The sequence below is a fragment of the Shewanella psychropiezotolerans genome (genome assembly GCF_007197555.1).
GTDB lineage: Bacteria > Pseudomonadota > Gammaproteobacteria > Enterobacterales > Shewanellaceae > Shewanella > Shewanella psychropiezotolerans.
The window spans coordinates 2,993,844-3,050,996 of sequence record NZ_CP041614.1 but is presented as its reverse complement, the minus strand read 5'-3'; the positions used below and the strand labels follow the sequence as shown (position 1 = coordinate 3,050,996).

At 43.3% G+C, this 57,153-nt stretch carries 63 protein-coding genes and 8 pseudogenes (2 of these 71 running past the window's edge); 27 read left to right on the top strand and 44 right to left on the bottom strand.

The genetic code is table 11. The features are described from left to right. Window positions 1-4 carry the beginning of a hypothetical protein gene (locus FM037_RS28550; protein WP_185977028.1) on the bottom strand. The gene continues 140 nt to the left of window position 1, outside the view, so the window shows 4 of its 144 coding nt (coding positions 1-4); the start codon lies at window positions 2-4; its stop codon lies beyond the left edge, outside the window. 26 nt (window positions 5-30) lie between these two features. Here FM037_RS28550 and FM037_RS13545 point away from each other — a divergent pair. Then, window positions 31-559: pseudogene (locus FM037_RS13545) on the top strand (IS6 family transposase). Window positions 560-665: 106 nt separating this feature from the next. Here the strand turns inward: FM037_RS13545 and FM037_RS13540 are convergent. Beyond that, window positions 666-974: a type II toxin-antitoxin system RelE/ParE family toxin gene (locus FM037_RS13540; RefSeq protein ID WP_144046435.1), complete on the bottom strand. Its 309-nt coding sequence runs from the start codon at window positions 972-974 to the stop codon at window positions 666-668. After that, window positions 975-1,235, bottom strand: a complete 261-nt coding sequence (locus tag FM037_RS13535) for a type II toxin-antitoxin system Phd/YefM family antitoxin (protein ID WP_144046434.1) — start codon at window positions 1,233-1,235, stop codon at window positions 975-977. A 600-nt stretch (window positions 1,236-1,835) separates the two neighbouring features. Here FM037_RS13535 and FM037_RS13530 point away from each other — a divergent pair. After that, a complete protein-coding gene (locus FM037_RS13530) occupies window positions 1,836-2,015 on the top strand; it encodes a hypothetical protein (RefSeq protein WP_144046433.1) in 180 nt (59 codons plus the stop codon). Window positions 2,016-2,178: 163 nt separating this feature from the next. On the opposite strand, the gene FM037_RS13525 is transcribed toward FM037_RS13530, so the two are convergent. From FM037_RS13525 to FM037_RS30425, 5 genes are all read right to left on the bottom strand, one after another. Continuing rightward, window positions 2,179-2,529 carry a DUF2913 family protein gene (locus tag FM037_RS13525; protein ID WP_267874881.1) on the bottom strand — a complete coding sequence of 117 codons (351 nt, stop codon included), beginning with the start codon at window positions 2,527-2,529 and terminating at the stop codon, window positions 2,179-2,181. A gap of 129 nt (window positions 2,530-2,658) precedes the next feature. Next, window positions 2,659-2,865 carry a type II toxin-antitoxin system RelE family toxin gene (locus tag FM037_RS13520; protein WP_456114958.1) on the bottom strand — a complete coding sequence of 69 codons (207 nt, stop codon included), beginning with the start codon at window positions 2,863-2,865 and terminating at the stop codon, window positions 2,659-2,661. Further along, window positions 2,855-3,112 (bottom strand): type II toxin-antitoxin system RelB/DinJ family antitoxin, encoded by a 258-nt coding sequence (locus tag FM037_RS13515; RefSeq protein ID WP_324617128.1) that lies wholly within the window; start codon window positions 3,110-3,112, stop codon window positions 2,855-2,857. The genes FM037_RS13520 and FM037_RS13515 overlap by 11 nt, the downstream gene beginning before the upstream one ends. A 659-nt stretch (window positions 3,113-3,771) precedes the next feature. Further along, the gene (locus tag FM037_RS13510; protein ID WP_267874894.1) at window positions 3,772-4,086 is read right to left on the bottom strand and encodes a Tn3 family transposase; all 315 of its coding nucleotides are present in this window, start codon (window positions 4,084-4,086) and stop codon (window positions 3,772-3,774) included. Between the two features lie 569 nt (window positions 4,087-4,655). Then, window positions 4,656-4,859 (bottom strand): recombinase family protein, encoded by a 204-nt coding sequence (locus FM037_RS30425; RefSeq protein ID WP_407695643.1) that lies wholly within the window; start codon window positions 4,857-4,859, stop codon window positions 4,656-4,658. Between the two features lie 219 nt (window positions 4,860-5,078). On the opposite strand from FM037_RS30425, the gene FM037_RS13500 reads away from it, so the two are divergent. Beyond that, window positions 5,079-5,864, top strand: a complete 786-nt coding sequence (locus FM037_RS13500) for a substrate-binding periplasmic protein (protein WP_144046430.1) — start codon at window positions 5,079-5,081, stop codon at window positions 5,862-5,864. 26 nt (window positions 5,865-5,890) lie between these two features. On the opposite strand, the gene FM037_RS13495 is transcribed toward FM037_RS13500, so the two are convergent. The 8 genes and pseudogenes from FM037_RS13495 to FM037_RS13460 all read right to left on the bottom strand — a co-directional run bounded on the left by FM037_RS13495 (window position 5,891) and on the right by FM037_RS13460 (window position 11,690). Continuing rightward, window positions 5,891-7,465 carry an ATP-binding protein gene (locus tag FM037_RS13495; protein ID WP_185977027.1) on the bottom strand — a complete coding sequence of 525 codons (1,575 nt, stop codon included), beginning with the start codon at window positions 7,463-7,465 and terminating at the stop codon, window positions 5,891-5,893. Window positions 7,466-7,788: 323 nt separating this feature from the next. Then, window positions 7,789-8,139: a hypothetical protein gene (locus tag FM037_RS13490; RefSeq protein WP_144046428.1), complete on the bottom strand. Its 351-nt coding sequence runs from the start codon at window positions 8,137-8,139 to the stop codon at window positions 7,789-7,791. Window positions 8,140-8,641: 502 nt separating this feature from the next. Continuing rightward, complete coding sequence (locus FM037_RS13485; protein ID WP_221937506.1) at window positions 8,642-9,130, bottom strand: lytic transglycosylase domain-containing protein; 489 nt, start codon at window positions 9,128-9,130, stop codon at window positions 8,642-8,644. A 68-nt stretch (window positions 9,131-9,198) separates the two neighbouring features. Beyond that, window positions 9,199-9,946: pseudogene (locus FM037_RS13480) on the bottom strand (endonuclease). Window positions 9,947-9,955: 9 nt separating this feature from the next. Continuing rightward, window positions 9,956-10,180: a hypothetical protein gene (locus FM037_RS13475; RefSeq protein ID WP_144046427.1), complete on the bottom strand. Its 225-nt coding sequence runs from the start codon at window positions 10,178-10,180 to the stop codon at window positions 9,956-9,958. 14 nt (window positions 10,181-10,194) lie between these two features. Further along, window positions 10,195-10,431 (bottom strand): hypothetical protein, encoded by a 237-nt coding sequence (locus FM037_RS28820; RefSeq protein ID WP_221937505.1) that lies wholly within the window; start codon window positions 10,429-10,431, stop codon window positions 10,195-10,197. Window positions 10,432-10,650: 219 nt separating this feature from the next. Continuing rightward, a pseudogene (gene radC, locus FM037_RS13465) lies at window positions 10,651-11,067 on the bottom strand (RadC family protein); the annotation flags it as partial. Between the two features lie 245 nt (window positions 11,068-11,312). Then, window positions 11,313-11,690, bottom strand: coding sequence for a hypothetical protein (locus tag FM037_RS13460; protein ID WP_144046425.1), 378 nt, complete (start codon window positions 11,688-11,690; stop codon window positions 11,313-11,315). A gap of 918 nt (window positions 11,691-12,608) precedes the next feature. On the opposite strand from FM037_RS13460, the gene FM037_RS13455 reads away from it, so the two are divergent. Then, window positions 12,609-12,836 (top strand): type II toxin-antitoxin system TacA family antitoxin, encoded by a 228-nt coding sequence (locus tag FM037_RS13455; protein ID WP_221937504.1) that lies wholly within the window; start codon window positions 12,609-12,611, stop codon window positions 12,834-12,836. Continuing rightward, complete coding sequence (locus FM037_RS13450; RefSeq protein ID WP_185977026.1) at window positions 12,820-13,140, top strand: hypothetical protein; 321 nt, start codon at window positions 12,820-12,822, stop codon at window positions 13,138-13,140. Before FM037_RS13455 ends, FM037_RS13450 begins: the two co-directional genes overlap by 17 nt. 202 nt (window positions 13,141-13,342) lie before the next feature. Here the strand turns inward: FM037_RS13450 and FM037_RS13445 are convergent, their stop codons facing one another. The 5 genes and pseudogenes from FM037_RS13445 to FM037_RS13420 all read right to left on the bottom strand — a co-directional run bounded on the left by FM037_RS13445 (window position 13,343) and on the right by FM037_RS13420 (window position 15,757). Continuing rightward, on the bottom strand, window positions 13,343-13,540 hold the full coding sequence (locus FM037_RS13445; RefSeq protein WP_144046424.1) for a hypothetical protein: 198 nt from the start codon (window positions 13,538-13,540) through the stop codon (window positions 13,343-13,345). A 222-nt stretch (window positions 13,541-13,762) separates the two neighbouring features. Next, window positions 13,763-14,020 (bottom strand): single stranded DNA-binding domain-containing protein, encoded by a 258-nt coding sequence (locus tag FM037_RS29455; RefSeq protein WP_229381186.1) that lies wholly within the window; start codon window positions 14,018-14,020, stop codon window positions 13,763-13,765. A gap of 761 nt (window positions 14,021-14,781) precedes the next feature. Further along, entirely contained in the window at window positions 14,782-15,216 is a 435-nt protein-coding gene (locus tag FM037_RS13430; protein WP_144046422.1) for a hypothetical protein, read from the bottom strand. A gap of 14 nt (window positions 15,217-15,230) precedes the next feature. Next, window positions 15,231-15,514 (bottom strand): annotated as a pseudogene (locus FM037_RS13425) (type II toxin-antitoxin system RelE family toxin). Then, a pseudogene (locus tag FM037_RS13420) lies at window positions 15,504-15,757 on the bottom strand (type II toxin-antitoxin system Phd/YefM family antitoxin). The pseudogenes FM037_RS13425 and FM037_RS13420 overlap by 11 nt, the downstream one beginning before the upstream one ends. A gap of 307 nt (window positions 15,758-16,064) precedes the next feature. On the opposite strand from FM037_RS13420, the gene FM037_RS13415 reads away from it, so the two are divergent. The 4 genes from FM037_RS13415 (at window position 16,065) to FM037_RS13400 (ending at window position 18,354) form a co-directional block, all read left to right on the top strand. After that, the gene (locus FM037_RS13415; RefSeq protein WP_144046421.1) at window positions 16,065-16,451 is read left to right on the top strand and encodes an H-NS histone family protein; all 387 of its coding nucleotides are present in this window, start codon (window positions 16,065-16,067) and stop codon (window positions 16,449-16,451) included. Window positions 16,452-17,235: 784 nt separating this feature from the next. Then, window positions 17,236-17,847, top strand: a complete 612-nt coding sequence (locus tag FM037_RS13410) for a DUF2913 family protein (protein WP_229381185.1) — start codon at window positions 17,236-17,238, stop codon at window positions 17,845-17,847. A gap of 1 nt (window position 17,848) precedes the next feature. Beyond that, window positions 17,849-18,118, top strand: coding sequence for a hypothetical protein (locus FM037_RS13405; protein WP_144046420.1), 270 nt, complete (start codon window positions 17,849-17,851; stop codon window positions 18,116-18,118). A 35-nt stretch (window positions 18,119-18,153) separates the two neighbouring features. Continuing rightward, window positions 18,154-18,354, top strand: coding sequence for a hypothetical protein (locus FM037_RS13400; protein WP_144046419.1), 201 nt, complete (start codon window positions 18,154-18,156; stop codon window positions 18,352-18,354). Between the two features lie 111 nt (window positions 18,355-18,465). Here the strand turns inward: FM037_RS13400 and FM037_RS13395 are convergent, their stop codons facing one another. Next, the gene (locus FM037_RS13395; protein WP_144046418.1) at window positions 18,466-18,660 is read right to left on the bottom strand and encodes a hypothetical protein; all 195 of its coding nucleotides are present in this window, start codon (window positions 18,658-18,660) and stop codon (window positions 18,466-18,468) included. A gap of 310 nt (window positions 18,661-18,970) precedes the next feature. On the opposite strand from FM037_RS13395, the gene FM037_RS13390 reads away from it, so the two are divergent. From FM037_RS13390 to FM037_RS28815, 4 genes are read left to right on the top strand one after another with little or no spacing between them, the layout of a single operon-like run. Then, window positions 18,971-19,234, top strand: a complete 264-nt coding sequence (locus FM037_RS13390) for a hypothetical protein (protein WP_144046417.1) — start codon at window positions 18,971-18,973, stop codon at window positions 19,232-19,234. Window positions 19,235-19,255: 21 nt separating this feature from the next. After that, the gene (locus tag FM037_RS13385; protein ID WP_144046416.1) at window positions 19,256-19,519 is read left to right on the top strand and encodes a hypothetical protein; all 264 of its coding nucleotides are present in this window, start codon (window positions 19,256-19,258) and stop codon (window positions 19,517-19,519) included. Further along, the gene (locus FM037_RS13380; protein WP_144046415.1) at window positions 19,507-19,698 is read left to right on the top strand and encodes a type II toxin-antitoxin system HigB family toxin; all 192 of its coding nucleotides are present in this window, start codon (window positions 19,507-19,509) and stop codon (window positions 19,696-19,698) included. The genes FM037_RS13385 and FM037_RS13380 overlap by 13 nt, the downstream gene beginning before the upstream one ends. 11 nt (window positions 19,699-19,709) lie before the next feature. Next, window positions 19,710-19,961 carry a hypothetical protein gene (locus FM037_RS28815; RefSeq protein WP_221937503.1) on the top strand — a complete coding sequence of 84 codons (252 nt, stop codon included), beginning with the start codon at window positions 19,710-19,712 and terminating at the stop codon, window positions 19,959-19,961. 299 nt (window positions 19,962-20,260) lie between these two features. Here FM037_RS28815 and FM037_RS13370 read toward each other — a convergent pair. The 3 genes from FM037_RS13370 to FM037_RS13360 all read right to left on the bottom strand — a co-directional run bounded on the left by FM037_RS13370 (window position 20,261) and on the right by FM037_RS13360 (window position 24,570). Further along, window positions 20,261-20,907, bottom strand: a protein-coding gene (locus FM037_RS13370) for an IS6 family transposase (protein WP_221937502.1) whose coding sequence is annotated in 2 segments (ribosomal slippage) — window positions 20,261-20,442 and window positions 20,442-20,907 — 648 coding nt in all. Because the reading frame shifts where the segments join, the coding sequence is not laid out codon by codon here. A 346-nt stretch (window positions 20,908-21,253) separates the two neighbouring features. Then, entirely contained in the window at window positions 21,254-22,735 is a 1,482-nt protein-coding gene (locus FM037_RS13365) for an EAL domain-containing protein (protein WP_144046413.1), read from the bottom strand. Window positions 22,736-22,758: 23 nt separating this feature from the next. Beyond that, window positions 22,759-24,570, bottom strand: a complete 1,812-nt coding sequence (locus tag FM037_RS13360) for a methyl-accepting chemotaxis protein (protein WP_144046412.1) — start codon at window positions 24,568-24,570, stop codon at window positions 22,759-22,761. A 115-nt stretch (window positions 24,571-24,685) separates the two neighbouring features. On the opposite strand from FM037_RS13360, the gene FM037_RS13355 reads away from it, so the two are divergent. From FM037_RS13355 to FM037_RS13345, 3 genes are all read left to right on the top strand, one after another. Beyond that, window positions 24,686-25,558, top strand: a complete 873-nt coding sequence (locus tag FM037_RS13355; RefSeq protein WP_144046411.1) for an AraC family transcriptional regulator — start codon at window positions 24,686-24,688, stop codon at window positions 25,556-25,558. Between the two features lie 206 nt (window positions 25,559-25,764). Continuing rightward, window positions 25,765-26,280 carry an IS6 family transposase gene (locus tag FM037_RS13350; RefSeq protein ID WP_267874880.1) on the top strand — a complete coding sequence of 172 codons (516 nt, stop codon included), beginning with the start codon at window positions 25,765-25,767 and terminating at the stop codon, window positions 26,278-26,280. A 114-nt stretch (window positions 26,281-26,394) separates the two neighbouring features. After that, window positions 26,395-26,817 (top strand): hypothetical protein, encoded by a 423-nt coding sequence (locus FM037_RS13345; RefSeq protein ID WP_144046409.1) that lies wholly within the window; start codon window positions 26,395-26,397, stop codon window positions 26,815-26,817. Here FM037_RS13345 and FM037_RS13340 read toward each other — a convergent pair. From FM037_RS13340 to FM037_RS13330, 3 genes are all read right to left on the bottom strand, one after another. After that, window positions 26,777-29,356, bottom strand: coding sequence for an Ig-like domain-containing protein (locus tag FM037_RS13340; protein WP_144046408.1), 2,580 nt, complete (start codon window positions 29,354-29,356; stop codon window positions 26,777-26,779). The genes FM037_RS13345 and FM037_RS13340 overlap by 41 nt on opposite strands. Continuing rightward, window positions 29,350-29,913: a hypothetical protein gene (locus FM037_RS13335; protein ID WP_144046407.1), complete on the bottom strand. Its 564-nt coding sequence runs from the start codon at window positions 29,911-29,913 to the stop codon at window positions 29,350-29,352. The genes FM037_RS13340 and FM037_RS13335 overlap by 7 nt, the downstream gene beginning before the upstream one ends. Before the next feature lie 236 nt (window positions 29,914-30,149). Continuing rightward, on the bottom strand, window positions 30,150-30,443 hold the full coding sequence (locus FM037_RS13330) for a helix-turn-helix domain-containing protein (RefSeq protein WP_144046406.1): 294 nt from the start codon (window positions 30,441-30,443) through the stop codon (window positions 30,150-30,152). Between the two features lie 278 nt (window positions 30,444-30,721). On the opposite strand from FM037_RS13330, the gene FM037_RS13325 reads away from it, so the two are divergent. Further along, the gene (locus FM037_RS13325; protein ID WP_324617126.1) at window positions 30,722-31,711 is read left to right on the top strand and encodes a LysR family transcriptional regulator; all 990 of its coding nucleotides are present in this window, start codon (window positions 30,722-30,724) and stop codon (window positions 31,709-31,711) included. A gap of 294 nt (window positions 31,712-32,005) precedes the next feature. On the opposite strand, the pseudogene FM037_RS13320 reads toward FM037_RS13325, so the two are convergent. Continuing rightward, window positions 32,006-32,218 (bottom strand): annotated as a pseudogene (locus FM037_RS13320) (DDE-type integrase/transposase/recombinase); the annotation flags it as partial. Window positions 32,219-32,545: 327 nt separating this feature from the next. On the opposite strand from FM037_RS13320, the gene FM037_RS13315 reads away from it, so the two are divergent. Further along, the gene (locus FM037_RS13315) at window positions 32,546-33,202 is read left to right on the top strand and encodes a LuxR C-terminal-related transcriptional regulator (RefSeq protein WP_229381184.1); all 657 of its coding nucleotides are present in this window, start codon (window positions 32,546-32,548) and stop codon (window positions 33,200-33,202) included. A 171-nt stretch (window positions 33,203-33,373) separates the two neighbouring features. Here the strand turns inward: FM037_RS13315 and FM037_RS13310 are convergent, their stop codons facing one another. Next, window positions 33,374-34,081: an IS6 family transposase gene (locus tag FM037_RS13310; RefSeq protein WP_267874893.1), complete on the bottom strand. Its 708-nt coding sequence runs from the start codon at window positions 34,079-34,081 to the stop codon at window positions 33,374-33,376. Window positions 34,082-34,477: 396 nt separating this feature from the next. Between FM037_RS13310 and FM037_RS13305 the strand changes: the two genes are divergently transcribed. Then, a complete protein-coding gene (locus FM037_RS13305) occupies window positions 34,478-35,191 on the top strand; it encodes a response regulator transcription factor (protein WP_144046404.1) in 714 nt (237 codons plus the stop codon). A gap of 99 nt (window positions 35,192-35,290) precedes the next feature. Here FM037_RS13305 and FM037_RS13300 read toward each other — a convergent pair. Then, a pseudogene (locus FM037_RS13300) lies at window positions 35,291-35,746 on the bottom strand (EAL domain-containing protein); the annotation flags it as partial. A gap of 230 nt (window positions 35,747-35,976) precedes the next feature. On the opposite strand from FM037_RS13300, the gene FM037_RS13295 reads away from it, so the two are divergent. Next, window positions 35,977-36,177, top strand: a complete 201-nt coding sequence (locus FM037_RS13295) for a hypothetical protein (RefSeq protein ID WP_144046403.1) — start codon at window positions 35,977-35,979, stop codon at window positions 36,175-36,177. Window positions 36,178-36,534: 357 nt separating this feature from the next. Here FM037_RS13295 and FM037_RS13290 read toward each other — a convergent pair whose 3' ends face one another. The 3 genes from FM037_RS13290 to FM037_RS13280 form a co-directional block, all read right to left on the bottom strand. Further along, on the bottom strand, window positions 36,535-37,074 hold the full coding sequence (locus FM037_RS13290) for a hypothetical protein (RefSeq protein WP_144046402.1): 540 nt from the start codon (window positions 37,072-37,074) through the stop codon (window positions 36,535-36,537). 244 nt (window positions 37,075-37,318) lie between these two features. After that, window positions 37,319-38,074, bottom strand: coding sequence for a hypothetical protein (locus FM037_RS13285; protein ID WP_144046401.1), 756 nt, complete (start codon window positions 38,072-38,074; stop codon window positions 37,319-37,321). 26 nt (window positions 38,075-38,100) lie between these two features. Continuing rightward, window positions 38,101-40,083, bottom strand: coding sequence for a hypothetical protein (locus FM037_RS13280; protein WP_144046400.1), 1,983 nt, complete (start codon window positions 40,081-40,083; stop codon window positions 38,101-38,103). A gap of 482 nt (window positions 40,084-40,565) precedes the next feature. Between FM037_RS13280 and FM037_RS30545 the strand changes: the two genes are divergently transcribed. Beyond that, complete coding sequence (locus FM037_RS30545; protein WP_456114957.1) at window positions 40,566-40,955, top strand: hypothetical protein; 390 nt, start codon at window positions 40,566-40,568, stop codon at window positions 40,953-40,955. On the opposite strand, the gene FM037_RS13275 is transcribed toward FM037_RS30545, so the two are convergent. From FM037_RS13275 to FM037_RS13255, 5 genes are all read right to left on the bottom strand, one after another. Further along, complete coding sequence (locus FM037_RS13275; RefSeq protein WP_144046399.1) at window positions 40,847-41,539, bottom strand: ankyrin repeat domain-containing protein; 693 nt, start codon at window positions 41,537-41,539, stop codon at window positions 40,847-40,849. The genes FM037_RS30545 and FM037_RS13275 overlap by 109 nt on opposite strands. A 28-nt stretch (window positions 41,540-41,567) precedes the next feature. Further along, the gene (locus FM037_RS13270; protein WP_144046398.1) at window positions 41,568-42,272 is read right to left on the bottom strand and encodes an ankyrin repeat domain-containing protein; all 705 of its coding nucleotides are present in this window, start codon (window positions 42,270-42,272) and stop codon (window positions 41,568-41,570) included. An 80-nt stretch (window positions 42,273-42,352) separates the two neighbouring features. After that, window positions 42,353-43,729 (bottom strand): PAAR domain-containing protein, encoded by a 1,377-nt coding sequence (locus FM037_RS13265; protein WP_144046397.1) that lies wholly within the window; start codon window positions 43,727-43,729, stop codon window positions 42,353-42,355. A 9-nt stretch (window positions 43,730-43,738) separates the two neighbouring features. Further along, window positions 43,739-45,787 carry a type VI secretion system Vgr family protein gene (locus tag FM037_RS13260; protein ID WP_144046396.1) on the bottom strand — a complete coding sequence of 683 codons (2,049 nt, stop codon included), beginning with the start codon at window positions 45,785-45,787 and terminating at the stop codon, window positions 43,739-43,741. A 308-nt stretch (window positions 45,788-46,095) separates the two neighbouring features. After that, window positions 46,096-46,590 (bottom strand): Hcp family type VI secretion system effector, encoded by a 495-nt coding sequence (locus tag FM037_RS13255; protein WP_324617125.1) that lies wholly within the window; start codon window positions 46,588-46,590, stop codon window positions 46,096-46,098. Between FM037_RS13255 and FM037_RS13250 the strand changes: the two genes are divergently transcribed. From FM037_RS13250 to FM037_RS13240, 4 genes and pseudogenes are all read left to right on the top strand, one after another. Beyond that, window positions 46,555-46,890: a TolC family protein gene (locus FM037_RS13250; protein WP_185977024.1), complete on the top strand. Its 336-nt coding sequence runs from the start codon at window positions 46,555-46,557 to the stop codon at window positions 46,888-46,890. The genes FM037_RS13255 and FM037_RS13250 overlap by 36 nt on opposite strands. A gap of 349 nt (window positions 46,891-47,239) precedes the next feature. Then, window positions 47,240-48,013, top strand: a complete 774-nt coding sequence (locus FM037_RS13245) for a phage integrase (RefSeq protein WP_229381183.1) — start codon at window positions 47,240-47,242, stop codon at window positions 48,011-48,013. Window positions 48,014-48,081: 68 nt separating this feature from the next. Beyond that, window positions 48,082-48,306, top strand: a complete 225-nt coding sequence (locus tag FM037_RS29445) for a tyrosine-type recombinase/integrase (protein WP_229381182.1) — start codon at window positions 48,082-48,084, stop codon at window positions 48,304-48,306. 241 nt (window positions 48,307-48,547) lie between these two features. Next, window positions 48,548-50,094 (top strand): annotated as a pseudogene (locus tag FM037_RS13240) (IS3 family transposase). 262 nt (window positions 50,095-50,356) lie between these two features. Here the strand turns inward: FM037_RS13240 and FM037_RS13235 are convergent. From FM037_RS13235 to FM037_RS13215, 5 genes are all read right to left on the bottom strand, one after another. After that, window positions 50,357-50,776 carry a type II toxin-antitoxin system VapC family toxin gene (locus FM037_RS13235; protein ID WP_229381181.1) on the bottom strand — a complete coding sequence of 140 codons (420 nt, stop codon included), beginning with the start codon at window positions 50,774-50,776 and terminating at the stop codon, window positions 50,357-50,359. Further along, the gene (gene vapB, locus FM037_RS13230) at window positions 50,773-51,003 is read right to left on the bottom strand and encodes a type II toxin-antitoxin system VapB family antitoxin (RefSeq protein WP_144046394.1); all 231 of its coding nucleotides are present in this window, start codon (window positions 51,001-51,003) and stop codon (window positions 50,773-50,775) included. Before vapB ends, FM037_RS13235 begins: the two co-directional genes overlap by 4 nt. A 133-nt stretch (window positions 51,004-51,136) precedes the next feature. Further along, window positions 51,137-51,613, bottom strand: a complete 477-nt coding sequence (locus FM037_RS13225; RefSeq protein ID WP_144046393.1) for a DUF2913 family protein — start codon at window positions 51,611-51,613, stop codon at window positions 51,137-51,139. Window positions 51,614-51,648: 35 nt separating this feature from the next. After that, window positions 51,649-52,155, bottom strand: coding sequence for a hypothetical protein (locus FM037_RS13220; protein WP_144046392.1), 507 nt, complete (start codon window positions 52,153-52,155; stop codon window positions 51,649-51,651). Window positions 52,156-52,778: 623 nt separating this feature from the next. After that, window positions 52,779-54,824, bottom strand: coding sequence for an oxidoreductase (locus tag FM037_RS13215; protein ID WP_144046391.1), 2,046 nt, complete (start codon window positions 54,822-54,824; stop codon window positions 52,779-52,781). A gap of 166 nt (window positions 54,825-54,990) precedes the next feature. Here FM037_RS13215 and sppA point away from each other — a divergent pair, with 166 nt between their 5' ends. Together sppA and ansA are read left to right on the top strand one after the other, a co-directional pair. Next, window positions 54,991-56,832 (top strand): signal peptide peptidase SppA, encoded by a 1,842-nt coding sequence (gene sppA / locus FM037_RS13210; protein ID WP_144048941.1) that lies wholly within the window; start codon window positions 54,991-54,993, stop codon window positions 56,830-56,832. Window positions 56,833-57,020: 188 nt separating this feature from the next. Beyond that, window positions 57,021-57,153, top strand: the beginning of a protein-coding gene (ansA, locus tag FM037_RS13205; RefSeq protein ID WP_144046390.1) for an asparaginase. Its footprint extends 881 nt past the window's final position; 133 of the gene's 1,014 nt are visible here — the first part of the coding sequence; its start codon is at window positions 57,021-57,023; its stop codon lies off the right edge, out of view.

The window sequence follows — 57,153 nt, the reverse complement described above, 5'->3', positions numbered from 1 at the left end:
CCATTCAAGTTTCCTTCAGCCACAATCCTGATGGCCGTTCGATGGTATATTGCTTATAAGTTGAGTTACCGCGATATCGAAGAGTGACTGGCTCGTGGCGAATGGATGAAACGTATATCAAAATTAAAGATAGTTGGTTTTACCTGTACCGAGCCGTCGATAAATACGGTGATACTATCGATTTCATGTTGAGTGAAAAGCGGAATGAAGCTGCAGCAAGAGACTTCTTTAACAACGCTGTCGGGCAGCATGGAAAGTGGTCATTGATAAAAGTGGCAGTAACAGCGCGGCCCTGGATAACTTGAATTGGCAACTTTGGTTCGCTGGTATGGCCGCTTATATTATCGAAGTGCTTCAAGTGAAATACCTCAATAATATCGTAGAGCAGAGTCACCGAGCGGTGAAGTGGAAGATGCGTACCGCCCTTGAATTCAAATCGTTGGCAGGGGCTGAAGCCACGATAGCCGGTGTCGAGTTATGGCAAATGCTTCGAAAAGGTCAAATGGAGGATGCTGGTGAAATGAGGCTATGGGAGCAATTCTATTCTTTAGCGGCTTAACCGTGTCTGGAGGATACTGCGATCACTTCATTTCCCGAAGATGCCACAGAACCCTTATTTGCACCAACCCCATAAATGGGGGCAATCAAGGTATAACATTCTAAAATTATATCGTATTTCGATCATCGAGGTGCAAATGAGGCAACATATTTTTATGCAGAATGGCAAATACGACTAACGATTGCTTTTCATAAATATAGTAAATCACGTGACTGACATAAGGGAAGCTATACACATTAGTACCAACATCATGACGTTGTTTACCCATCGTTGGTGTTTCTGACAATACTTTTATGGTTTGACGTAACTCAGCGAGGTACTTTTTTGATTGCTCGCTCCCCCATTGATTTAATGTGTAGCGACGGATCTCAATTAGTTCTGCTCGGGCATCGATAGTGAGTTTATAAGCAACCATCTAATCGTGTTCCCCCGACTCTAACTCATTAAAAAATTGGTCCCCATCCACTGTATTTCCATTATCAATATCGTTAATTGCTTTTGCTGCTCTAAATTGCAATAAGCGTAATTTTAAAGTTTCTATACTATTATATTCGTCTACCGAAATAACAACGGCAACGGGCTTACCATTTTTGTTAATTTGAATGGGTGATCGTTGGGCTTTCATTAACATGTTACCGAAGTGAGTTTTTGCCTCATTGGCTGAGAGTGCTTGCATAATCATCCGACCTCTAACTTTGATTGATTCGTTCATTATATACGAATCGAACGATTTAAGCGAAACCATCTTTAAGTATTGTGCCACTAGGGCATACCCTATTTAGCCTACGCTTGAGAGATAAACAAAGGCGACTCAGTTCAATTCGTACACAGCCTGTGATTAGTACATCACTTTCGTACAGGGTATCTGACGCGAAGGTATTGTATTTACACTATCATCTCGCTGAAAACTTTATGCCAAACGGACAATCCCCTATCGAGAACTATCATTAATAAATTCTTCAGCGGCATCCCTCGACTCAAAGTAAGTATCGACCATTTTTTGTCCGAATCTCTGAACTATATAGCTATCAGCTACATCAATCATCCACAGCCACCTGACAACCTCTTTAGTCTCTGGATGAGCAGAAGCCTTTAGATCTTCTGTTTGTTTAAATTTCATTATCATAGAAAATCACTTTTACACTGTAAATTTCTACACTTGGAGTCAGACCATAGTGAAATGATTAATTCAAATCAGCCCAAGACTCCTAGTTAGATCTCACCATCAAAACAAAGGTGAATTTAGGCTACAATAAACAAACTCAGGGAATATTTTATGTTAGTTGAAGTAGTAAACGAAAAATTAAACACGGCAGAGACCACCGAATTACCTCAAGCCATACTGACATTGATATCAAAAGGACTCAGCCTCCAAGAAGCTCAATCGCTTGATAAAGCTATTCATGCCTCTCAACAATATAGTTGGAAACATTACAGAATAACGTTATCTCAATAATTAACCAATGACCGAAGCATTTACTGGATGAAGCAAGATATGCCCTTGAAGCTTATCTTCACTCATCTGTTGTATCTCTGCCCTAAACAACCCCGTCTGCTCAATAGCCCCTACAAGCCCACTGACCTTCATCAGACTCTAAAAATAAGGATATTGGTGATACTTACTCACCAGCCTGGTTAAAGCCATGCTCGACATGTTCTTCCAGCATATAAATAAATCCAGGGATCCTTCTCTCGGTTTCATTCACAAATCGACTATCCAGCCCCAGCTTGTACCTCAGTATTTCAAGCAATTCAAGCAATTCAAATAACTTTTGAGCCTCTGTAGCATTTTGTTCAACGCGCAGGGCTAAGTCCCGCACGTCAACCAATTTTGCTTCTAAATCCCCCTTCGCACTTCTGCCTGTAGACAGCAACCTGCGTAACTCGCTTTTGATCCGACGATAACGACTGTCCTTAAGCATCGGTTTCAAGTGACGCACTAAGATTTCATTACGCTTGTGAACCGGCACAACACGAGGGCTTAATTTTCAATCAGTTGGTAATGTAACTTTATCAAGTTTTAAGCCCGCTTGTTTGCTACTTTATAAACGCGATCACTTTCTCTTTTACCAAGAGCAATAACAAACACGGTGACCTTTTCATCTTGAACCTAGTAGATTAATCGATATCCAAGCACTACGCAGTTTAATTTTATAACAGCAGGGTAGCTCTCTTAAACGATTAGCCTCTATGTGCGGATGCTTTAAAACTTCCGTTAGCTTATTCTTAAACTGCTTGCGAACCGTATTACCTAGTTTTCGCCACTCTTTCAGGGCACGAGGATCAAACTCTAATTCATAAATCATCCAAAGAAACCTTTACTCCAGGTAAAGGTTCTGCAAGTCGAGCTTTAGCTAATGAGATCAAAGCTTCATCCTCATCAGTTAACAGTACAGGCTTAAAAGGGAGCGCCCCTCTTTGAGCAACATACTCAAGTGTTTGACGTAACAATTCAGAAGGCGTGACACCCAGCTTCTCTAAAGCAGCATAAGAACGAGCTTTAAGTCCATCATCAACCCTAATATTAATTGTTCCCATAAATACCTCTGTCATTACAATTGTCATTACAGTATATGTTTTTCTATAGGTAACGCAATTTTCTCATACATGACTTGATACATGACTTGATACATGCTGACTGATCACAAGGCTGATCACCAGTGGTCAAACTCACTTTTGTCGGATAAGCGGCACTTGTTACCAAGTGCCGCTCTCCTAAGAACCTATGTGGACTCCCCAACTGTCAACAACAAATAGTTATGAATCGAAGAATTAATGCGTACTTATGTACGAGCTCTCATTGAGTAGCGAACTCAGGCTCTCTGATATTTACGCAGACCAATAAACAATTCTGTACGACGAGCTCTTGGTTCTTAACTGTTTTTACTGGCTGATTTTTATCTTCGATTAAGCATTTTGTTGTTTGAACTCGTTAACTGGCCGAGATTATGCTGCCCGTCAGATCCCTTATACTTACCATCGAAGTCAAGAACAAGGCTCTCATTAAATAAACTAAACCTAAAGCGCAAGAAAATTTCTTGCGCTTTAGGTTTAGTTTAATAGACCAGTGGTGTTAACGTTATTGATTGAATTTAATGATGTTTTTGAGGCGTTTGCTGTAAGATCGTCGAATCAACTAAGCTCCTCTTTTGTTTTAGGGGTATGTTCAGTATACGTGTAATTTGTTGTCACATGTCCTTGACCACATGGCCTCAAACACTTACAGGGACTGGTTTAGGCTCTAAAGGTGAAGGCGGATCTTCCATATTCAAAGCCCACTGACCGAATCGCAATATATGCCCTCGAATATATGGACTTAGACTGCTCACCAACTCTGTTGTGATAGTAAACCCATCTTTAGACATCGTATGTAATACTTCTGTCAGATCGGCCACATTTTGAAGCATTATGGCATTTGTCACGACATCCATGTATTTCATCCGCTTTGATTGCTCTGCAGGATCACCACTTTTAATCACTGTCCCACCGAACGCTATCCACGCCATGAAACTGTGGAAAGATTCAATCTTGGTAGTTTTATTCCACTCTACAAGTTCAAAATGGGATGAAGCAGCCGCCCGAGACCTCTTTAATAAAAATATCGAGCACAGATAAAGTGGTCATAGGTAAAAGCGAGAGTAGCAGTGCGGCCCAGAATAACTTGAGCAGGAAACTCTGGTTCGCCGTTATGGTCGCTTATATTAGCGAAGTGAAATGCCTCAGGAACAGAGTCACCGAGTGGTTAAATAGAATATGCTTACCACACTTGGGATCAAATAGTGTGGCTGAGTGAATGTGGTAGCGACTTTTCCCGAAGATGCGACAGAACCGCTTTAGGTGCTTAGCGCCCTCTTGAGTCTGAAGTAAGTAGCGTGTGAGATCTCAGTCTTTTCCATTACCTCTCGTAATGAACATTCTTGATTAATCATCGATTGAGCCAGCTCTCGCCCTTTATGTGACTTACGTCCAAACTTGATCCCCGCCTCCATGGCTGCTTGTCGTCCGTCATTGGTTCTTTCTAAAATTCACTCTCGCTCAGCTTCTGCCACAGCGGCTAAGATTTGGATCACCATCTTCCCCATGGTGCCTTCGGTACTCAGTCCATTTTCGTACAGATAATCACATCGCCTCTTTCTGCTCGGGCAAGCAGTTTTTGCAGCCCTTCTCTTTTATCTGTCGATCCGGTCATTTTGTCCGTAAAAATACGATTGCTGCGGACACCGGCTTTTTTTAAGGTTTGAATTTGTAAATCTAGCTTTTGTTGGTTCGTAGAAACCCGGGCATATCCAAGTAAGGCCATTTTTCACTCAAATCAGTCTCAAATATCGATAGTGACGCTCTGCAGTGTCAAAACTGCAAAACCAAGACTTTTGATACTTATTTTTGCTATAGCAAAGGGAGTCTCACAAGTTATAAGTTTTGAGACCACATTCATCAACATAGATACTGTAGGATCAATCTGTGCAACAGAGCCATACTTAGCTAAGTGTTGAAACTTTTCCAAGCTTTGGAGTTTAATATGGTTAAGTACAGTATGTTTTCTTGGATGGTTGTTACTGCTTTATCTATCTGTTGTTTGTCGGTATTTTTGCTAAAAGCCGCCATCGCAGAAGAGGTATCAAAACCCACATTAATTGTGACCTATGGCTCTCATAACGCTGAGCCCTACGCAATAACCGAAAGTAATCAGTTGGTTGCTGGCATAATTAAAGACATCTCTGATGAAATTGCTGATGAACTTGATATCGATGTTACTTACATTAAAACACCACAAAAAAGAGTAGAGCGATACTTGACCAGTGGCGAGGTTCATTTTACACCTATCTCAAACCCTAAGTGGCTAACACCCAATGAAGCTTATGGCTGGAGTCTGCCACTTTTTGTGGAGCAAGATAGATTATGGGTTTTGAAAGAGTCTCCCAAAGTCATAGAGGAAGTAGAGGAACTCTTCGGAAAAGTGATCGGCACAATACGGGGCTTTATTTATCCGACCTTAACCCAATATTTTGAGCAGAAGCAGATTTACCGCTCAGATGTAAGGGAGATGCCATCGAATATCGCCAGATTACAGCTCAAACGTATAGATGGTTTTATAGGCTCAAGAACATTAGTGATGTTCGAACTTGCTAGGCAGCAAGACAGCGCGATTGCTTTAAGCCCCTTGGTGATAAGTGAGCACAATATTCATGGTGTACTGTCAAATAAGGCCCCAATCACTTTAGCCGAGCTTAATAATGCGATAGGTAAGCTAAATAGTAGTGGCGTTATCGATGGGATTATTGAGAAGTACGCCCCGAAAGAGTAATCTTTGCAACAGAGCCATCAAAGCTATTAGCTGCTTGCTGCTTGCTTCAAAATGGGAAAAGAAATATCCACCGTTAGTCCCTTACCGACACCACTGGTGAGCTTGATATGGCCATTCAGCTTTTGAGTGACGATATTATGAATAATGCTGAATCCTAGCCCACTGCCTCCTTCATCTCTTTTCGTGGTGAAAAAGGGCTCCATCACCTTTGGCAGAATATCATCAGCAATACCAATGCCATCATCACTATATTGTATGCTTACTTCATTCTCTTGAGCTGATACAGCAAGCGTAATTGTACCATTATTTTGCTCAGCAAAGCCGTGGATAATGGAGTTGGCTATCAAGTTAGTTATCACCTGAGATAGGAATCCCGGATAAATAAAGCACGAGCGCCCTTCAATACAGTCTAAATCAACCGTTACTTGTGCTCTTTTAGTTTTAGGCAACATGCTGTGAATCACTTCTTTGAAGTATTCAGATAGCAATACCTCTCGCACTTGTTCACTCATTTGATCGACTGATACTTGTTTAAAACTGCGAATAAGATCTGCCGCTGAAGATAAGTTTCTAGTTAAAATAGTTATTGAACTACGACTTGATTCTAAAAAAAAGTCAAAATCCTCCTCATTTAACTCCCCAGAGGCAAATTTCTTGGCTAATATTTCAATTTCATCTTGCAAAAAGCTGGTTGCGGTAACACTAATACCTATGGGGGTATTCACATCATGAGCAATGCTGGCCACCATTCTGCCCAATGAGTTGACTTTTTCTGTTTCAAATATTTGTAATTGTTGTTTTTTTTCAAGTTCTTGACGTTCTAATAATGCAGTTTTAAATAGTTGAAATGCCGTGTACATTTGATGTGCTTCTAAGGTGATAGAGTATTGAGGTATTTCTGTCTCATAATTGCCTTTACCAAGATCAATCATTCCTTGGGAGATATTACTGACTTGTTCAGTTATTTTTCCCGTTAAAAAATAAAAGATGATAACCAGTAATGTACACGCAATGAGTATGCATGAAATTATCCACAAACTTAACGTATTTGCTAGGGCTAGTTGAGACGAAATATCTATGCTCATCTCTAATACGCCGCGCACATCACCTAATTTCCAGTCTGATTTAGGCGTTAGTGGGTGATTATTATGACAATCAACACAAGTTTGAACTTGCATTTGATCAGAAATCGCGACTCTTAATACCGTATGATCATTTTCTTTATTGATGACACTAATTATTTTGCTTGGATTTTCATTAAGTTCCAACCACGCTTTTTGTTGAAAAGGGTCAAGTACGATATGTTGACGGTTAGGAAAAGGGTAAGGGCTGTATAAGTTCAATTTACTGCCATGTTCATCAAACAGCTGGCTTAAATCGTGAATCATGGTTGCTGGCAGAGGGATTTTATCAGTCTCATTTAAGTGCTTAATCACCGGTGCTAATACGACATACGCTTGCACTTTCTCAACAATATTTTTGGTGTAATAAACACGTAATAATTTCAGTTGTTTTAATGAGTTAAGTGCTGTGTGTAATGCATGTTGCTCAGCATTTCTTTCAACCACCATTGGAATAGAAAAACTAAGTACCGCTAACATAATCGCCATAATAAGCGAAAGTGGGAATATTATCTGGAACCGTAAATTATTTTGAAAGAATGACATAGCTATCATATTTTTCTGAGCTTGACCATTGCTTAGTCCATCACTGAAATATAGCCATAGATGACTTAGAAAGAAACTTAACAAGTGTGTGGCTGTGACTATGATTGTAACTGTTGGTTACTAATCAGAACCTACAGCACAAATAATAATGTCGTAGGAAAATTGTCGATACTTAAGTTTCATGAGATAGCAGGCCTAAAACAAAAAAGGAGCTTAGCTGAATCGACGATCTTTGCAACAGAGCCCTCAACTGTGCCCTATTTATCTCCATTCAATATTTGCGAAATCTTATACTCTGCTTTTTCGATCACTTCTTTATGCTTGGCACTCGCCTTATTCAAATCAACGCCTCCCTCATTGAAAGTCTGATAATGAACCAGGCTTGAGGTGTACTGGTTCTTCACCACATAAGTAAGAATGGTCTCCATTAACTCACGCGTTGATAGCCCATCATCATTATCTGAGTGCGCTAAAAGGCGCAACGCAAACAACGTTAACTCCCTCATTGCCTCCGCATCACTGGTCAGATTTTTGCTTTTTTTGTAATCCACCACGTTTGAATACAACTCAGGGGCACAAGCCACCTGGATCACTTTATTTCTAGCCATCACAAGACACTCCCTTCACTCAAACGTCCAATACAGATGTATTGCACCGTCGAAATAACAATGAGAATCGGGCAATACACCGGTATTTCGCGCGTTTTTTGAGTATTGCACAGGCAAGACACCAAAACAACAAATGATGAATAAACAGTAACTTGCAATAACCCTCAAAATGCAATATACGTGCAATACGCTTAACGCCAGTCCCGGCCGTAACTCCATCTAATACTATAGTATTGGACGAGCAATATACGTGCAGTACGCTTTTACCGGGATTCCAAACGGGTTTTTAAAAATTTACTTACTGATCAGCTGTAACTTTAATTAAATATAAATCAGTAAGTTAACCTTGCAAGCAGCCATTGAAATGACCTGTCATTTCTGCGTGGGGTGTGGTCCTCTTCTCGACGTAAAATTAACCATCTAATGACTGATGGCTCATATTACAATTTAGGCGATTTTTTTGCTTAGTGTGAACCGATAGCCTTCAGATTGGCGTTTGAAATCACATTTTTGGGAAGGAATATGTAGACGGATTGAGGGTGGCCAGGGCGGCTTTTATTTTTCGAATATAAGTCAATCGTCGCGTGAGGGTCTTGGCACTAAATCCAGCATTGTAGGCACCAACACTATTCCAGTTATAACCATGGGTCGAAAAATTTTGAGACAGCACCCAGGCACCAATATGAACGTTGTAGCACGCATCTGATAATAGGGTGTCTTTATTAACACCGAACGGACTTAAGCGAGAAAACCAATGTGAATTTATTTGCATCAATCCATAATCAGTGCTGATCGTTTTACCTTGTGAGTTTCTATTAATATTAATGGCGTGTGATTGATAATCACTTTCGACATTAGCAATGGCGCTTAATAGTTTGGCGTTAACATGATAATAGCTCCCAGCCTCATCAAAACAAAACGCATGCGCGTTTAATGAAGTGAGTGCGGTCAGTACGATCAGTTTTTTCATAGATGCAAAAATAAAGGCCACCAGGGCCTTTATCGTACCAGCTAAATTTGTCCGTTTACATTACCGACGAATATTCACTTGTCAGTCACCTAGGCTTTTTTCCATAGACCTGCTGCTTCACAGCGGCTTTGTGTTATCGAGTTCCTACTCTTCTGCAGCGCCTCAATACGCTTCACTCGCTTACACTCCCAGGCACTCACCGGATAGGTTTTATCCCACGCATTCATGAGCTGCTTTTGCTGCTTGCTCATGCTGTATTTAGGATAGGTGTTATCCATATACAGGTAAGTCCTGGCAATACGCCCTCGCGCACCGACGGGTGGCTCCGCTTTACGGTTATCAATTTTCATCTGACAAGAACCGAACTCACCCCCCCTGGCAGCATGGTGAAGTTGTAATTTGAGCGCATGGCATTCACAGCTCCAATGGCCGGAAACAGATTAAACATATCGGCTTGCATGTATCGATAATCAACATTTATTTTTCGGCGCACTTACGGCCCTTAAACGATTTCCCTTTACTGTCGACACATTGTGCATGCCCCTCTCGCCACTCACTGTATGCGCGACCAAAATTTTCTGCCGGTACCACATGTTCCCACTCAACTTTTTTGGCACGCTTAACATGCTTGGTGGTAGTGAAACCTGCTGGAGGACTTATTTTCTTCTTCGCATCAAAGTTGGCGCCACAATATACCGTTTCACGGTGATCTTGATAGACCTGTCGTTCCAACATTTTCTTTGCTTTACTGAACGACTGGTTAGACTCATTAGCGGCCACAACACTACCGCTAATCAATACGAGTCCACCGACTAATACGCCCTTAAACACATTCATTGATATTCCTTATTCTGTTCTATTAAAGTCTGAAATATAAGCCGTTAACTCAGCAATTTTAACCTTGTCTGTCATCGATACCTTGGCAATGGGATGCACCAATGACGGATGCAACACATAACACCATTCGCCCTGAATGTCAGTGTAATACTGGCTAGGGTCCAGTGCCAAAACACACAGATTCATGCAAATATCATCATTGAGCAAGGTACAAATCGCATTACAAGCCATCACGGTTAACCCTTGGGTTAATCCCGACTATTCAATATGTCTTTATACCCAAGCGAGGACTCGATCCGCTCATCAATGGATATCACCCCCGTCGCTAACAACATCAACTGCCAAGCACAGTAACCTATCGGGTTATGCTCTTTACTCTCAATCGTCGTTTCCCAGCGTCTTGCGGCTTTACAGCCTTTGAGATTGTAAGATTTCCCCAAAAAATCCCCCAGTCTGGCTTGCGGGAAACCGAGCAAGTTCCGCAACGATTTAACCTCTTCCGGCGTCGGGGGTAAATAATCAGGGTGTGTTTTAGGTAACGAACACGGCCGATTTCGAAAAGCTTCAATGGTTACGGCAGTAGCACGGCCATATCCTGGACGGGTCTGACTCATTAAATGAACTCCGCTTTGGTGTTACGTTTATGGGCTGCATTGCAGCCCTACGCACTTTTTAGCGGCCAGCTCTATGACCGCAACAATGACTTATAACCAGCCTCTTTCAGCAAAGGAAACCGTTTCCCCTACCCCGATCACAAAATGATCGAGCACATTGACATCGATCAATGCTAACGCCTGTGATACCCGTTCAGTGATGCGCCTGTCCGCTTGGCTAGGCTCAGCGATACCTGAAGGATGGTTATGTGCGAAAATGACCGAAGCAGCGTTATATTCAAGCACTGATTTGACCACCTCACGTGGATAAACGGAAGCGCTGTCGATACTCCCTCTGAACAACTCCACAAACTCAATTAAGCGGTGTTGGCTATCTAGCATCAAGATAGCAAATACCTCATGCTCTTTGTGTACCAAGCGGTTAACACAAGCTGCACGTGCTAAATCTGCACTAGACAGTGCTGAAGCCGTACGCATTTTCGATTCAATGATCGCAGCGGCTTGCACAAGGATGGTGTTTTCTTCATTGGTAAACATCGCGTTTTCTCGCTTAATCGGTCTTGGATTACTCCCGATTTGTGACCCACAACACCGCCCCTTACGGGCGGTTGCAACATTATTGTTCTTGCTAAATTCTCTGATCTTGTCGTCTTCCCGCGTAAACCATTGAGCTGAATTCTGCACCTTTTGGCACCTACTCAGATTTACTACTGATCCCCGTTGAGACTGACACTCTTGGCTGTCATGCTTAATCATGACCATGTGCTCCACATTTTATTGAGCCGGGCGCTTTGCTGTGGCCAATCAGGCAGAGTATTAGCCGCATGTTGACGGAAGTTAATACGCTGATGGACATTACAACCTTGTAAGCGATGAATAAGGCTATCGTAACGCTCAAATGACAGGACTAATGGCAGCCCATAACGTGACACTGCGATGGCATTGTGTGACGGGCGCACAGAGCCAAAGCGCCCGAGTAGCATTAGTTGATAATATTCACGATAACGCTGCATGAAAGTCTGTTGCTTTCTGAAGATATCGGATTGGGAGGAGCCTGCTTGTATCTTGTAACGAGCAGTCTCGATGAGGGTTTTAGTGGGAGTTGTCTGTGTAGGAAGTGAGCTTGTCATTGCATTATCTCCAGTGGTTTTCGGTATCGTCTTTTGTGTTCGCCTGTCTTCCTGAGCTCAACGCATGTTCAGACTGACAAGGGCGCGCAGCGGCGAAGCCTCCCTTGCCTGACGGGTTATGCGATGAGACAGATCAGAAGTCAGAGCGAAGGCAAAAATGAGATAACAACGGCTGATAAATGACGAGCGAAGGATTGAAGCAGGCTTACGCACACTTAAGCGTCGAAGTGACTGGAAGTGCTCTGGCTTGGTGTTTTGATGGATCAGGTTATCGACGCTCTACCAGGCCAGTTGTGAACTTACGAGAGCATAGCGTGACAATGTGTTTATGATCCTAGCGACCCGATGGAAAGATGTTCTTCAATATTCTTATGGCTGTCGCAGGATTTAACGTTGACTGAATACGGATGCGAACCCGCGAAGGAATGGCAATAGCCCCCTGCTAAAGGGAAGCAGCCCAAACTTGCTAACCAGCAACAAAAAGAGTGAGGTGGAATGCGTGAAACAGGTCAATGTTAGATTAGTCGTTCAGCTATTTTTTTCACTTCAAGCAGAGTGATGTAATCTGTATACAACAAAGGAATACTCAATGGGTGACTTAACTAAAGTGTTCGCAGTACCAAGAGCAACGATCACTAGATCAATCAAACGTCAGTTCCCTGCCACATACCGATCAAATTCACATCGCTGTGATAGGTGCAATTCACACCTATCAAAAACGATACATGATGACTGACACCCAACATCATTGTTTTGAAAGTGTGTGTCATTCTGGCGTACAGATTGTACAAAAATCATATTTGTATGCCACAATGACACCAGATAAACTTACATTAAAAGCGTAGGTTAATGATGGCTATTAATGCAGCACGTAAAGACGTCCGTTTGGTTGCACGAACTTCGACATAGATACAAGAAATGATCCAGCGGGCTGCGGATCATTCCGGAGCGACACTCTCTCAGTTCCTTATTGAATCGGCAATGGATAGAGCACGTAGTGTGATTGAACGAACCGAAACATTACATCTGTCGATGGCAGATGCAGATGCCTTGTTTGCCGCGTTGGAGAACCCACCCAAAGCAAACAATAAGCTAGTTAAAGCTGCACAGCATTACAGGGATACAGTGAATGTCCCTCACCGTTGAAGCTATTACCCAGCAACATCATCGCAAAAGGTTTGATTGTGGCGTCACTGAACTCAATCAGTTTTTGCAACAACAAGCCCGACAGAAAACCGCAAAACATATTTCAAAAAACTATGTGGCGTGTCAAGACTCGGCACCCACTGTGATTATGGGTTATCACACGCTTACAGGGTACTCAGTGACAACACCACTTTCCCACAGAGATTATAAAAAGTACCCTCACCTGCTCAGTGCGGTAAAACTGGCCCGCCTTGCCGTGGGGTGTGAGCTACAAGGTCAGCGTTTAGGTGAGCGATGCGCATGACGACCAATGTGCCGCTAGGTCTAAGCTGCCTCCCTTTCTACTCTTTTAAAGCGCGCAAGACGCTGGGAGCTTTGCTTTGGATCTCTGTATACGCAGATTCAGCCTAGCGCTCATAATTTAGGGCGTGATCATTCTCCGATGATTCATGCATAAGACCCAACAGGTGATCCACTGACGAGTCATTCAGCCCTCTATCCTAACGCTATCGACCTCGTGTAGTCCCTCGCTCATCAAGGACCTCAAGCATAACACCTGTGGTGAAATACAACTGCTTATGTACCATGAGTACATCCGCTAAAATTGCATTACACACATCCTTTTTAATCTCAGTTTCTAGGTGAAGAAATAGTCCATTTAACAGGTCGACTTTCTGGTACAGCATAAATTCATCAGTCATCATTCTCATCCATCGTTGGCACACTAAGACAGTGCCTCTGCCATTATTCACACATTTAGCAAACGGGAACAGATAAAATGGATGCTGTCATTCTTCTACTCAGTGAATGATTGATGCAATACTGTAGTCCCCTCCCTGAGATTAAAAATAGTCAAATTCACTCTCTTCTTTATCAAGCAGGCGCTCGAACTGAAGCTGACCGTCACTTACCCACCACATTCGACCTCAATCTGTATAAACTCTTAAATCCTTAGCAAGCTGATCAAGCGTATCGTGTGAGGTCACACCATAAGACGCGAGATACCACGCAACCGAAGCTTGATTGCCCGCAGGCATATATGAAGGGGATTGAACATGAGATTGCGGTTCTTGTTGGTATGGCGCTTTTTCTTCTAGCGTGATAGCGGCGATACGACGGGGTAAAATTGAAATAGATTCAGCGGTCATGCTGTGACCCAGCTCCATAACACCTTGGTTGGTCATTCATCCATGGCTCGCAACGTGGCTCACCAATGATCAATAACCGCATCCCTTTTTGCAGTAATTTAGCCAGGTGCGGCCCGTCTTTCTTCCAATAATCAATGGATACCCAATACCCGCCTTTATCCACTAAGCCTTCATTGTTTGAGCCATTGACTAAGCGATCATACTTCAATGTAAATTTAAGTAAGGGGCCTAAGCTCACCTCTACTGCGCTCGTTACCTTCTAAATGCGTAATACTGGGTGCCTGGCCTATATTGCCTTCTACAACGGATAAACCTCTGAACATGGGGAACTCCCTAAACAAAAATGAATGACTAATGTCAATTCATCACGCTAAAGGAAACGCAAGCGGATAGTTCAATCAAAAGAAAATAAATTATTTATTAGTTTGATTGTCAATGAGGGAGTAATTACGTGGTATGTCATTTAGTTATCTTAAGGCTACTCATAATATTCAGCCGCTTTCATACGACCTCGTTCCGTTAAGGAGAATGCCAGTTGAAGCGAGGTATTTCTGTATTTACTCAGAAAGCCATTACGGTGCAGAGTATGGCAAGAAGTCCTGAAGTTTGTGGCCAAAACATCAACCTCTCGACTTTGATTTATCATTTCCAGTAGGTTAATAGCAGGGATAGCTTGGACCACATCTCTTAATTCGAGCTGGTACAGTACAAATAAGATATCTTTTTGCGTAGAAGAAAACCTCACAACCCCACCTTAATCATATGTGACATGATTAAGGGAAAGTCTAAGCGTAAACTCACGGTGCTACATCATTAAATCGCTGCATACAAAGTTCAGAGCAGAAAATCATCTCATCATTATCTCTTACGATTGAATCATAAGGGTGCTCAATAAGACTGTCACAGTATTCACAATTTGGTTTAATCACCTCAGTGCATGCGAACTCTGGGAAAACAACCAGCGCTAAATACGTGTCAAACGACACCCTAGTGCTAAAGTTATCTGTTGAAATTGAAAACCAAGCATTCTCTAGTTCCGGATCGCCAATGGATTGATCAATCATCATCTTGATATCTGATGCATTACAATCATAGTGAACACCACAGATAATAAATGATGCCTTTCCCGCCGAGCTAAAGTTAACCAGGACTTGATGGGCAAAACCATCGCCCCAGGTGTTATCGAACTTGAAAGACTTCGATCCATTTTGACCCGACTTGTGTTTCACCATTTTTATCACCCCTACTAAATTCTTTTAACAGCAATTTTATAAACCTGATTTCGATCTCGCTTACCCACTGCAACGACCGACACAACAATATCACGATCCCTGACTTCATAAACTAAGCGGTAACCAGCGCTCCTCAGTTTTATCTTGTAGCAGTCTTTCATTCCGCTTAATCGAGCAGATTCAACTCTTGGTTGTTCAAGTCGCTCTATCAGTTTTTTTTGAACTGATGCTTAATCGTTGAATCCAGATTTTTCCATTCTTTTTGTGCATCTTGTTTAAAAACCAGCCTATAGGTCATCAATACTGACCTCTATTTCTGGCTGATTTTTACGTTCCTGTACCAGTTGAGCAAGCTCTAGGTCTTCAAGTTTGTCCATCATCAGCTCATAGGCGACCGCTGGAACACAGTAAAATACCGGTTGGTTACGATTTAGTACCGCCACGGGAAAGCCACCCCCTGTTCGATGACAGCCATAGGGTTCTTTTTTAACTCTGAGATACTCGTAGAGTTGTCCGCTAATATTGGTCTGACTGTTTGCATAATCTCGCACCTAGAAACCATTTAAGAGTGCTTATTATAGGTCTTTTAATATACACAAACAATATGACTGGTTAAATGGTCTTATTTCTTCTTTGATGGTATTTCCAGAGTCAGTTCAACACCAACGAGTCGTACATCAATTTATTCGAGTATGTGAGCCCAACAGAGAAACCATCAAAATAACTTGACCTACAAGGGTTATATCTAGATATACTAAGCCTCCAAGGAGCCTAGGCAACAATCCAGTGCCTAGTAGCAGTCGCTCGATTAAATGGATGTTTTCACCAACCTCAAAGAACCTATATCAATGTCAGATTTTTTAGCAACACTCACTCATGGCCGTAAGTTTAAAGCGGCAGTAATAGATCTTCCTATTGAAGACCTAAAGTTATTCCAGGATAAACTCAACGCACTCATCGATGACCGCGAGGCACAAGAAGCGGCTGATTTAGAGATGAACGCTGAGCGTAACGCACAAATTGATGCTATCCGTAAACAGATGGCAGAACTTGGACTAAACACGGAAGACTTGGACGCTGTTAAGGCGCCAAAGAAAAAACGTGAGCCTCGTCCAGCGAAGTATAAGATTGAAGTGGGTGGTGAAACCATCACCTGGACAGGCCAAGGCCGTATGCCAACAGTATTTAAGAAAGAACTGGACGAAGGTTTTGAACTAAGCGATTTCTTAATCTAGTTATACTTCTTCCTTCCTGTGTTCCTAAACAGCGACATTGCGAGTAAGACGGGAACACAGAACCTTTAGGAAGAGCGTGACTATAATCGGGTATAGCAACGTTATTCTCCCCCCAAAGGCTATTTAACTGTAGTTCATTATGCAGTTTTTGTTTTATATAAGGACAGTAAGCTACTGAATCCATTCAGAGGTCTTCATGTTTGAGCATGTTCTTAAACTTTATTGCCACAAGTGTAATGAAGTTTTTTGGCTCCTCAGAACAACGTATTTATACCTATTTACCATTTAAGGTCAGCTGCCCTTTTTGTATCGAAGACCAGATCATCCCTGATGATCACAGAGGACGTCGTCACTTACTGCCTGTGTGTCAGCTAGGGATATATGAATGCAGTCGCCATTTGTCGCAGGTTAACCAAAACAACACCACACCGATAGAATATTCTCAGCGCTGAGTGATGATAAGTCACAAAAATGAAGGCGCTGCAGTAAATATTTGTCAGCTTAAGCAGAAAAGGCCTGCTTGACTAAAAGAACGGTTTGTCACCACGCTCCTCTGTAACCTATGCTATCACTAGGCTGTAGTCAAAAAATCGATTTTAAAAACATCCATCTGCAAAGTGATGACCCGTTGAATGAACAGTAAATGGTGACCGCCTGCATATTCATGATTTTATTGCCTTAAATAATCACGGGGAATGCTCACATTCGGGCCTTGATAAGGATAAATAGAGTTATAAAATGATAAAATCGAATCCATTTTTATTCCACAGCTGTAGGTATTTGTTTGAATGAACTCCCTTACCAGAACGTAATGAAGCGCCTGGTTGATAACTCGCTGCTGCACCTGTACATCACCGTTGCAGAAACTTCTCGGATTGTGCCGGTTCATAAGCGTAATGAGATATTGGTACGTCACTTGAAACCGATGCTTAAGGACAACCGTTATCGACGAGTCAAAAGTGAATTACGGAGATTGCTGGCTACTGGTCGAAGTGCAAAGGGAGATTTAGAAGCTCAATTGATTGATGTAAAAGGCTTAGCCCATCAAGTCGAACAAAATGCCTCAGGTGCACAAAGGTTATTTAGCCTGCTTGAGATCTTAAGGTATGAACAAGGGCTGGATAGCCGGGTCGTCAATGAAACAGAAAGAAGGATGCCAGGTCTTATCTATCTGTTGCGAGATCACATTGATAACGGATTCAATGATGCTGGTGAGCAAGTTGCGCCGGTGTCGCTGTTTTTAGAATCGGATAAGATCGATGGGCTTGTAGAAGCAATTGATCTGACCGAGTTATTTAGCGCTGAGATGCAGCAGATGAATGAAGATAAGCAGCAAGCTCATATCTTATTGCATCCAATACCGAGGTCTGGTGACGGTGAGTTAGCAGGGCTTTAGAGTGAAAGGCAACATGAGTGTTTATTATGCCTTTGAATATCCTCAAGGCCGCGTTCAAAGTGTAGGAGAGCCCAATCCAGTCACTGGAGAGCAGAATATTAACGGTCTGCTTTTTGCGTTTTCAACAAAAGAGAAGCGAGATCGCTTTATTCAATGTGAGACAGTAGCGAGTCGACGGGCGTCCATTACTCATAAAGATGTCAGATCTGTGCATTTGGGCATGTCACTCAAAGTGTTCAGGGACATGCTGGTAAATATAGACGTGTTATAGTCTACGGCTCAGTAATATTATTTTAAGGGAATGTATTGAAAGACAGTGATTTTTCTTCGAGTGTCGTAGATGGTCAACTCAAAGTGGTTAATGGCGATAACTACTGGTTAGTTGAAATTGGGCGATTATTTGTGACGGGTAAGTTTGAAGGTCAAGATATTGTCGAGTTTGCATCAGCGTCGATAACAACCCGAAGAGAGTTTGTTTTATGGATCCAGCGAGTTTTCTATTGCTAGTGAGCTCATGGTAAATACTATCCAGCAGAAAGATGAGCATGACAGGAAAGGTCAAAAATCATTATTCTTTAGGCTCTCCACAAGGTTGGCCATATGGGTAGGTTTAATCAATCAGAGAATGCTGATATCTTCTTCTGTCAGCCCTAACTCATGCATTAACTGTTTTTGCTCAAGACGCTCTTCGATGCTGCGTCTGGTCTTATTTATTTTTCGTTCTCCTTCCGTCTTAGGTTTAGGAGACTTACGTACTTTACTGGCTTCATGATTGATCGTGAAGCGCTGAGCTTCGAGCGTAGTTTTAGTCATAATATTGCCCCGGTTAGGGTAGCTAAATGGTATTATAACCTTATAAAAATAACATTATGCGTCTTTTGTCTTTATTCTCTTTGCCTCTAAACACAAGAACGGTAGAACATGACAATAAACAAACCATAACCAATTGATGGTATAGAATTATTGTTGAAACTCTTATAGAGTCGATAACAAAATAATGTTTATTCATATTCATCAGACTATCGATTATTTGATGAGTGATTTGATTAGGCCTAGGCTATTGCAAAACGCGGCTGGGTGCAGTAAAACAACGGAAGTAAAAGCGGATTAGGGTAAAACATCGATGAAAGCATTAAAAGGCAGCACCGAAGGCCAGCGTAAATACGCGACAATTATACGTGCTCAAGCATTGAAGCGACACCCTTGGGGACTCAATACCAATGCGGCTGATAAAGTCACCTTTCGGCTGCAGATGATGACGTCAGCCTTGTTCTTCATTAAGTACAAGGCTGAATTAGAGGCGGGAGATGTGATTAAATGTTTAACTCTTTACGATGAAGATAATTATCAACGCCGAGCTAAGTTTGCTCAAGCGCGTGCTCGTTAGACTAAAACTTGAATCTTTCTCATGAATAAAGCCCCTAAATTGCAATTCCCTCCAGATATATCTGTAGAGCGACAAGGTAAAACTTATGTCATTTTTCGTATTGGAGTCGGTGAGATCTGCGGCGTTGTACTGAGTGAAACCCCACTTCAGCCCTACCTTAAAGTCAAGTTAGACAGCAATAAAACTATTGTGGCATCAGTGGCGCAGAAAATGTCATTTTCAGAAGACAACTGCATACTTGTCAAAAGTCGACTTTACTTCCCACAACCAAGATGTCAGCTGTAGTAAGAAAATTTTTTGCAACATTAGATAACTTTAAGTACGAAGATAAATGGTGGGTAATTGATATAGGCGGTAACAACTTGAGACTGATTGCTTTTATTGAGTTTAAAGATAATCGAATGTATGTGAAGCATATTTGCTCTCATGCTGATTATGACCAAATTTGTAAGAAGTATTCGTAGAGGACTTAATTATGAACATAGCTAAACTGAAAGAACAAGCCAAATCACTGTTTTCAAGCGCAGATTTCATTACTCATATTCATAATGAGAAAGACTACGAATCAGCATTGGAGTTAATGGATGAATTAATTGAAGACTATGATGAGCAAAAGCCATTAATTGAAGTGCTTTTTCTTTCTATAGAGAGATGGGAAGACGAGTCAGAAGAGTTTTCAGAGTTCAATGCAAAAATTGAATCATTAGGTAGTGGATTTCTGTTTTAAGGGTTTTGATGGATCAACATAAACTCAATACTACTGATTTTCAAAATGAAATTGGCGGGAAAAGTATGGTGTCTATGATTTTGAATAGTAAAAGAAACCTCTCTCTTGAACAGATCAAGCATTATCAAATAGATTTGGGGTTTCTCCTCAGTTGTTCATTTGATTAATAAGGAAATAAGCGGGGTCGATCATGGTAAAGGTTCAATTAAACAATACTGAAGTAGAGTTGAAATCATTAGATAAAAGGCTTCTGTCGCATCTTCGGGAAAGGAAGTGATCGCAATATCCTCCAGACACGGTTAAACCGCTAAAGAATAAAATTGCCCCCATAGCATCATTTCACCAGCATCCTCCATTTGACCTTTGCGAAGCATTTGCCACAACTCTACACCGGCTATCGTGGCTTCAGTCCCAGCCATCGATTTGAACCCAAGGGCGGTACGCATCTTCCACTTCACCGCTCGGTGGCTTTGCTCTACATGTTATTGAGGTATTTAACCTGCAGCACCTCGATTATATAAGCGGCCATACCGGCGAACCAGAGTTGCCAGTTCAAGTTATCCAGGGCCGCGCTGTTACTGCCACTTTTATCAATCACAACCTTCTCAGGCAAACCATGCTGCCCGATAGCTTTGTTAAAGAAGTCTCTGGCGGCAGCTTCATCTCGCTTTTCACTTAACATAAAATCGATAGTGTCGCCGTATTTATCGACGGCTCGGTACAGGTAAAACCAAAGGCCTTTAACTTTGATATACGTTTCATCCATTCGCCACGAGCCAGACACTGAGCGCTTCTTGCCGTGACGAAACACAGCTTCCAGCAAAGGAGCATATTCCAACACCCAGCGATGGAGTGTCGCATGGTCAACGTTAACACCACGTTCTGCCAGTAACTCTTCGATATCGCGGTAACTCAGCTTATAAGCAACATACCATCGAACGGCCATCAGTATAGTGGCTGAAGGAAACTGTTTTTGGCGAAGCTTAAAGCCATAGGGAAAATTCACATATCAAATAAAAAGCCAGCTTAGCATCACTGCAGGGCTGACCTATGTATCGTCTGCTTATCAAGTTCTACATGTAGATCATCTCCGAAACTTCAAGATGCGACAGAACCGTTTTTGAACCATGCCGGAAGTCTCACAAGTTATAACTTGTGAGACTTCCTCATCAACAGGAATATTGCAGCAGGACTATAGATTTGCAACAGAGCCAGAATTGGTTAAGGCTGCATCAGAACAATCGGCCACCCTAGTTGTCGCTGGACCGGTCAAGGTTATTTCTGTTTAGCCCTTAAGCGCTATTGGCTATGATTTTATACTTCAACAATAACTCTTTTACATCAGAGAGAGGCTTAGAAAAATAATACCCTTGCATATAGATGTCTTTTTCTAGGGTAAAATAATTAACTTGCTCAGCGCTTTCTACTCCTTCTACAATAATCTCTAAGTTGAGTGTTCTAGCCATATCAATGATAGAGTTTAGCACTTCTAACTTTGAACATTCTTTCCCTATTATATCAATAAAGGTTTTGTCAATTTTTATACAGTCAATGTCAAAATCGATAAAATAGCTAAAACCACCATAACCTGTTCCCACATCATCTAGCTTTATTTTAAATCCTGACTTTTTAAGATTAGTAACATTCGATTTGGCGGCGGTAATATCATTAAACTTTTGACTTTCAGTTATCTCTATTTCTGGACGAAAACAGCAGCCAGAAAGAACTGCAATAACGGACTGAATAAATTCATTATCTTCAACTTGAGAGGCTGTTAGATTAAAAGAACAAAAGAAGTCATCGACATGCCCATGATTTACAGTATTAAGTTCATGTTTAGATAACAGCATTATTTTCAACGTCATGTTATTAATAACCTCCAGATTAATGGCGTCATAAATGAAAGCCGCAGGAGGTAAAACCTGTCCAAACCTATCACGCCAACGCATTAAGGCTTCGACTCCTTTTGTTTGCCCAGTACTATCAACAATAGGTTGATAGTACGGTATAAATTCATTGTTTGCACATGCTGTTATAAGTTCTTTTTTTCTATAGCCCGCTCGTAACTTTCGGTTGATATATACCGATAAAAAGGCATAACAGAATAAAAATAAAATAACGAGTATGTAGTTATACTTATTGTATAATTGCTCCTTTAATTTCAAATGGATAAATAAATACCCTTTCGCTATCCCATAGTCATCCACAAGTTTAAACCAAGTGTCAATAGGTTGCTTAGGTTCATTTTCTCCCGTTATAACAAATTTGTATGTGAGGCACTTATCGCAGTAAAGCCTAAAAAAATCTTCTAATCTCAACTTATTAGAAGATACAATGAAGTCATTTGATGGGCCATTTATTATAATACCTACCTCCTCCTTACCATCCACTTCATTTGAATATCTAACTAAAGGCGGATTAACAAGTATGTCACTAATTTTATGAGCGGATAAACCTGCCGGAGTACATATTTGCTCTCCAACTATCAACTCTACCTCTCGAATTTCTGGACTCTCATAAGCCGTCTTGCTCAATACCATCTTGACATATTCAGAACATTCATTAGGGATGTTAAGCTTTTTTATAATTTCAGTCTCTCTACGAAGATTTTCTCTTAACCTTTCACCAAATAAAGACAATTCCATATATATCAATGGTTTTATTATCAATCTATATATAGTTGGCTGCAAAAAGTATGTAGATAACAAACTCAGTATAATCAAACTGATGGGTAAATTTAACCGCTTAACCCAATCAAAAATTTCTGTATTCACAATGCTAATAACTCTAGAAATGGCTAAATTTTAAAATCCTGCACTATCTTAGCTAAACGCTGAGATAGCTCGTCTAGCCGCTCACTAGAATCAGTAAGTTCAACAGCGGTTTCTGACGACTTCAGAGTACCATCCTGTACGACTTCCATATTAACATTAAGCTCATTTACAACCGTTGACTGCTCCTCTGTTGCTGTTGCCATTTGTGTATTCATGTCTGAAATTAGAATAACGTTATCTGAAATAGAAGCGAAAGCAATAGATGTGCTAGCTGTGGATACTACAACCTCGTCAGTGAGTTCCAAGCTGCGATGTATAGTCAAAACAGCTTTTTCAGCTTCAGCCTGCAAAGACACTATCATCTCCTGAATTTCACTCGTTGAGTTTGATGTGCGGCTTGCCAGTAAGCGAACCTCATCAGCAACAACGGCAAAGCCACGCCCTTGCTCTCCAGCTCTTGCGGCTTCAATGGCTGCATTAAGAGCCAATAAATTAGTTTGATCTGCCACATCCCGAATGATATCTAAGACACCTTCAATGCGCCGGGTATTGTCTGATAAAGTGCTTACAACATCACTCGCATGCTTAATATCTAGGGATAAAGTTTCGATTAGTGCCGTTGTTTGCAATATGACCAACTGTCCATCTTTTGCCTTGCTTTCAGCTTCGTTTGCTGCATCTGCGGCCTGTGAGGCATTATTTGCAATTTCATTGACCGTTGCGCCCATTTCATAAATAGCCGCCACTGTTTGAGTCACATTATCTCGTTGAAGTGAGCTATTCGTGAAAGTTAACTTAGATTGCTCCTCTATAGATTTAGATGCCTCCAGCAGCTCGACTCCAGATGCTGCGACCTCTGTTACTGAATGATGGATTTTCCCTATAAAGTTATTGAATCCTACTGATATTTTAGACAGCTCATCTTGACCAATGACATTCAAACGATACTGTAAATCCCCCCCTTCCTCTCCAAGTTCATTAAATACTCTCGATAAGTTTTCAAGGGGGGTAATGATATTATTTATCATTTTAAATTCAATAAAAATAAATACTGCTACAATCAAAAAAAGCAATGATAGAAGAACTTCCCAAACAAGTAAGCGCTCTTCTTTCTCCACTGTATCCAAAAGAATCCTTACTTTAGAGAATAGAGCTTCTACATTGTGTGCATTGCTTCGAACATGCCCACGTAACCCACTATTATACTTGAGCCCAATTAACTCTTTTTGCTTAACGATTTCATTAAAGGTATTGTTTAATTGTTTAACTGCGTAATTTTCATCAGTTTTTTCACCTTTGGTTTTATTGTATAGTTCAGTGTACGCCTTTAAGTAAGAAGGGGTATTTGTTGCTATGAATAGTTCAGCGCTTCGGAGTAACCGGATGATTTCACTTTTGTCCGTATTACTGAGAGTTGTTATATTGTAGTAAAATAATCTATACATCCCAGACTCATTATCAAGCCCTAGTTTTTCAGCGGCGATAGCGTAAGACATAAACTGAGTATGGTAAGAATCTATACTTATTGATAACGCTTCTAGCACCGGTGCATCTATTGACAATTCTGACATATCTTTAATCAAAACTTGTAATTGCCTCTTAAAAGAAAGGCTGTTACTTTCAAATTTCACTTTATATTTTTCATTTAATCTTAATTGGAAATCTTTTTCATTCCGGCGAAGATTAAGTAAACTAACTTCCAATTGGCTAGCCTCAACTATTACATCGCTAATTGCAGCCATCCGGCTGTTGGCACCCATAGCAACCATTAAAATGGTAACGATTGACACCACGCAGAGAGCGACAAGCCCCCACATCTTCTGCTTTATTGTCATAACAATTCACACTTTCTCTTATTTTATTTGACGTGGAAGAATATAGAGATCCGAAGAGGTTCGATATGGTGTAAAATCTAAATGTTATGCACAATCAACTTAAAAGTGATGTATTGTGATCAATCTCCTCTCTTCGTTTTACCTTAGTGCAACTATTTTCCACCGCTCACTGTTATGCAGAGAATGGAGTACTGACACTTCAGGAACCGGACTGGCAAGTTTCCACCTTATAAGCTCTGGAGGGGCTTTTCTTTATTGTGACGGTTATCTCGCAGAACCATTAAGTGAAGGTGATATTGTCATATTTCCTCACGATGCTCCTCATCTCATCAGTTATCATTCTAATGAAGAGATAGCTTATAATACTAATAGCTTTATCTCATACCCAATCGAAGCGAACATAGACAATTCCACTGGGTTGATTTGTGGATATTTTGACTTTGATGAAGACAAAAAACATCCACTAATCGCACAGCTCCCTTCATGTATTCTTGTTAAGAAACTGAGTATGAACATGACACTCAATAGAATTGTAGATTGTTTAATCAGTGAGGCACTACAAGGAGCAGAAGCTAATGAAATTGTACTTGCTAGGCTAAGCGAAATTTTTTTTCTCACTTTGCTCAGAAACCTACTACAAGATGAGAACACTAGCCTTGGATTGTTCAAGGCGCTTCAAGACCCAAAAATGAAAAAAGTATTACAAGCTTTATCTTGTAATATCAGCCACCAATGGAATTTATCAAGTTTAGCTGATATCGGCGGCTATTCTCGCGCAAGCTTTCATTCTCACTTCAAGAGATATTTACAGCAAAGTCCATTAGAGTATTTAACACACATAAGATTATCAAAGGCCAAAAAACTACTTAGACAGGGCATGACGGTTTCAAAGGTATCGATAGAAGTTGGATATTTAAATGAAAATTCATTTGCTAAAGCTTATAAGCGGCATTTTGGTTACGGACCAGGCTTAAGCCGAAAAAACTAATGGCTACATATTAACAATAAACGTGTAGATCACCACTCGTCTACGAAGAACTCTGGCTCTGTCGCAAACTGAGATCTCGCCGCTATAACTTGAGGGGGTTCTGTCGCATCTCGAAGTTTAAGAAATGATCTACATACAGAATTTGATAAGTAGATGATAAATAGTCAAGCCCTGCAGTGGTGTTAAGCTGGCTTTTTATTTGATATGTGAATTTCCCCTATGGCCTTAAGCTTCGCCAAAAACAGTTTCCTTCAGCCACTATACTGATGGCCGTTCGATGGTATGTTGCTTATAAGCTGAGTTACCGCGATATCGAAGAGTTACTGGCAGAACGTGGTGTTAACGTTGACCATGCGACGCTCCATCGCTGGGTGTTGGAATATGCTCCTTTGCTGGAAGCTGTGTTTCGTCACGGCAAGAAGCGCTCAGTGTCTGGCTTGTGGCGAATGGATGAAACGTATATCAAAGTTAAAGGCCTGTGGTTTTACCTGTACCGAGCCGTCGATAAATACGGCGACACTATCGATTTTATGTTAAGTGAAAAGCGAGATGAAGCTGCCGCCAGAGACTTCTTTAACAAAGCTATCGGGCAGCATGGCTTACTAGAGAAGGTGGTCATTGATAAAAGTGGAAGTAACAGCGCGGCTCTGGATAACTTGAATTGGCAGCTTTGGTTCGCCGGTATGGCCGCTTATATTATCGAAGTGTTGCAGGTGAAATGACGCTATGGGAGCAATTCTATTCTTTAGCTGCTTAACCATGTCTGGAGGATACTGCGATCACTTCATTTCCCGAAGATGCGACAGAACCGCTCTTTCTGTTGTTACGCAATACTCATGACACACTGCGTAAAGCGGTCAAACAACTCAATCAGTAATTTAACCACTTCGGCTTTACAGCATTCCGGTAAAACCTTTATTGGTAAAACCGCCAAAGGTTTTGACTGGCTAGGGCTACAATACAACTCAAACGGCCATGTCGGCCTAGGAAAACGCGCCCTCACTAATTTTGCAACCAAATTACGCAAGCTTTATGAGCAAGCCCAAACCAAGCCAGCTTTACAAACTGGCCTGGCTGAGCGGGTGACGCACTATGTTCGCAACTGGTGCTGTGCAGGTGAGTCACCGATGGAGGGTGGCGAAGCACCTACGCGTGCTCACAAAGGTCCACTGGCAGGGCTATTACGTTCCCCGTGCCTCGGTAACATCCTTCATCGGCCTATTGCACACATAATGTCGCCTTTATCTCCCTCACGCTAGTAAGACTATAAGCCATCTTGTTGTGATAATAGATGTCAACATTACTATTCGTTGGGTTTACCGGAAACGCTTCGTAATTTTGGAGCACCGGCTGACGGTGGTGAGCCATGACCACGTACTGCAACCCGTCGTTTCCTGGTATTGTTTCAAGCTCAGGGAACATCAATAACAATACATCGACTGGTGCGTAATACCCAAAGTATTCCTCGTACTGCTCTCTCGACGCCACTACACCACCACTCACCCCACAAAATTCATCCGACTCCGTCGAATTCATCAAGGCTCCTGTCATTGCTACAACCTCAAAACTTAACGCGGTAAAACTGCTTAGGCTGTCAACCGACGAGAGACCTGCGATCGAAGCTACGTACTGAGCGGTCACGGTGACATCCTCCTCGACCGTGTTAACAACATTAAATTGCACTAAACCCTGAGCATTGGTCAGTAAGCTCTGCGCTGTTTCGACTAAGGTTGCACTACCCGTAAAGGTTACTTCTACCAAGGCGTCTTTCACCATTTTACCGGTATCATCTAACACCAATACCTCAAACGAGTTGGTGGCGATGCCATCAGCACGTGCCAGCGATGTGAGTGCGGTGATACTGTCTACCATCGCCGTAGCAGGGTTACCCGGTGTGGGCGTGACACAGATGACCTTTAAACTATTTCTATTTGTATCAGCGAAGCTGGTTACTGTGTCTGTCACCGTGTCGAAGCCATAAAAGGTACCAGTGCCAGCGCTGGTTGATGACCAAAACTGACCATAAGGCCAACCATTTAATGCATGTAAATCTCCGTAACCGTCGGTGTCATTTTCTGGCGCTGTGGTACCAAAGGTGTCGTTAAAGGTCACTAACTCATCTTTTGTCGCTAAACTTGCCCCTAACAGGCTACAATATGCATTTGCACCAGAGATAGAACTTATGCTGTCATCCATATTAAAAAGTCCCCAAGAAGCACCGTAATAGTCGGCACCTTTACTTTTCCCTTGACCCCAATAAGCGACTTGCTCACTCGAAGTCATCGGGCAATGATAATCCAAACCATTGGTGGATAAAACTAAGTCAGCACAAGAGCGCCCCCAAGGAAGTAATTCTACAAAGTTAGTTGACGCGCTTTGCTCAGAGTAGACGCCCTGACTGTTGGTCAGTGATGCAGTGGTTAATACGCTTTCTTCCACCGTATTGGTGACATTAAAGCTGATATTACCACTGGCGTCGGTTATCAGCGCAGAAGGAAATTCGACTAACTGCGGCGTCACACCGTCAAAGCTAACGTCAATTAAAATATTTTTTAATGCATTGTTGTAGGCGTCCACGACAGTAGCATTAAAGCCATTGGTCATGCTGCCGTCGCTACCTGCATTGTCATTAGTGACGGTCAGACTATTCAGCGCCGCGGTACTTGCATCGGCAGTAAAGTCAACAGTTGTGACGGTTGTAACAGTTTCATTTTGGGCGGTAATATACTCAACAGACACGGTAACCAACTCGGCTTTGGTATTGGTTAGCGTAAAATCGTCATTGCCCCGAGTATCGGTTATGAGTACCGAAGTGCTAAGGCTGGCACTGCCAGTTACTGACACTGTTAACGACGCGTCAACGACCGGGCCTGTAACACGAGTAAAGTCGATAGCCAGTGCCGCAGTACTCACCCCGTCTGCTACGGCGGAGCTTGAGCCGGTAAACGTTAACCCACCGCTGTCAATACAGGTGACATAATAACTGTCGCCGCCAGCAGCAGATTGTTGAGCGGTCGCCCAAGAAAGGTCTACCAAGGTCGCAGTCCCTGCTTCTTCGGTGATATAGGGTTTACCCGTTGGCCATAGGTAGTTAACTTTAGCGCTTTTGGCCGCATGCATATCAACTAATTCTGCTGGCGTTGGTAATCGGCCACGGGTGCTACAATAATTGACCGCGCCCGCCAGGGTGAATGTCGCCACATCGATACTTGGGCTATAAGCACTGTCCCGCCAAAACCCCTGTATGTCTATCCCGTTACTTTCTGCAGTAAATTTAGTATGCGGGGCGGTAAATAATTTTAACCCCTCTTCGATATCACCCCATTGAGCGACTTGATTGGCATCAAATGTCGTCACTTCAACAATACCCGTCGCGAAGCCGCCTCGATGGTCTGACACCATATAGCTGACGTAGTGCTCATCAGCCGTCGGCGCTTCAAACGTAAACACGGTGTTGGTTAAGTCACCGACATTTTTTGACGCCACGTTGGCGGTATAGCTTTTTACCTCGATGAGTTGCAGCTCATCGAGGTCAACTGCATCACTGATAGCGTCAATAACGTCAATATCTACACTGGTGTTGATTTCAACATCTGAGCCATAACTGAAGTTGGCCGCAGTCGGCGCATTATTTAAACTGTCCGACACTGCATAATCTAAGGTGCCCATCTTGATATCGGGCACGCCAGCAATATCACCTTCGAGAGCGTAAACTACTCGTGACACACCTTCAGCCGTGGCGGTATAGGAGATGGAGAAGGTAGGCGCGTCGACCGTGACATCACCATCACCTAACACACTAAAATCTTCAGATAGGTATAACCAGCGGGGAAATCAGTTCCCAGAGCTGCCTCAACATCAGTGACATTAACATCGTTAATCGCCATAGCTATCGATATCGGTGGTAATACGGCTGAGCCACCTGCACTACTGGCCACCATAACTTTAGCCCTGGCACGGGTCTTAGTCTGACCCGATAAAGCAATACTTTCAACTTCATAACCATATTCACAAATGGCCGCGCCTTCGACTGTGACATTAAAGCCCAAACCTAAGATGTCACTGCCTTCACCCGTTTGCACCTGACCACACTCGCCGCTGCCCTGGCTGGATTCGAGATAAATATCGGTTACCTTAGCCCCTGCCGTACCACTCTCTATCAGGCTCGACAAATCAACATAACCCGGTTCGTCGGGCGCAACCACATTAAAGCCGTCGCGGGCCGATACCGGCGCTTGCTCTACAACAGGACCAGCAGCGGGAGAGTCAGAGCCTGAGTCGCCACCGCCACACCCCGACAGGAGTAGAGTCGATAACATCAGAGACGTTAACAGATTAAGTTTGCTTGCTATCATTGCTCCCCCTCCCGATAAATTAATGCCTGTGAAAGGCTGAGTAGTAAATTCGTGGCCATCGGGCCAATGAGTCTGGTCATTTTTCTTCCTTTATGAAGTGTTCACATAACACCCCTGAGAAGACCAAGGCGTCCTCAAAGCGATATGTGTATTTTTTTGTTCTTTTATCGAAGGGGCACCCCTTTTTTTGGGGGAAGGTTAGCCTATGCAGTAATCAACCTCATAGGGCCCTATACCTAATTAACTCTGAGTTTCCCATGCAGAGAAACCGGACGATTTTCGTATCGAATACTTTCGTAACGAGTGGGCCAAATATCTTGAGGTTTCATTTCTAAAGCCTCAGCAATCAAGCGCTCACCTTTGGTCCACGGGCGGTCTAGCGCTTTACTTAGCGTCCCAGGCCCCAAGCCAGCCTCCTGCCCCACCCTTCTCAGAGAAAGGCCTTTCTTGTGTAACAAGTAAACGATATCCAATCGTGGCATATCTGCTGCGGCGCGGCTCTCAGTACAATTCGAATCAACTGGCTTCATTTTTAGGTCCTCAGCGAATAACTAATAAGGGCTACACTTAAATGTAAATAGCGAGCACTTGTGGAAAGCTACTAACAACTCCACACCTAGCTCGCTTTGCGTTACAGCGATCAACAAAACAGATCAATCAACGGGATCCGATCGATTTATACGATCAGCTGAATAGGATTAACCCCGTCAGATTGTTTCATCGGTGTATCAACCAATAGGTCCATCCCCAATTATTAGTCAAATGAGGCACTAAAAGTGGTCCACAGTGATGGTAGGAGTTATACGTTATGACAAAATCAAAAAGAAAAGTAACCAACACAATGAATGACTTACCCAGCCTTAGGAATCTGATTTATTTATCTCACCTGCACGAAGAGCAAAACTTTCGCCGCGCAGCCAAAGTGTGCGGGGTGAGCCAGTCAACGCTGTCCACGGGTATAAAAACCTTGGAAGAACTGCTTGGCGACCAATTGCTTGAACGGTTCAGGAAGACCTTTGCTTTTACAGTCGTGGGCGAAGAGGTGGTTTTGCGGGCCAGAAAATTATTGGCTGAGGCCAATGACTTGGTCGAATTGGTTAAAAACCAAAGAAGTATAATGGCGGGGGAGGTTCGGTTAGGGTGTGTTCCGACGATAGCCCCGTTCTTGCTGAGGCCTATTTTTGAGCACTGCGAACAACATTATCCGGATTTAATCCTAACGGTCACAGAGGATACCGATGAACAGCTTACTGGGGCATTAACCAGAGGAGAGCTGGACCTGCTTCTGGTCGCTCAGCCTGTACCTGTAGAGGTCGGTAAGCATCATTATATGAAACTGGGTATAGACCCGTTTAAGTTTGTCGTGCACTCAACATTAGTAGAAGCCATGGGGGAGCCGCTTGATATCCAACGCCTGCCGGGCAACAGTATCCACTTACTACGAGAAGAAAGCTGCATGACCAAGTCAGTTTTGCGCGCTCACTTGCTTGATAGCCATGGAAAAGTCAACCCCATTACGGTCACAAGCCTGCACACCTTAGTCCAATTAATTAGCGGCAAGCCTGGCGCGACTTTTCTGCCTCAAATGGCGATTGATGGAGGCATACTTAACCATACACCCCTGCATGTGATGCCGCTGTCTGGCGAAGTCCCTTATCGGGAGATAGGGTTAATGTGGCGTAAAAGCTCTATTAAGGTAGCCACTTTAAGCAAACTAGGGGGAATCATAAAGGAGGTCCATCAAGAGGCCGAAAAAACCACACCTCCCTCTCCCTGGACAGCAGTAGCAGCAAAATAGCGACATCGGTATCTACCAAGATAACGCCTGTTAAATAAAAACAGAAATGGTAAAATCATCTCTTACCTCGAGCAGGCTAACTGGCGCAGGGCCTCTTGAGCATGAAATATGACTGGCACAAAGGAACATATTAATGAAATTTCTGGATGTTAAAACTGATTTTGCTTTTAAAAAGGTCTTCGGCAGCAAAAAAAAGTAAGCTCAGATTGATTTAATTTCTGAACGCGATAGTCGATTTTAAGGTTCTGTCGCATCTTCGGGAAAGGAAGTGATCGCAGTATTCTCCAGACACGGTTAAGCCGCGAAAGAATAGAATTGCTCCCATAGCGTCATTTCACCAGCATCTTTCATCTGACCTTTACGAAGCATTTGCCATAACTCGACACCCGCTATTGTGGCTTCAGCCCCAGACACAGATTTGAATCCAAGGGCGGTACGCATCTTCCACTTCACCGCTCGGTGACTCTGCTCTACGATATTATTGAGGTATTTCAACTGCAACACTTTATACTTTTTTGAGTTATGGCTGAGAGCGACTGAAGTTTACAGAAATTAGTCATTTCACGCAGAGACGCGTAGAGTCTAAATTCATCAAAAGACCTAGATCATTGCAACAAAGTCCCTTCGTTAGCCACTCACTTCTTAACGGTATTCAGTCAATGTTAGAAGAGGAGATAAAATGGCATTAACACTAGACTCAGCGTTGATAGCTTCTTAGGGAAATATCACGCTCTTTGCCCTGAGATTGAGATAAGGTCTTATAACTTGTTAAGTATAAATAAAGTTTCTCACATTTATCAAATGTTCAATTCTTCATCGTCTTATGGTGATATAATGCAGAGTGCTAAGACTTTGCAACATGTGCTTGACGTTGAGGGAGTTGCCCTAATGACTCTCATGATTCGTCCGGATAACAGGATTCATATTGAGAAAGTAGTTAGTTCCGGATTTGGATTTTCGACAATGAGTGCAGAATGGGACCGTTTGTATCAGAGGAAAAAACTTCAATATCTTGATCCGGTAGTGAACTGTTCTAAATTATATAGGGAGCCTTTTAATTGGACCTCTGTCCCTTCGATGATATTACTGTCTGAAAAGCAGCTTAACTTTCTCGATAGCGCTCAAAATGTGGGGTTAAAAGAGGGAGCCAGTATTGGTTACCTTTCTACCAGGCATATATATAAAGAGTTAACTATCACTTCTGTCTGCGGCCGTTCACTCAACTCGGAGCAGCTTGCGGCCTTAAAACTGATCAATACCGTTTCAGCTCAAGCCATGACGCGTCTCATATCTCCAGTGGGGTCGTTGACGAAAAGAGAACGGGAAATACTAGGTTGGACTTGTGAAGGTAAGACCTCCTGGGAAATAGCTATGATTTGCTTAATTACAGAGAGAACAGTGAAATATCACTTGAAAAATATATATAAAAAACTCAACGTTGAAAACAAGGTTCAGGCGGTTGTTTGTGCAACTAAACAAGGGTTAATATAGCGCAAGCATGATCGAGATCCGTATACATTACCGATTATCTGGTAAATTATTAATAATTTACCAGATAATCGGAGCACTTTCTGGCTAAGAGCAATTTTTGCAACAGAGCCCTAATAACGGTTCTGTCGCATCTTCGGGAAATGAAGTGATCGCAGTATCCTCCAGACATGGTTAAGCCGCGAAAGAATAGAATTGCTCCCATAGCGTCATTTCACCAGCATCTTTCATCTGACCTTTACGAAGCATTTGCCATAACTCGACACCCGCTATCGTAGCTTCAGCCCCAGCCATCGATTTGAATCCAAGGGCAGTACGCATCTTCCACTTTACCGCTCGGTGACTCTGCTCTACGATATTATTGAGGTATTTCACCTGCAACACTTCGATAATATAAGCGGCCATACCGGCGAACCAAAGCTGCCAATTCAAGTTATCCAGAGCCGCGCTGTTACTTCCACTTTTATCAATGACCACCTTCTCTAGTAAGCCATGCTGCCCGATAGCTTTGTTAAAGAAGTCTCTGGCGGCAGCTTCATCTCGCTTTTCACTTAACATAAAATCGATAGTGTCGCCGTATTTATCGACGGCTCGGTACAGGTAAAACCAAAGGCCTTTAACTTTGATATACGTTTCATCCATTCGCCACGAGCCAGACACTGAGCGCTTCTTGCCGTGACGAAACACAGCTTCCAGCAAAGGAGCATATTCCAACACCCAGCGATGGAGTATCGCGTGATCGACGTGAACACCACGTTCAGCGAGTAACTCTTCGATATCGCGATAACTCAGCTTATAAGCAACATACCATCGAACGGTCATCAGGATTGTGGCTGAAGGAAACTGTTTTTTGCGAAACTTAAGGCCATAGGAGAAATTCACATACCAAATAAAAAACCAGCTTAGCACCACTGCAGGGCTTGACTATTTATCATCTACTTATCAAATTCTGTATGTAGATCATTTCTTAAACTTCAAGATGCGACAGAACCGGAGATTTTGATAAAAACTCTTCTAATCTTAATTGGGTTCTTCCGCTTGAGCCCTTGTAAAACCTTAATTTGCTAGCAAATATGGCAGTCAAAAAATAATTGAGACTTAATTTCACATAATTGAGATATTATCTCGACCATTATTCCCCTCAACCTTTTGTTTCTTAAGTGTATCTAAATTCCTTTTTTTTGATGAAAAACTTCATAACCCTTTACTGTATTCACACCGTTTTCTCACACAAAATGACTCCTATAGCAAAAACTTAGTCTTTTAGGAGTAAACAATATGAAAGCGAAAACAATACTGATCGTCGAAGATGATCTATTTACATCACGCCTCATGACCAGCTTCTTTGAGCGTAAAGGTTACATCGCCTATCAAGCTTTTGATTCTGGTGCCGCATTCATGTATGCAGCAGATAAGAAAATCGACATCATCATTTTAGATGTCACTTTGCCCACGGATTCAGGTGTGTCTATCATTCAAAAGCTGAAGAGTATTAGCTTTTGCCCTGTCATCTTTTATTCATCGGTAGCAACTGAAGAGATGGAAATCAAAGCGCTAGAAAGTGGTGGAGATGACTTTATAAACAAACAGCGGGGCATGAATGTGCTGTATACCAGAGTGAGTCGTCTGTTAAATCAACAGTCTGCGACGGAAGTTCAACCAGAGGCATCGAGTGATGTCGTGTCGATCAATAATATCATTCTACACTCGGAGCTTGGTCAGTGTAATGTCAATGGAGAAATCATTGAGCTGCAGAAGAAAGAGAGTAGATTACTCAACTTCCTGATGCGCCATAAGAACAGTCTGGTCAACCGAGACGAAATATCATACATACTTAATGGGTATGCATATGATGGCTGGAGCAGAAGTATAGATTTGATTATCTGTCGACTTCGTAAAAAATTAAAAGCCGCCAACATTCCTGAAAGTGCCATAAAGAGTTTACGCGGTAAAGGCTATAGCTTAGTTGAACAAGAATTTATTGCGGCCTAGCATGGTGGTCTATAGAGCGACAATTAGGATGGCTTGCTGACAGACCCTCGTTAACGTTAGCCCCACTAACCATGGGGCGCTCCATCGGTGAGGTGATATTCAGTTGGGCATAAGGTACTGGTTTAGAAAATAATAACCTTGCAGTAAATCGACTTCCTTTTCTGATAAATAATCAACCTGGGCTTGTGTCTCGACACCTTCAGCGATAATGGTTAAGTTGAGTGATTTGGCCATCTCAATGATGGCGTTAAGGACACTCATTTTTACCTCATCATGGCCAATGACATCAATAAACATTTTGTCGATTTTGACGGTATCAATATTAAAGTGCAGGAAGTAGCTAAACCCGCCATAGCCGGTACCGGCGTCGTCTAGCTTGATTTGATAGCCGCTTGACTGAAGTCTCTCTATATTACGCTTGGCAGCTTCTTCATCATCAAACTCCTGACGTTCTGTTATCTCAAACGCAGACATAAAACCACGATAGCCTGCAAATATTGCGAGGAGTTCGTCGATGAAGTCATTGTTTTCGATTTGTGATACAGTAAGATTAAACGCGCAAAATTTGTTTTTAGCCTCTGAAGTTCACCACTTTTTCAAGTAGTGATATGTTCAATATATAGCACTACTCGCATATGAATGGTGTGACGGAACTATCGGCGGTTACGGCAACTGGACTTCTTGGTATATCGATGTCACAGGAAGGATAATGAAACATAAGCGTTACATTTCGGCCTATATGTTTACGTACAATCCCCCCTTTATACCAGCTAGAGACAACTTTTATGCCTATTTCAACTATCGATGCACAGAACCTCGCTATCTACAGTGAAACCAACAAAGTACAGCGTAAATCAGAGCGAAGAACTAAGGCAGAACTAAAAATCAATCAGACTGCTCTCAGTATTAAGGCGCGCTTGGAACATGAGCAGTTAATGCAGGCATTAGGGTTAACAGAAGAAGACATGGTGACATTCAATAATTGAATCCAGCCCTACGTTTCCTAACAGGTCGATTTACCAACACTCAGTGGCACTAACTTTCTCTATGGCTTATTCCTGACTGTCATTTTATAGGAAAGTATATTTTAGATAAACCAATTAAATTATAGCGTTATGACGTCGCATCAGCTTCAATGGAAAACATGAATTTTACAGCCGAAGCATTTCTATTAATATTCAATAAGTTACTGATTATTTGATGAGTGATTCTGAAACCGATTTTTTGGCTGCAGCTTAGTAATGGCAAGGGTTACAGAGGAGAATGGTGACAAACCGTTCTTTTAGTCAGAGAATCCTTATAAGAGTTTCGCTTAGTGGAGGATCTGGAAGTTAGCCGAATCGTTACTCATCAATGTAAGACAGATGACCACCTGTAGGTTTAGGCCTGTCTCTCAATACTGCCGCTAGAGTGTCACCTTTAGGTTCAGGAACCATGCCTTTATCTTGTAAATATTGTATTGGGTAAGCCAGCTGTTGAGCCTTATCTTCAAGCTTATTAATATTCACTAATGCTGCTTTCTCTCTTACCTTAATTTCTTGAAGCCTAATCATTCGAGAATCACTACTAGGCATAGACAGCACTGCGGTACGAGCTTTCTTTGCTTTATTTTCCACAACCTGTCGCATTAAAGGCAACTGCTCGAGTATATCGCGTGCAACGGCATCTTTTTTGTAAATGCGTGCTGTTGCATTATCTATATTTTCAATGACAAAGTTTCTGGAGGCTACGGCTCTTACTGCATCAGTGGGGGCCATCGGAAAACTATGGGATGTGCCTCCTGCAAAAGTTAGATCCCTAGCCGTGTCTTTTGAAGAAGAAATAATACTAGAGCCTTTTTTAATTTGGAATGATAAATCTGCTTTAAGTGTCTTTTTAATCATCAAATTACCCAGCCCCCTGATAGGGACCCCGGTGTACCAGCGATGATGCTATGCACCCCGGGTATGCCTGGAACAATCCCCATAGCATAATTAACCCCAGAAACAGATATTTCTCTTGTGATATTTAAGGCTGTGTATCCTGATATTTTTTTTGCTGAAAAGCTCAGTAATCGAAGCTGATTCTCGGTCTCTCTTGCAATCAAATCGAGTTCACGTATATTCCAAAAATACGTAAAAAAGCCTTTTACTTTACGGGGGGGGCTAATTGAGAAGCGGTTGAGGGAGCGGTTAAGAGATGACCATCATCGTCCCCAATAATAGACAACTCAACAGTCCGTGGCTCCATTTCAATATGATTGCGCCATGCAATATATTCTTTGTTGGTCCCATTTTGCCAGTTTATACCCTCATTAGAAGACACTTCAAACGTCCCCTTGCGTGTCCTTGCCAGCCTTTCCGCTCCGTCAGCTGAAATTTTGACTGGTGTTGTTAGGTTACCAATAATACGCCCAAGCCCTTTGCCAGCCAAATAAACCCCTCCTTCAAACGCCGCCTCCATGGCAACTGCAATCCCGGCATTTTTTAAGTGATTATCACGTTCGTCTTGGGTATCACTAATCGCGGCTCTGCCCAGATGTGGCGCTGCAATTAACGCTGAGCCGTATACAAAGCCCGAAAATGGACTCATAACTAAAGCCGGTGCCAATAAAAGGGGGCTTGTAGTCTCGAGAACTTCAAAGAATTTTAGCGCATTGGCTTCTGAATGAGACCTGATCAATATATCCATATTTTTGACGTACTGGTCTATTGTGCCTTCAAACAAATACGAATAATCACCGGCTCCCATTGAGAGGGTACTGGCCATGTCATCGTCGTTAGCATCTGAGTCTAACGGGAAATGCATCGTGACCCAATCACGTAGTTGACCCTCTTTTTTAGCGGCATCAATGAAGTCATTTATTGAGGGAAATGAATAGGCTTGATTGGTCGCTAAGGACACCACTTTGATAGGACTATGCTCAGGGCTCAGACCGACGGAGTACGTACCGGCAAGTCTCGGCCCCCTTTTGAATCAGGGAATATCAGTAACATAGGCGCATTTTGGATGCTGTAGTGCTTATTTTTGTCCAGTCCATGCAATTCAATAACCGACTCAACATAAGCATAGAATTCTTGTTTAAATGGCCCACTATTTTTTATTTCTGTAAGCTGAATCATGTAGCTATTCTGTATATCCACATTTTTAAGCTCTTGAAATAGCTCAGGCGAAACATTAGAAGAAAGAACTTTTGAGTCTCGCTCTCGGTAACCAAGATTCGACGCTCGCCATTCACGCTCTTTACCCATAAGGATATCCGCGATTGTAAATGTTTTTTCTTGTGTAGGTGAAAGTATACTTATTCCTGCTTGGAGATTCATATCATCAACCTTAGCGCGATATTCAACCAATACCTCATCGAATAAGTTATGCCCTGAGGCTAAGTCATTTAAGGTGTTTTGAAAGGCCTTTCTAAGTGATGGGATCTTGGTTGATAAGCTACTTTTTTGACTTTCTACTTTTCGCCATTTATCCATGAACTTGGGAAATTCGGCAATATTTCCTTTTTCCTCCTCCAAAAATACTTGCAGTGACCGGTTAATCTCTTTTGGCCATAAAATATTCACATCTTTGCGGGTTGTAATAGAATGTTGAGTGGCAATGCTACCAAGGTAATCATTAACACTTATGATATCACGCTCGGTTCTGCCTTTATCAATATAGGTGTAAATGAGGTACGAATTAAAGAAATGGTCGATGTCCAACCCTTTGAAAAGGTAGCTATCAATGCCATTGTTAGCCGTTGCGATATTGTGGGTCCTTGCCCTTGCATAGGTTGAGAGATAATTATTTTCAGGCGCTCGAGGTGAATCCGATAATAGAGTGGAAAGGTGCCTTAATTCAGCTTCAAATCCCTCAATTGGCTCTTCAGAGGAAATCGTTAATCGCTCATATCTAGCTTCATACACGTCTTGATAGCTAGATTCTGGATGGAAATAGAGTGGTGTTGCCTCTCCAAGCTGAGACACGCCTAACTTAAATTCTCTTTGTATGTCATGTATCATGCTTTGATGGTTTTTATACTTGTTTAACAGAGACTCGAAGCCTTCTTTAGATAGAGAAGAAAACAACTCCAGGAAGGTCGTTGCAATTGTTATGTTTCCATCATCTATCTCCAAAATGTCATCATAACGAGCGTCGATCCCCACATCCGTCAATGCTTTTTCTATTGTGGCTCTTTGATTAATGTCTATAGCATCTTTATACCTTAGTACAAGTGAAGACAATTTTTCTTTACCCAAATAAGACCAGTCTCGAAAAGTTCCATATTGCAATGATGAGCGTAAGGACTCAGAAGTAATCAATTCCTGAATGGTCATTGCGAAGGTTGTTTTCCCGTCATATACATTCAACATTTCATCATGACGATCGGCAAGTTTCGGAAAACCCTGCAACGCTTTTTCCAGTGCTTTCTTATCGACACCAAAATCATTTTTATATTCGGTTAACCAGATTTGTAAGGCTTGCTTTTTACCAGAGGATAAGTCTTCGCTTGCGGCTACCGCCTCTAGAGCTGAGATGGCATTTTTGGAATAATGATGAGGTCGTGTATGCTCTTTTATTGTGGCTCTTAACCAAAGATAGTCTTTGTTTTCTAGTCCGCCGTCTAGCTCCATAACATTAACAGTACGCCCTCTTTTCCCCTCTGCCTGATGAGGCGGCATGTCGGGTATTTTTATAGGTGCTTGCTCTTGAGCTTGAAGGTGATGGCTGCCCGCAATAAGTGACATCTGATGTTCTGCACTTGTGATTTGGATCCCCGGATGCTCACGTTTAACCCTAACTTTCGAGTTGGTAACGAGTGAGCTTGCATTCTTTTTCGCCTTCTTTTCGTTGGATTGTTGCTGTCTATTCGAACTCAGAGCTGTAGCGTATGAGAGCATCTTAGAACGATTGTTGATTTGATTCATACTTTGATACCGCTTATTAATTGTTAATCCGGCCTATAGCTTATGTGTTGTTCAATCATAAAGTGTTCCATATTTAATCTTGCTAAAAGGGGCCAATAGCCTTGCGTGGCGGCGGTTTATGCGGCCGTCAAAGGATTTGAAGTGATGCACATGTTTAAAAAATGACAGTTCAAGAGTGGTTATTCGGCCAAGGAGCCGTTGCTGGAGTAATACAATCTTTGCGACAGAGCCGGTTTTCGCTCCGTACTCAAGTTATTTTTCTTTGTTTTGACAAGCTGAGTAGTTTCTCTTATGGCCATTGGTCACCAAATGGTTATCACTCTTCAAATTTTGCCTATTTGCTATTATTTTTCATCGTCGTGTAAGCCATATGTAGACTATACGCCAGCAGCTAAACTTTTAACATAATGCACATATTGTAAAAGTTAACGTTGAGTCCCACTATCATCTTATATAATTAAGACCATCCTATAGACTTAAATATGAAGGTTGAGCTGATGAGTTCAGTGACTTTTTTTAATAATGAAACATTTATGCCTCATGGTATGTGCTACCTGTGGCAGCCAGGGATCTTATGGACTTCGCTGATATCTGATGTCGTCACAGCATTAGCATACTTTTCAATTACCATCGCTGTAATCGTGTTTGTACGAAATCGAAAAGATCTCCCCTATCCGTGGTTCTTTTTACTCGCTGGCTCGGTGATTTTTCTCGCTTGTGGTATTTCACATCTGACGAATGCTATGGTGATCTGGGAACCCATCTATGGTATTTCATCGATTGTTAAAGTAATAACGGCTGTAGCCTTATTAACTACAGGGGTGGTGATTTGGTTTCTACTTCCGTTCTTCTTAAATCTGCCCGACATGTAAGCTGTAGCATCAGCTCCTTGTTGGATAAAGAAATAAACGAATTCATACTTATTTAAAAATGCCGGGTAAAGTGCACTATTTCGACCGCTACGATCTTTCAGATTTACATCGGCACCGTATTCTAGAAGAATATTAATATCGTCCCAACGTTCGGGGCCAATGGCATCGAAAATAGCAGGCATCCCATTCCTATCGATAGAATTGGGATCGCCCCCGGCTTCGAGTAACATCTTTAGCCAATCAGGATCATCCCCGCCAGCCACAAAATTAATCGCGTTATCACCATTAGGTCTTTCAAAATTTAGCTCTGCACCTAACTCCAAGGCGAGTTGGACGGCCTTTTTGTCTTTTTGCATAATCAGCCACAACAGAGGCGTGATGCTTTCATTGCCCAAGATGTTGAGATCAATGTCATTATCAATAATGATTTGCGCCTGTTTTTTATCACCTTGCCCAATACTGTTTAAAAGAGAGACCATCTCAGGTTCGAAAAAAAGATCTGCTTTCATATCAGTGCCTCCTGCACTGTACGCCGAGAAAAAGCTCAATAACAATAAACTTGCAGAGCGAATCATCCCTTTCATAGCACCTTCCTTGAGAGTTAATTATTGACTACTCAGGCTTACCATTCTTGTCCCACATGGCACGCACTTCTTTAGGCGAAGGCGGTGGAAACTCAACACCTTGATCGATAAAATGTTGCTTGATTTTCATTGCCCAAGGGTAATTAATACTGTCCGCCCCAATGATCCCCCTACTGAGCTTGTCATCCACCATCCAAGCGAGATTTGCACCAGTACTGGCATATATGTTTACATCTGCGCCTTGTTGGATAAAGAAATAAGCAAACTCAAATTTCATAATATAGGCTGGGTAAAGTGCACTATTTCGACCGCTACGATCCTTTAAATTTACATTGGCACCATATTCAAGCAGAGTATGGATATCATCCCAACGCTCTCCTCCTATGGCATCGAATATGGCAGGCATCCCATTTTTATCGATGGAATTGGGATCGCCCCCGGCTTCGAGTAACATCTTTAGCCAATCAGGATCATCCCCGCCAGCCACAAAATTGATCGCGTTATCACCATTAGGCCTTTCAAAATTTGGCTCTGCACCTAGCTCTAAGGCGAGTTGGACAGCCTTTTTGTCTTTTTGCATAATCAGCCACAACAGAGGCGTGATGCTTTCATTGCCCAAGATGTTGAGATCAGTATCATTATCAATGATGGTTTGCGCCTGGTTTTTATCACCTTGCTGAATACTGTTTAAAAGAGAGACCATCTCAGGTTCGAAAAAAAGATCTGCTTTCATGTTTGTGTCTCCTGCACTGCACGCCGAAAAAAGGCCCAATAAAAGTGATAATCCAAGCGTAATTGTTCGTTTCAATGCCATTACTGCCCCCAGTGATACTGTGAAAGAGTGCTGATATCTTGTTTTTTCTGCGACTCAATGCCTGCAATCACCTGATCCATCCCATGTCGGGTGACGGGGCTGCCACCCTCGATGCTTTCCAATGATCTCATATTACCTGGCGCCTCAGGTACAGCACCTTTGTTAAGCAATGCTGTCCCCAACACCCCACCAATGGCGGTACCAACAGTGCCACCCAGCATACTGCCAGCCCCTGCAAGGATTGGAGTCAGCATTCCTCTGTTACCTTGTAGTAAAGTCAGCACTTCACCATCAACGGCTTGAGTCTGCACCAGCTGATTAATTTGCTCCATTTTCAACCCTCCCTGACGGCTAACCGTATTTTCATGTAAACCCGCGGCATTAAAGGTGTAGCCTTCCATACCAGTCACTCCGATTGCACTCGCTGCGAGCCCACCACCCAATGAATGACCAACAAGCACAACATCCAAAGATTGAGATACTAAATCAGCTAAATCCATTGCCTGATCATATTGTTTTGTCTGTTTCCCCATACCTTGGGCGCCGTTGGTTCGCCAATCATCTACCCCTGTGACACCATTATTGGTGCCCCGATAAGTTAGCATGGTTTCATCATTTATCTCTGACTTAAACAGCGCGGCACCAAAGCCTGTATCCTCATCCATTAACACCGCATTCTCCAGTCCGGGAATATCGGCGGTGTCGAGTAACTCCAGCCCCAATGGTGCCTCAGGTAATGAAGGAAACTCCTCAGGATCTCGTCGATTCTCATCCACTCTGTAGACATATTGTGCCGCTTCGGCGCGTAAGATGCTGTCATTGTTAAATGCCAGTCGCTCACTTGTCTCTTCAAGGCCGGGCTGGTTTTCAGTCGACTTGGCAAGCTTCTTACGTGCCTGGTAACGTTGCTTGCGTTGCATCACGGTCGACACGGGAGAATCGGCACTGATGAATTGCGTCGCCGCCTGACCCCATTCAATGGGTTTTAACGACGGCATGGGTGCGAGAGCCAGCAAGGGGGCATGATTGGTTACCGCACTTTCACCGCATGCTTGTGACGGCGACTGGTAGGGAGAATCGCCGATCAAGACATCCCCAGAGCCAGCAGCGACTTTGCCACCACAACCTAGTGCATCCCCGACTCTGGCAGCCGGTTTACCATTGATCGACACATTAGCTGAGCCCGCTGAAATACTACGACCATGGATACCATGGGGCATATGCGGGCACGGACAGGCATGCAATAACGCCGGATCCCCTTCCCGTGCGGCAGGCATGCCATTAATGCTGACATCACCACTTCCCGCCTTAATCGGTGTCGCGGGCATACAGCCATGACCGGCACAATTATCCCCTAACCGAGCTGCTTTAGGCATAAGACCTCCTTATCGCTTGTCGGCAGGTTCTGGGATTGACGGCTTAGTGGGCTCATCTGGCGCCACTGCACTGGGCGCCGTTCCGGCACCCGGTGATCCCCCTTCGTTAATCTTGACCTTGTTACCTGAGATGGTGACCCCGCCAGCGTCGATCTTGATAAAGCCTCCTGGACCTTTAATCGTCAGCTCTTGCCCCGCATCTAAGATAATCTTGCTGGCTGTAAGGTAACTGTCTTTATTGACTTTGATTTGCTGGCTAGCGCCAATGATTTTTTCTTCTGATGCGGCAATGTTAGTCTGACTGGCGCCATCGATCTGAGTGATGATCCCCCCACCGATATAACGCTTAACCATGCCGAGCACCCGATGGATAAAATTACGTCCGATAAGGAGTTGATGATCCCGTCCCACCTCTCCAAGTTCATCCTGACCAATGGTTGTGTGTCGGTGATTCTTTATCTGTTCAAATTTATCGTGATCTACGGTCACATGCTGATCGTAACCAATATTTTCTCTGTGTATATTGTTGATGACGATGTCCATGTCTTTCTGACCATGAAGATAAATCTGCTCGCGACTGGCTTCATCTTCAAAGCGTAACTCATTGAAGCCCTCCCCCTTGTGACTATTGGTCCGCCATACCGTGCGGGTCTTATGGTTGGGTAAGATGTAAGGAGGCAAATTCGTTGCGTGAAAAGCACGCCCTGTAATGATGGGTTGATCAGGATCACCTTCGAGGAAACTCACGATCACTTCATGCCCGATACGCGGAATGGCCATCATGCCATATTGGCCACCCGCCCAGCCTTGACTGACACGGATCCAACAGCTGGACTTGTCATCGCATAAGCCGTATCTATCCCAGGGGAATTGCACCTTAACCCGGCCAAATTCATCACAAAAAATTTCTTCATTCTCAGGTCCAACCACCACGGCCATCTGAGGACCAGTAACCAGAGGTTTAGCATTCGGTTTTGCCTGCCAGGGTAAGCTGGCTGGAATGGCGGTAAATTCATTATGATATCGAGTAGGCTTTTGAGTATTGGCCTCTTCCGCTGCGGCCCCCTGTTCGCCGGTATGCTTAACCCCGGTAATGACCCAGTCACGATTTAGCGCGCTATCACTGTGTTCCATCAGATCAAATTTAAAACCGCAGATGGCCTGCATAATGTTGCTTTTACCACTGGCAACTTGTGCATCACGGCGCAGGTACTCTTGGCGCACCTGAGTGAACGGGATCCCAGCGGCATCATCCTTATAGCGTCCCGGATAGTCGAAGTGCTCGTAATCCTGACGTTGAAAATCCAGTTCTTTTCCCGTACTGGTCTGCAGGAAACTGTACTGTGGTTTCTTAAAGCTGTGATCCTTAAGGGTCACAGTGGCAGGTTTAATTTGATGTTGAAAGCTGAACGCCTCAACATAGGGAACATCAATCACTCCCCCACTGACAGCATTGTAAGGAAAAGGCACTGCCAGGCCGGTTAATTTACTGGTGCTGTCACAAAATATCAGCGTGTGGCTGTCTTTGGTGTGTTCGAAAAAGTAAAACAACCCCACTTCAGCCGCCAGACGACTGATAAACTCAAAATCGGTCTCACGATATTGGACACAGTACTCACGCACTTCAGACTCGAACCTTGGATCACAGTTAAAACCATACTCTTTTAGGCCCATCTCATCTAACAAGGTTGCCATAATATCCAGCACGCTTTTTTGTTGAAAAATTCGGCTGTTGCGTCTCAATTTAAGTCTGGACAGTGCAGGCACTAAGGTCAGCTCGTATTGCGTATGATGGTGGCCGGTATCGCCTTTACTGAATTGACTCACAATACCGTGTACCTGACGCTGTATATCGCCATCTAGCGTCAAGGTGAGTAAGCCTGTTTGGTCTACGATAGACGCGGGGGTGAGATCATCTAATCGGCTTAGCAGGTTGAGCGTCACTTCAAATGGGGTCGACAAACTCTCAGTCAAGCTGAAATCAACCACATCTAAACTGGTTTCATCCAGACCTTTGGCACTGAAGTGAAAACGTAAACCTGATCCTAAAAGCCCCATGACAATATCCTTATCTATTGATGTTGTATCCTAAGCGCATGTAGCCAACTTGTGCCTTGCTAAATGCCGATTGAAATAATCTTTAGGGAAATATAACCCTCCCTATCTGGACCGATCCATTTCCCTAAAGGCTATGGTCTTTTACTTGGGTATTAACATTTGAAAAATAAAATAAGCAGGGGCGTGATCAGCCCCTGCTTATTCTCATTTGGCCGCCCCTATGATCCGAACGACAGGCTTAAACGACGGGTTCAAGCGAGTATTACGCCGAAACATAGGGGCAACGGATGAGTTAACTTAATGGCTGATTAAGCTTCGATCGGCTTACGCCAATCATCTGAGCCTGAAGTACCTGCAGTTGTATGGTCCCAATCGATCTTACGGTATGCCATAGACACAGTGATCAGCTGAGTGAAGTCAGCCTTGCTTGGATCCTGACAATGAGGCATGTGACACTTAATGTCGATGATAGTGGCGCCTTCGAGCTTAGTGCTGAAGTAATGCTCTTGCTTACCTTCAACAGAAGTGCGATACCACTTCAATTCAACTTCGGTGATCTTCTCACCCGATGCCAATGAGTTATACATCAACGGGACGGCCTTATTCAGTGCCACTGTGAACTTAAATGGCTTGTGGATACGCTGACCTGAAGGCTGACCCGACTGTGGATCGGTTGGCACGGTAACGATGTGATCGAATTCCTGAACCAGCATCTCATCTTCATGACCTTCAACAAAAATATCACCGACTGAATCTTGGGGGCAGGATTGACGCTCCCCTTTCTCGAGTACCGCAAAGCGCACCAATCAGCAAGCCGGGCGAATTTAGCTTATCAGCAAGCCGAGACGGCGTTTACCGAGCGTTTATATAAAGCGTTACTGGAAGTGGATGATGCCATCAGCAACTTACGCTTCAATCGTGATCAAGAATCGGTACAAAAACAGCAGTTAGTGCTTGCACGTCAGGCAGCAGCCATCGCCCGTAGCCGTTATCTGGCGGGGGCAACGGGGATAGGTCGATGGATTGAGGAGCAAAATCTGCTGCGTCAAGTAGAGATGAGTTGGCTGACGCAACGTCAAGCGGTGCTGAAAGGATACAGTTAGCTGTTTGCCGCGATTGGCTGCCCTTAGCATATAACACAGCTATTTTTTGCTAATGAGGACCAAATCAACATGCTGTCGCCTGAGTACACTCAGATAGGCTTTGATTATTGACCATGTGAGGCTTCACATTCGTACACGTCGACGTTGAGAGAATTGACAGTATTGGACAAGCTTTGACAGATGAAATAGGCAGAGTCTATCCATTAAGAAACCAAACTATGACCTACAAATACACCAATCAATGCCAGCACGTTGAGCGTAGTAGGAAAACGCCTCAGCGAATGAGCAGAGAAAATCGGGCTCTCATTATTGCGACTCAAAGGCACATTTTTGAGTTCGACAATGAGTTTTGAGCACCACTCCTTTTGGCGTTGATATCACTATGTCTATCCGTAATCTCAAAAACGACACTAACAAACCGTGGCTATGTGAATGCTACCCCCATGGACGGCACGGTAAACGTATCCGTAAAAAGTTTGCCACTAAAGGTGAGGCTGCCGCGTTTGAGCTATTCACCATGAAGAAAGTTGATGACAAACCCTGGCTAGGTGAAAAGGTCGATCACCGCCGATTGTCAGAATTGATAAAGAAGTGGCATGATCTTCACGGGCGTCAATTGACCAAACCCGAACAGCGCATGGCTAAATTAACTATGATTAGTCATGCCATGGGCGACCCTGTTGCCAGTAAGATCTGCGTCAATGACTTTGCTAACTATCGCCAAATGCGACTCGATGGGGAAGTGGAAGATGCCCAGGGCAATAAGAATAAAGTGAAGCCGCACACGGTCAATCATGAACATGCCTATTTAAATACAGTCTTCACTACGCTTAAAAAACTCGGTGAATGGAGACACCCCAACCCGCTAGAGGGTCTTGAGAAATTTAAAATAGAAGACATCGAGCTGGCGTTCCTCTACCCGGAAGAAATTCCACTTATTTTAACCGAGTGTGACAACGCTAAATATAAACACCTGAAAACCATCGTACTCATTTGTTTAGCCACCGGCTGTCGTTGGTCAGAGGCCGAGGGGCTGCACGGCAGTCAAATTGCACACAATCGGATCACCTTTGTAAAACCAAAGGTAAAAAGAACCGCACGGTACCGATTGCCCAAGAGTTAGCAGACATGCTCCCCAGAGTACGTGGTCCATTATTCAGGCCCTGCAGGAGATCCTTTGAGCAAGCGATAATGCGAACCGGCTTACAGTTCCCTGATAGACAAATGACGCATATCTTACGGCACACGTTTGACAGCCATTTTATGATGAACGGCGGCAATATCTTGGTACTAAAACAGATACTCGGACACTCCGATATCAAAGACACCATGCGCTATGCCCACTTCGCTCCCGATCACCTGGACGACGCCATCACCAAAAATCCGATAGTCCGAATACTGACCCCAAATGGATGAAGACCATTTTTCGGCACCCCGTCGTGTAGCACATTAAAAAAAATCACACTCGAGAAGAATTAAGAAGGTAGATAGAATTACCCCTCAAGCCTATTTTTCAGGCTGTTTATTGTGAGAATATTATGCTTGGAAATTCAAAACGCAAAGTAGCAACATCTAAGCTCCCCCCTGTGTCAGGATTGTTGTCACCCCTTAAAATCATCCATTAATTCAATATAGGGGGCGGTAAACAGAGAGCTAGATGGCCCGATATTCACAAGCACGTAAAGAAGCGATCCTTAAAAAGTTATTGCCTCCCCAAAGCATGACTGTAGCAGAGGTCGCACTGAGTGAAGGTGTCTCCTCTAAAACCTTGTATCATTGGCGCGATAAACTCAGAAAAGAAGGTCAACCCGTGCCAGGTAAAACATTAACCAGTGATGAATGGTCTGCTGAAGCTAAGCTTGCAGTCATTATCGAAACAGCCCCGATGTCAGAAGCTGAAATTAGCCAGTACTGTCGAGAAAAGGGCTTATATAGAGAGCAAGTTCTTGAGTGGAAACAAGATTTTTTAGGTGGTTTTCAGTCGAGTAAATCTCAAGCTAAAGAGATAAAAATTCAGGCTAAAGCAGATAAATCCTAGATAAAATCGTTGAAACGAGAGCTGCGATATAAAAATAAGGCGCTAGCTGAAACCGCAGCGTTATTGGTGCTCAGAAAAAAGCTCAATGCCTTGTGAGGAGACGACAACGAGGAGAGCTAACAGAGCGGGTTAAATTAGTCGAGTTAATTCGAGAGGCTCACCATAGCGGTGCCAGGCTGGATAAAGCGTGTGAAGTCGCCTTACTGAGTAAGCGGACTTATCGTCGTTAGTATCGTGCAGGCACAGTACAGGCTGACCGACGAGCCAGCGCAGTGAGGCCTGAGCCTACCAATAAGCTGACAAAACACGAATGTCAGCAAGTATTAGATGTGTGCAATGAGCCAAGGTTTTCCAGCTTGCCACCATCGAAAATAGTGCCAACGCTATTAGATGAAGGTGTGTATATCGCTTCTGAATCAACATATTATCGTGTGCTGAAAGCCAACGAACAGGTCAATCATCGTGGCCGTAGTCGACAGGTCACGGCAAGGAGTAAACCAGAGGCCTATCAGGCTAAAGGCCCAAATGAAATTTGGTCTTGGGATATCACTTATTGCGCCTCAGTCATCAAAGGTCAGTTTTATTATCTGTATATGTTTGAAGATATTTACAGCCGTAAAATTGTTGGATATGAAGTCCATGAACGGGAGTGTGGTGAGCTTGCCGCCCAGCTAATGCAACGAAACATGCTACGCGAACAATGCTTTAACCAGCCACTGGTTTTGCACTCGGATAATGGTGCGCCAATGAAGTGTCTGACAATGAAAGCTAAGCTAGAGGAGTTGGGTGTAACGGCTTCACTGAGCAGGCCGAGTGTGAGTAATGATAACCCTTATTCTGAGTCATTATTTAGGACGCTAAAGTACCGGCCACAATGGCCTACTAAAGGCTTTAATAGCTTAATAGAGGCTCGTGAATGGGTGGAAGAATTTGTCACTTGGTATAATGACGAGCATAAGCATAGCAAGCTCAATTTTGTCTCTCCAGGCAAACGGCATGCGATGCAAGATAGGGATATTTTGTCCAATCGAAAAACCGTACTTGAAGCTGCGCAAGAGAGAAATCCAATGCGTTGGCCTAACGGAATAAGGAATTGTGAACCTATCGGCGCGGTAATGTTGAACCCAGATAAAGAGCCCGATGAAGAGAAGCAAAAAGTAGCATAAAATTTAAGCGAAGAGTGCCAACTACCTTGAAAAACACCGGTTTTATCAGACCAGTACAATCTGATGCATTACAATCATAGTGGACACCACAGATAATAAAGGATGCCTTTCCCGCCGAACTAAAGTTAACCACTACTTGGTGAGCAGAACCATTGCCCCCAGGTGTTTTCGAACTTGAAAGACTTCGATCCATTTTGACCCGACTCTCACTCTACCATGTTCATAATTTCTACCCTAAATACCAATGATTACAGACTTATACTCAATGTGCCCAATCTTCATAAATTAATGAATCAACACGTCTGAATTCACGAACATTGTTAGTCACTAAAATACAACCAGAAGCAATAGCATGACCTGCTATTGCTGTATCATTCGGCCCTATCTGTGTACCTTTTGAGATCAATTGACGTTTTACTTCCGTCGTAGCGTCTACGGCTTTCACATCCCAAGGAAGCACTTCATCAACACGCTTTAAAAACTCATCCACAAGAATTGTATGCTTAGGCGATGCTTTCTTACCTATAGTGCCGAATCGCATTTCAGCATAAGTGATCACCGATATAACGATTCGATTTTGCCTACTGACTGCATTTTGCAGTTGCTGAAGCACACTTAAAGGCTGCTCACGCATAATGAAACTGCAAATACAGGTGTCCAACATATAAGTAGTTTTTTTCAAAATTCAAAACGCCCTTCATCAGTGATGACTGACTCACGCTCAGTCATAAAATCACTATCAGCCATTTCTTGTCCATTAAAAGACAACCAATCTGGTCGAACAGGTCTTAAGATGACGTTATCACCATCTTTAATGATCTCAAGTTCACTCACTCCATCAAATTCCATATCTTTAGGTAATCGAATAGCTTGATTTCGACCATTTTTAAAAATTGATACAGTTCTCATTAAAGACTCCTTTGTCACCATAGGCTAAACATATGCTCAGAGTAACAGAACGCGAGCATATGTCAACCATATGCCTCTTTAAAGGGAAGCATGCAAGCCAGAACCGCCGAAATTTCTGGGATAATTATTTAGACTAAGCTAGTGCCTTAACTTTTATAGGATGAAGCAATATGTGACCTTGTTTTGCTTCTTCATTTAACTGCTTCATCTCAGCGCTAAACAATTCTGTCTGTTCGATGGCCTCAACCAATCCCCCAGTTTTATCTGACTCCAAGAATAATGAAATAGGGGAAACCTGCTCGCCATCGTCATTAAACCCGTTCTCGATATGTTCTTGCAGCATGTAAATAAAACCTGGCACTCTTCTCTCGGTTTCATTGACAAATCGGCTATCTAAGCCTTGCTCGCATCGTAGGATTTCAAGTAAATCAAATAATCTCTGAGCATCGGTAAGATTCCGCTCCAGGCAGCAATGTAATTGATGAATCTCATTCAATTTTACTTCTAAATTCCCATTTACAGAGCGGCCTATAGAGAGAAAACGTCGAAGCTCGCTCTTCATTCGTCGATATCGATGTTCTTTTAATTTAGGCTTGAAATAACGAACCAGAAGTCAATGACGCAATACACTTCATCTAAAATATCTTAAAGAGTAAGTACGTTGTCGTCGACACTATAGTTCTTTGCTAGTTGGCCTATCAAAAAGACCCGAAGCCTTTCTACATCCTTTCGCATTCCATCAAGCTTCTTAACTTGTGTTTTCGCGAGTTCGAAGCCGCCAAGATACAATTCTTTAAAGGATATGGAAAAGTAAGCCAGAATGAGGCCTTCTTCATTTAATATTAAGTATGTTCGTACACTGTCGCTTTCTTCAAAACGGATGGACTTAAAACGGATGAAGTCTTCTACATCGGGTTTTTTGGGGCAAGTAAAATCTAAAAATAGCTTGGAAGTTTCTTCTTTTCCAAACTCTTCTAGTAAGTCCAAGCTTGACAATCGTTGTCTTAATAAGCTGATCCCTTTGACTTTATCTTTTTTCTGATCGCGCTTCTTTACTTCCACTACGCGCGGCTTGCAAAGTTCGCTCTTCAATTGTTGTATACTCTTTTCGTCAGTAACAACAAAGTCTTTATTGAATGACGCAGTTGCCATAGCTACCACCTCTTTTTGTTAATGTCGTCAACAAAGCAAATACAACCAGAGTAACTGCTATCAATTGACAGATATGTTTAGCTGTCTAAACATAAAGTAATTCTATATCGACTACTTAGTACACGCAGCTTATTGTGTTTATCTCTGCCGGATAGTGTTTGTATCTGTTATTGCTACGTCATGCACTAACACAGCTCAGGCAGGGAGTTAGTTACCTACAAAAATGGCGACAGAATGGCGGCAACCATTTAGAAAGGCTAATGCTTTCTAACAGAGGTTAAATGGTAACATGTTGAAACTGTTGAAATCATACGTGATTACTGACTGCTAGATAGGATGTAGGCTTTTTGGACACGGGTTCGAGCCCCGCCGCCTCCAATTACAACAAAGTGGCGACAGCGCACTGCTATGCTTTAAAGAAGCGTGATTTCACGGTTACTCGAGGTAACTGGCGATCTTGGCTTTACATAAACGTTCGGTAAGTGCCCTCTATATATCAGCCGCTGTGATAATCCTGGAACAAACCTAATCCTGATTAATTAGACACAAAAAAGCCTGACAGAATCGATACATCTCTATCAGACTTTAATTACCAGCTTGAAACCCTGTTATACCAATCTGTGTTATAACGCGATGGCCAGCTCGGCACCTTGCCTGATGGCGCGTTTCGCATCCAGTTCGGCCGCAACGTCGACACCACCGATGAGATGAACCGGTAGGCCTGTGGCTTGCATCTCTTCGAGCAAGGTGCGATTGGATACCTGACCGGCACACAGAACCACATTGTCCACGGCTAATATCTCATCTTTATCATCAATCGATATGTGCAAGCCCTGATTATCGAACTTACGGTAGCTGACCCCGGTTTTCATTTTGACCTTATGCTGTTTCAGCACAGAGCGATGGATCCATCCCGTGGTCTTACCCAGATCTTTGCCCATCTTAGTACTCTTACGTTGCAGTAAATAGATCTCATGGGCCTCAGGCCCGTTCTCAGTTTCAGTCTCGAGAGCATTAGCATCATCGGCATGGCGCAGACCCCCTCTGTGTTTATACTCTTTATCTATGCCCCATTGCTTTAACCATTTATCCGGTTGCAAGGTTGAAGACTCCTCCTCACAGATGAAATGAGCCAGATCGAAGCCAATTCCGCCGGCACCAATCAAGGCGACACGTTTACCTAAGCTCACTTCACCTTTTAGCACTTGCTGGTAATCCACGACGCGGGGATCATCGAAGCCATCAATCTTGAGCTCTCTTGGCACCACACCCGATGACATCACAATTTCATCAAACTTCTCATCCCGAACCACTGAGGCGTCCAAACGGGTATTGAGTCTTAACTCGACCTTATTGAGCTTCATCTGGGCCTTGAAGTAACGTATGGTCTCGTCAAACTCCTCTTTACCCGGAATTTTTCGGGCAAGGTTAAACTGGCCACCAACTTCAGATTTAGCTTCGAACAAAACCACTTCGTGGCCTCGAGTGGCGGCGTAGATAGAAAATGCCATGCCGGCAGGTCCAGCGCCCATAACCGCTATACGTTTCTTCTTCTGCGCCGGTGTGAAATTGAGCTCTGTCTCATAACAGGCCCTGGGGTTAACCAAACAGGTCGAACGTTTGCGGGCAAACACATGGTCTAAACACGCCTGATTACAACCGATACAAGTATTGATAAGTTCAGGCGTATTAGCCGCGGCTTTATTGACAAAGTCCGGATCGGCTAAGAAAGGTCTCGCCATGGAGACCATGTCGGCCTGACCCGATGCGATGATCTGTTCGGCAATTTCCGGTGTGTTGATTCTGTTAGTGGCGATGAGCGGCACCGAAACTTCAGATTTGAGTTTCTCTGTGACCCAGGCGAACGCGCCTCTTGGCACACTGGTGGCTATGGTGGGGATTCTGGCCTCATGCCAACCAATCCCGGTATTGATGATGCTGACGCCCTCTTTTTCGAGTCGCTTAGCCAGATCAACCACCTCCTCCCATGAGGAGCCGTTGTCAACCAGATCCAGCATGGAGAGCCTGAAAATGATGATAAAATCTTTGCCAACTTTCTCGCGTATGCTACGAACTATCTCCAGTGGAAATTTAATCCGATTGTCGAAACTGCCGCCCCAATCATCATCACGCACGTTAGTGCTGGCTGAGATAAACTCGTTAATGAGATAGCCTTCGGAGCCCATGACTTCTACGCCGTCGTAGCCCGCCTTTTTCGCTAAGGCAGATGAGGTCGCATAATCTTTGATGGTGCCACGAATTTGCCTGGCTGACATGGCGGTCGGCGTAAAAGGGGTAATAGGCGACTTAATCTTGCTCGGCGCTACAGAAAAAGGATGATAGCCATAGCGGCCGGCGTGGAGCAGCTGAATGCAAATTTTGCCATCAGCGTCATGCACCGCCTTGGTGATCTTCTTATGCTTAGACACTTGCCAGGGGAAACTGAGTTGGCAGCCGTTAGGCGCAAGACGGCCACGTAAGTTTGGCGAGATCCCGCCAGTGACGATCAGACCTACTCCACCTAGAGCACGTTCTTGATAAAATACTGCCAGTTTCTCAAAACCGCCCTTTTCCTCTTCTAAACCTGTGTGCATGGAGCCCATTAGCACACGGTTTTTTAACTGGGTGAAGCCCAGATCTAAGGGTTCTAATAAATGCGGAAACGACATTCAAACATCCTTTTTAAACAAGTGATTCAAATCAGCATACCTCTTGTTTCTCCTAAGCTCAACTCTAGCGCCACCAAGGTTTTATCAGATTCCTTTACAATTCAATTAACCCAATTAGCATTTTTTCAGTTAGCATAGTGATATTGAAGTAATAAAGGAGTGGATGATGTCCGCTAAACCCTCATTAATTAAAAGAATTTTTCAGCTAATCTGGAAAAGTATCAACGGATTTAGAAAACTGGTGCTTAATCTGTTCTTTTTCGGTTTCCTCGCCATGCTTATCGTCGCAGTCAGTGTCGATAATGATGTTCAGGTTGAATCAGGCTCAGCCCTAGTCCTGGACTTAGCCGGTTCAGTCGTTGAACAAAAACGTCAAGTTGACCCCATCGAAGCGGCCATGAAAAGCAGCAAGAATAACGATGGCTCGGGTGAGATATTACTCGCCGATATCCTCAATGTCATCGATAATGCCGCCGCCGATGAGCGTATCTCTGCTATCGTATTAGACATGGGTCACCTCAGATGGACTGGGATAAGTAAACTTCAATCTATTGGTGATGCTTTGACCCGCTTTAAAGCAACGGGAAAACCGATTATGGCGACAGCCAATTGGTACGGACAGAATCAATACTTCTTAGCCAGCTTCGCCGACACCATCTATCTTAATCCCCAGGGTAGCGTGGAATTAAATGGCTTGAGTCGCTACCGTCAGTACTATAAGTCTGCGTTAGATAAGCTTAAAATCAATGCGCATATTTTCCGTGTAGGTACCTTCAAGTCCGCAGTAGAGCCTTATATCCGCGACGATATGTCACCGGCCGCTAAAAAAGCCAATACTGAATTACTCAATGATATCTGGGCCAGTTATGCAGCCACGGTATCAAGTAACCGCAACATCAAGCCAGAGCAGCTGGTACTCGATGCAGAAGATTACCTGCGTGAACTAGATAAGGCCGATGGTAAATCGGCAGATATGGCAATCAACATGCATTGGGTAGACGAATTAGCCTCTGCAGAAGCCTTTAGACTCGATATGATAGACACAGTGGGTAAAGCCGCAGAAGGCAACAGCTACAAGCAAGTAAGCTTGTATGACTATCAGTCGCTCATTTCGACTCAACCGGATCTCTTCATCGATGATACCGTCGGCATCATAGTGGCGAAAGGCACCATACTCAACGGCAATCAGCCCGCTGGTCAAATTGGTGGTGAGAGTACCTCCCAGCTACTTCGCAAGGCCAGATTTGATGATAAGGTCAAGGCCGTTGTACTGCGCGTAGACAGCCCTGGTGGCAGTGCGTTTGCCTCTGAGCAGATCCGTCAAGAAGTCCTGGCACTCAAGACTGCCGGTAAACCCGTCGTCGTGAGCATGGGCAGCTATGCCGCCTCGGGTGGGTACTGGATCTCGGCGAGCGCCGACTACATCTATGCCACTCCTACGACACTCACAGGCTCCATCGGCATCTTCGGCATGATCACCACCTTCGAAGATTCGCTCTCTAGCTTAGGCATACACACAGATGGTGTCGCCACCTCACAGTGGGCGGGTATTTCGGTAGCCAAAGGCTTAACTCCTGAAATTAAGAGCGTCATTCAACGTCATATCGAGCGTGGATACCATGACTTCATCTCTCTGGTCGCTAAAGAACGTGACATGAGCCTGGAAGATGTAGATAGCATAGCCCAGGGACGTGTGTGGTCCGGCCGTAAGGCACTCAAGTTAGGACTTATCGATGAGCTTGGCGATCTGGACAATGCCGTTGCCAAGGCCGCTGAAATGGCTGGACTGGAAGACTTCGATAGTCAAATCATAGAACAAGAGTTGAGCCCACAAGAGATGTTTATCCAAGAGATGTTCGCATCGGCCGCCGCTTACTTGCCCCAGAGCAGCATGGATAATTCAATCATAGAACAAGTACTGACTCAGTGGTCCGGTGTGATTGAAGAGTTCAATGGCTTCGATGATCCTAATGGCATGTACCTGTTCTGCGATAACTGTACGCTATAATCTCAAGGTAACAGAGTCTAACCACAGGCTGTTCAACAAACACAAACCCGATCAGGCTCTGCCTGCTCGGGTTTTTTAATGTCTAACTCTGGACCCTATACAGATACGAATTTAAATAGCGGAAACCATTGGGTGAAGCTCACCAAGCAAGTATACTTCAGCCAAATAGCGTCCACCTGAATATAACCATGACCAAACGTTCCATTTATGTTGCCTATACAGGCGGCACCATAGGCATGCAAAAGACCTCCCATGGCTTCGCCCCTGTCGCAGGTTTTCTCACCGATTGTGTCAAGGCTATGCCTGAGTTCTACCATGATG

Coding starts and splice junctions, on each gene's coding strand:
- FM037_RS13540 (WP_144046435.1), bottom strand. CDS start 974: ATGGTTGCTTATAAACTCACTATCGATGCCCGAGCAGAACTAATTGAG.
- FM037_RS13535 (WP_144046434.1), bottom strand. CDS start 1,235: ATGCAAGCACTCTCAGCCAATGAGGCAAAAACTCACTTCGGTAACATG.
- FM037_RS13530 (WP_144046433.1), top strand. CDS start 1,836: ATGTTAGTTGAAGTAGTAAACGAAAAATTAAACACGGCAGAGACCACC.
- FM037_RS13520 (WP_456114958.1), bottom strand. CDS start 2,865: ATGATTTATGAATTAGAGTTTGATCCTCGTGCCCTGAAAGAGTGGCGA.
- FM037_RS13515 (WP_324617128.1), bottom strand. CDS start 3,112: ATGACAGAGGTATTTATGGGAACAATTAATATTAGGGTTGATGATGGA.
- FM037_RS30425 (WP_407695643.1), bottom strand. CDS start 4,859: ATGGCCTTACTTGGATATGCCCGGGTTTCTACGAACCAACAAAAGCTA.
- FM037_RS13500 (WP_144046430.1), top strand. CDS start 5,079: ATGGTTAAGTACAGTATGTTTTCTTGGATGGTTGTTACTGCTTTATCT.
- FM037_RS13495 (WP_185977027.1), bottom strand. CDS start 7,465: ATGTTAGCGGTACTTAGTTTTTCTATTCCAATGGTGGTTGAAAGAAAT.
- FM037_RS13490 (WP_144046428.1), bottom strand. CDS start 8,139: ATGGCTAGAAATAAAGTGATCCAGGTGGCTTGTGCCCCTGAGTTGTAT.
- FM037_RS13460 (WP_144046425.1), bottom strand. CDS start 11,690: ATGACAAGCTCACTTCCTACACAGACAACTCCCACTAAAACCCTCATC.
- FM037_RS13455 (WP_221937504.1), top strand. CDS start 12,609: ATGATCCAGCGGGCTGCGGATCATTCCGGAGCGACACTCTCTCAGTTC.
- FM037_RS13450 (WP_185977026.1), top strand. CDS start 12,820: ATGTCCCTCACCGTTGAAGCTATTACCCAGCAACATCATCGCAAAAGG.
- FM037_RS13445 (WP_144046424.1), bottom strand. CDS start 13,540: ATGATGACTGATGAATTTATGCTGTACCAGAAAGTCGACCTGTTAAAT.
- FM037_RS29455 (WP_229381186.1), bottom strand. CDS start 14,020: ATGACCAACCAAGGTGTTATGGAGCTGGGTCACAGCATGACCGCTGAA.
- FM037_RS13430 (WP_144046422.1), bottom strand. CDS start 15,216: ATGGTGAAACACAAGTCGGGTCAAAATGGATCGAAGTCTTTCAAGTTC.
- FM037_RS13415 (WP_144046421.1), top strand. CDS start 16,065: ATGTCAGATTTTTTAGCAACACTCACTCATGGCCGTAAGTTTAAAGCG.
- FM037_RS13395 (WP_144046418.1), bottom strand. CDS start 18,660: ATGACTAAAACTACGCTCGAAGCTCAGCGCTTCACGATCAATCATGAA.
- FM037_RS13390 (WP_144046417.1), top strand. CDS start 18,971: ATGAAAGCATTAAAAGGCAGCACCGAAGGCCAGCGTAAATACGCGACA.
- FM037_RS13385 (WP_144046416.1), top strand. CDS start 19,256: ATGAATAAAGCCCCTAAATTGCAATTCCCTCCAGATATATCTGTAGAG.
- FM037_RS13380 (WP_144046415.1), top strand. CDS start 19,507: ATGTCAGCTGTAGTAAGAAAATTTTTTGCAACATTAGATAACTTTAAG.
- FM037_RS28815 (WP_221937503.1), top strand. CDS start 19,710: ATGAACATAGCTAAACTGAAAGAACAAGCCAAATCACTGTTTTCAAGC.
- FM037_RS13360 (WP_144046412.1), bottom strand. CDS start 24,570: ATGACAATAAAGCAGAAGATGTGGGGGCTTGTCGCTCTCTGCGTGGTG.
- FM037_RS13345 (WP_144046409.1), top strand. CDS start 26,395: ATGACACACTGCGTAAAGCGGTCAAACAACTCAATCAGTAATTTAACC.
- FM037_RS13335 (WP_144046407.1), bottom strand. CDS start 29,913: ATGATAGCAAGCAAACTTAATCTGTTAACGTCTCTGATGTTATCGACT.
- FM037_RS13330 (WP_144046406.1), bottom strand. CDS start 30,443: ATGAAGCCAGTTGATTCGAATTGTACTGAGAGCCGCGCCGCAGCAGAT.
- FM037_RS13325 (WP_324617126.1), top strand. CDS start 30,722: ATGACAAAATCAAAAAGAAAAGTAACCAACACAATGAATGACTTACCC.
- FM037_RS13315 (WP_229381184.1), top strand. CDS start 32,546: ATGCAGAGTGCTAAGACTTTGCAACATGTGCTTGACGTTGAGGGAGTT.
- FM037_RS13305 (WP_144046404.1), top strand. CDS start 34,478: ATGAAAGCGAAAACAATACTGATCGTCGAAGATGATCTATTTACATCA.
- FM037_RS13295 (WP_144046403.1), top strand. CDS start 35,977: ATGCCTATTTCAACTATCGATGCACAGAACCTCGCTATCTACAGTGAA.
- FM037_RS13290 (WP_144046402.1), bottom strand. CDS start 37,074: ATGATTAAAAAGACACTTAAAGCAGATTTATCATTCCAAATTAAAAAA.
- FM037_RS13280 (WP_144046400.1), bottom strand. CDS start 40,083: ATGAATCAAATCAACAATCGTTCTAAGATGCTCTCATACGCTACAGCT.
- FM037_RS30545 (WP_456114957.1), top strand. CDS start 40,566: ATGAAGGTTGAGCTGATGAGTTCAGTGACTTTTTTTAATAATGAAACA.
- FM037_RS13275 (WP_144046399.1), bottom strand. CDS start 41,539: ATGAAAGGGATGATTCGCTCTGCAAGTTTATTGTTATTGAGCTTTTTC.
- FM037_RS13270 (WP_144046398.1), bottom strand. CDS start 42,272: ATGAAAGCAGATCTTTTTTTCGAACCTGAGATGGTCTCTCTTTTAAAC.
- FM037_RS13265 (WP_144046397.1), bottom strand. CDS start 43,729: ATGCCTAAAGCAGCTCGGTTAGGGGATAATTGTGCCGGTCATGGCTGT.
- FM037_RS13260 (WP_144046396.1), bottom strand. CDS start 45,787: ATGGGGCTTTTAGGATCAGGTTTACGTTTTCACTTCAGTGCCAAAGGT.
- FM037_RS29445 (WP_229381182.1), top strand. CDS start 48,082: ATGCGAACCGGCTTACAGTTCCCTGATAGACAAATGACGCATATCTTA.
- vapB (WP_144046394.1), bottom strand. CDS start 51,003: ATGAGAACTGTATCAATTTTTAAAAATGGTCGAAATCAAGCTATTCGA.
- FM037_RS13220 (WP_144046392.1), bottom strand. CDS start 52,155: ATGGCAACTGCGTCATTCAATAAAGACTTTGTTGTTACTGACGAAAAG.
- FM037_RS13215 (WP_144046391.1), bottom strand. CDS start 54,824: ATGTCGTTTCCGCATTTATTAGAACCCTTAGATCTGGGCTTCACCCAG.
- sppA (WP_144048941.1), top strand. CDS start 54,991: ATGTCCGCTAAACCCTCATTAATTAAAAGAATTTTTCAGCTAATCTGG.